The organism is Paenibacillus sp. M2, from assembly GCF_046713495.1.
In the GTDB taxonomy this organism is placed as follows: Bacteria; Bacillota; Bacilli; order Paenibacillales; family Paenibacillaceae; genus Paenibacillus; species Paenibacillus amylolyticus_B.
On sequence record NZ_CP169648.1, the window covers coordinates 4,777,313 to 4,834,436 of the forward strand.

Genomic DNA, 57,124 nt, shown 5'->3' on the forward strand with positions numbered 1-57,124 from the left:
TGTTCTTTCAGATCTGTTGCATCCACTCCGCCAATCTCCAGATGCCCTTGCGCATTTATTTTACTTGTACCATGTAAATACATAATCTGCATTCCTCACTTTTTTGTATACTGGAACAGTTGCTATTCCAATGATTTTACACCAGTATATCAAATTAGGCAGCGAGATGAATGGATTTTTCGGAAGATCATTTGTGTTTTTTACTTTTTCGCAGTTCACCGTCCGGATCATCGGACATTTTGGTGTTATCACGGGTCTTGTTAAATGATGGACGTTTTTTATTTTCCAGCAGGGGTAGCCGGAATAGAAAGTTGCCCAGGGCCTTTGCATTAAACGGTATAAAAGGCCAGAGATACGAAGAATTGTACGATCGGTGAACGGTGAGTGCCAATATGAGCAGTGTACTGCCCACGACCAATCCAGGAACCTTGAATATCGCTACTGCAATGAGCAGAAACAACCTGACCAGCCTATTGGCAAGTCCAAGCTCGTAACTCGGGGTGGCAAACATTCCGATGGCTGCGATCGCCATATAGAGTACAACCTCATTTACAAAATATCCTGTTTTCACGGCGATATCCCCGACCAGAATTGCCGCGATCAGGCCCATGGCCGATGCGAGAGGTGTAGGCGTATGAACCGCTGCCATCCGTAATAAATCGACACCAAGTTCGATTAGGAGGAACTGTAGAATTAGCGGCAGCTTTACATTTTCCTGTGGACCAATAAAGTCGAGTCCCATCGGTTTAATCGAAGGTTCAATAACCATGAGAAGCCATAGTGGTAGCAGAAACAGTGAAATAAGAATCCCTGCAAAACGCACCCAACGTAGATACGTTCCCATCAGTGCCGTCTGTCTGTTCTCCTCCGCATGTTCACACAGGTCGAAGAAGGTCGTAGGCAGAATCATTACACTGGGGGATGTATCTACGAAAATGACGACTCGTCCTTCCAGCAAATGAGCAGCTGTAACATCGGGTCGTTCCGAATAACGGACGAGTGGGAACGGATTCCAACCTTTGTTGATAATCGCTTCCTCCAGTTGTTTATCGGCGGCGGGAATACCATCGATATCGACCCGCTGAATTTTCTCACGGACTGAGTCCACCTGCACTTTATCCACAATATCATCAATGTACACCACGCAGACGTCCGTTTGTGTTCTCCGCCCCACCTGCATAATCTCAAACTTTAGTCCAGGGTCGCGTATTCTGCGACGCACTAATGTTACGTTGGTCAGGAGCGTTTCGGTAAAGCCGTCTCTGGAACCTCGGACTACCCTCTCCAATGAAGGTTCTTCGGGTGAACGTACCGGGTAACTCCGGGTATCCATAATCAGGACCGAGCGATCCCCTTCAACGAACAATGCACTCATACCCGTAAGAACCTTGTTGATGACCGCACTCATCTTCTCGACTTTTTCCACCTGTATATGGGGAATGTATGAGTCGAAATAAGATTTTAGTGCGTGCTCGGATACCTGATCAGGCGTAAGGTATGTTAACCTTTTTAATACTTCCAGTAGGATCTCATCTTTGGCGAAACCCGTTAAAAGAAGCAATCCCACATGTTTGCCACCCAGCACCATCTCTCTCATATCCACGTCAAAGGATTCCCCAAGTCCGAGAACTTGCTTGAGCGTGTTTTTATTTTCACTCATGCGTGGGGAGATATCATCGTTTTCCTGCCAATATTGTACGGATTCCTCAATGCTGTCGGACATCTCATTTTGTTTTTTCTTATTGTACGCTTTCTCCTCTTCTTCCTTCTGAATCTCATAAGCAGACTTGTGTAACATCTCTTCCGTTATACCTTCACTATTTTCCTGGCCTGCGTGCTCTGTTCGTTCATCCATCTTCCATCCTCCTATGGCCACGAGTTACCGTTGATATATAAAGAAATCAAACAGGGAACCTGTCATTTTACCCAAAATCATGGCGAGCAGTAATCCAAACAAATAAGGTTTCATGCCCAATCGTTTGGCTAGTACGGGCAGTACATTGAGTACCTCAGTGAGCGCCGCGGCCAGCAGACCGATGAACACGCCACAGAACAAACCAACAATCGGGCTGAGCAGCAGTACCCCATGCATTTTCCAGTGCCAGAAGTCCGCCACCGTCCCGACCAGTGAACCACCTATTAGCGCCCCTTCGTACCAGTGAGTCTTGTCATACGATTGCGTAAGTTGAGCCAACCTGGGAATCATATCAAGCACCAGAATGAGCGCAATTACGCCGCTTCCTACGGCAATTCCCCCTGCAATACCCAATACAATGCTGATTGCTCCATTAAGAACGCTCATCCGCATTCATCTCCCTGCGTTCCTGCTCGTGCATCCGTTCGCTTTCTTCAATCACCACATATTTATCTACATTTTGTTGGTATAGGAACATCTCCACTTCAAGCGGGGTAGGTTCCTCATTCCACTTTTTCTTGAACAAATGATTAAAAAATACTGCCATTCCGAATCCAATGCCAATGGAATACGCCACTTGAAACAGATAGGGATGTTCGTCCCGATGCCCAGTCAGCATCTCCACAATTCGAATCTGTACTTCCTGCATGTTCACATCGGCATGAAAATTCATAATGGTTAAGGCTGATCCAAAGAAAAGCAGCAGCCAAACCAGAATGAACAGGGACTTGGAAGGTTGACCATTTCCCGCAATGACTTCAACCAACGTATGACCTGATCCCATCAGTTCCACACTTACCTCCGGCAAGATGTGCCGAATTTGGGGAATAATCTGCAATATATCAATGAGGATCAGATTGCCATCCTCCGGTCCAGGGCGCAGCAGTTCAAGCTCCAGTAGCCTGCCCTCCTGGTCTTCAGAAGAAGTCAGTACATGTGCAATATCTCCAAGCTTGACTGCTCTGCCCCTCTGGATGCGAATACGGCTGCGTAGACGAATATAGACCATTGGAGTGGGTGTCTGGGACATCCAAAGCACTCCTTTACTGCGTAATTTAGGTTAGTATTTGAAGAATGTGCAAATTTATTACAAACGGGTTGGAAAAAGATCGGGAGGTGGGTGGTGGCGCTGCGGGATGGATCGGTCATTGGTCGCTGTTGCTCGGGGGGGGGGAGGATACACGCAGACACTCCGACGGCAGACCAACCTTCTGATCGCTGTTGTCTCCAAATTCTTTTGATTGATTTCTCAGTGTTAGAAATTTGGAGACAAAGGCGAACGCTTCGCTTCTTCAGGTCTAATCTGCCGCCTGCGTTGCTTTTGCATCATTAGGCAAGCCCTCACGCTTCGATCCTTTTGACCGATTCCATCCCTCCGCTGCCCATCGTCCTCCCGTTTCCAAATGATTGTAATAGATATGCTGGGGAGTGGGCAGGAAGGGATAAAGTTTTTCTAACAACAAATAACCTCCCTCGCCATAATGCGCGATAGAAGGTTGTTAGTTGTCGTATATTGGTGTATATGCACTAATATTGTTGTTGCAATCCACGAAATCACTGCGCGATCTGGTCGCGGATGGATTGCAGTATTTTTTTCTCCAGACGTGATACCTGCACCTGAGATATTCCCAGCCTGCTGGCAACCTCGGACTGGGTCTGATCCCGGTAATACCGAAGATAAACGATTAACCGCTCCCGCTCACTGAGACCACCGATGGCTTCGTTCAGCGCCAGCTTGTCAAACCAACGTTCCTGAGACTCGTCGGCAATCTGATCCATTAACGTAATGGGATCACCATCATTCTCAAATACCGTCTCATGGATGGAGGTCGGTGGTTTGTTCGCTTCCTGGGCAAATACCACTTCCTCGGGGGTTACCCCCAGCTCTGCGGCAACTTCCTTAATCGTTGGTAAACGATCCAGATGTTTGGACAGTTCGTCCCTTTTTTTGCGGACTTTATTCGCCATCTCTTTCAGTGAACGACTGACCTTCAGGGTACCGTCATCCCGCAGAAATCGCTGGATTTCTCCGATGATCATCGGTACCGCGTAGGTTGAGAACTTCACGTCATAACTGAGATCAAATTTGTCCACTGACTTGAGCAGACCGATACAACCAATCTGGAACAGATCTTCCGGATCATATCCCCTGTTCATAAAACGCTGTACGACGGACCAGACGAGTCTGATGTTGCAGTTCACCAGCGTATCCCGTGAGACATGGTCACCCGACTGACTGAGCGCAATCAGCCGTTTGACCTCGGCATCGTCCAAATAGGTCTGTGAAGATGGTTTCACTTCAGCATCCATAAGAACACCAACCCCTAATTATACAATGCTTTCTTGGATTCAATCCTTTTTTTCATCTTGATGGAGGTGCCTCTGCCGGGCTCACTGCTGACTTCGAATTCATCCATAAAGTTTTCCATAATGGTGAAGCCCATGCCCGACCGCTCAAGTTCGGGTTTGGACGTATATAACGGCTGCTTGGCCAGTTCAAGATCTTCAATTCCTTCACCGCGGTCTTCCACAATAATTGTGATCATGTCTTCCCGAATCTCGGCCTGGATAGATACCACACCCTCGGAGTTGTTGTTGTATCCGTGGATGATGCTATTGGTCACGGCTTCCGAAATGACCGTCTTCAGATCACTGAGCTCGTCCATCGTTGGATCAAGCTGAGAGATAAACGCAGCAACGGTTACCCGTGCAAACGACTCATTCTCTGACTTGGCCGCGAATTGCAGATTCATGAAATTTGTCCCTGTTCCTTCATTCATGAGACGACCTCCAGACCTGAGAGAGCAGTTCCCTCATTTTCGTATATCGGCATAATCTTGAACAGACCCGACATTTCCAGCAAACGGTACACTGGCGAATTGACGTCACAGACCACCATCTTGCCACCTTTATTCTTAATGAGCTTGTATCTTCCCAAAATGACACCCAGACCCGAACTGTCCATAAATTGCAGATCTTTCAGGCTGAGTACGAGATGCTCGCTTTGTCTCCGCTGGATGGCTTCATCCATCTGCATCCGTACCATGTCAGCTGTATGGTGATCCAGCTCCCCGGATAATCGTACAATCAGAATCCCGCGATGGTGTTCCATTTCCACATGCAAGTTCACGTTTGCCCACTCTCCTCCCTGTCTTGAACAAGGATTTCTACGTATCCAAAGGCTTTTCCTGCCCCACGACAAAACTAGAAGAAAACCCCTATTTAACTACAAAATATGTTCGAAGGATGCGAACAACTCGCGTAATTCGCCTTTTAATCAAACAGGGTAGACGTTGTCCGCTTAAACAGCTTCCACCAGCCAGCTTTATTCACGTCCTGTGGAGCCTGAATGTCGAATTCCTTAATGACGTCATTGCCCTGATACACCACCAGTTTACCTATGCTTTGCCCAGCCTTGATCGGAGCTTTCAATTCTTTGGCAACCAGTAATTCATGCCGGATATCATTGGATTTGGCTCCTTTGCGCATCAGCACACTATAATTTTGTGTGGCATTCAGCGGCAACTCGGCAACTTCACCTTTTTCAATTTTCAGACTACCCAGCAGATCCCCTGCCTTGTAGAGCGCCTTCATCGTATATTGACTAAAAGCATAGTCAAACATCGAAGACACTTCGCTATTCCGTGTTTTGGTATTTGGTTCACCGAGTACCACGGAAACGACACGCAGTCCATCCTTGGATGCTGTTGCAGACAAACAGAATTTCGCTTCGGATGTGTAACCTGTTTTCAAACCGTCTGCCCCTTGATAAAAGCGAACTAGCTTGTTCGTGTTTACCAGCCAGAATGGCTTTTCCGTATCTTTGCGAAGGTAATCCTGATATGCACCGGTGTACTTCGTAATTCCGGAATGTTTCAGCAGTTCACGGCTCATGACGGCAATGTCGTGGGCGGAAGAATAATGATTATCGACCGGCAGACCGTTACAGTTGGCAAAATGAGTATCCTTCATGCCAAGCGCCTTCGCACGCTCATTCATTAGCTGCACAAAGGCTTCCTCCGAGCCAGCAATCTTCTCGGCCATAGCCACCGAGGCATCATTGCCTGAAGCCATCGCGATCCCTTTTAACATGTCATCGACTGTCATCTCTTCCCCAGGCTCCAGGAAGATCTGAGAACCGCCCATGGAAGCGGCATATTCACTCGTTCTCACTTTGTCCGTCAGCTTCAGCTTACCCGAGTCGATCGCTTCAATTGTAAGCAGCATGGTCATAATTTTTGTAATGCTCGCCGGAGGCAGCTGATCATGACTGTTTTTCTCATATATGACGGTTCCCGTGTCCGCATCCATTAAGATCGCAGAGCGTGCCGACGGGGCCAGATCAGTTCCTCCCGCTGCCTTCGGTTTTTCTTCAGCTAATGCCGTTGATGCCATAAGGGACAGCAGGATACAAAGGGTCATGAACGATGCCATTATTCTTTTCTTCACAAGGTTACCTCCTCAAATGACTTGCTTACTGCATGTGCCATGCATGTACTGCTAATCATTGTCGGCCCGTTTCCAGTAAATTATTCCATGTAAAGCATGATTTCCCGAACTTTTATTGAAAATGTGATCAAAGCGAAAAAACGCACTGCACTTAACGAATGAGTAAGCGTACGTTCAACAACAACAAAAAAAAAGGTTACCCCCGGTGATTTCTCATTCGAAGAGGTAACCTTTTTTACTCAAATCTTGCTTACATTTGTGGAATAACAGCCAATACCAACGCTAGGAACGACTCACGAACACGCTCTGTCGTTTCCATCACCTCATCATGTGACAGCGGCTGGTCCAGAATTCCGGCAGCCATGTTGCTGATACAGGAAATACCTAGCACTTCCAGGCCTGCGTGGCGTGCCACGATCACTTCAGATACAGTGGACATGCCCACTGCGTCTGCGCCCAATGTACGCAGCATTCTGATCTCTGCCGGTGTCTCGTAGTTTGGACCAAGCATACCTGCGTATACCCCTTCACGTACGTTAAAACCTTGTGAAGCGGCCGTATCCTTCGCCAGCGCACGCAAACGGCGGCTATATGCTTCGGACAGATCCGGGAAACGCACGCCCAGTGCAGCGTCATTTGGTCCGATCAGTGGATTTTTGCCTGTGAGATTTAAGTGATCAGAGATCAGCATCAAGTCGCCAGCTTCATACGACGTATTCACACCGCCTGCAGCATTGGTTACAAGCAGGCTACTTACACCCAATTCTTTCATTACCCGTACCGGGAAAGCTGTCAATTCCGGACCATATCCTTCGTACATGTGGAAACGGCCTTTCATCATCACGACTGGACGACCTTTAATGGTTCCGACCAATAGTTCACCTTCATGTCCTTCTACTGTGGACACTGGAAAATGCGGAATATCCTGATAAGCGATACTTACGCCATCTTCAATCAGTTCTGCCAGTACGCCAAGACCCGAACCCAAAATCAAACCGACTTCCGGCTTGATGGAGCTTTTGCTTTGAATATAAGATGCTGCTTCCGAAATCATTTGTTGGTTTAATGCTGTCATGCGATTTATGTTCCTCCTTGAGTTGAAACGATCCGTCTTATGTATAACGGCGTTTGGATGTATTCATTTTATTTTATCCTAAATCGGCCCAATGTTCCGCATTTATTTGTGAATGCCATGCGTCAAAATCTATCTTGCCCTCGGATGATGGGTTTCATAGATTTCTTTCATGGTTTTGCGACCATGATTGCCATATTGTTGTCCAGGCTGCTCCACGTGACCCAGCATGTCTTGAACCGCACGTGTATCCGCCCCATTGGCAATCAGGTGTGCCGCAAAGGAATGACGCAGCGTATGCGGCGTAATTTCTTCCGAGATTCCCGCATCCACCGCCGCTTTTTTGAGCAGCTTCCAGAAGCCCTGTCGGGTTAAACGTCTGCCAGATACATTCACGAATAGTGCCTGCTCGTCCGAATCGGTTTTGAGCAACTTATTGCGGAATTCCTCCACATATACACTTGCCCAATGTGCTGCTGGTGCACCGATGGGAAGGATACGTTCCTTGCCCGCCCCACCGCATCGTATAAAGCGCATGCCAGGCTGAACATCCCGAATGTCAAGGGCAATCAGTTCCGAGACCCTAATGCCTGTAGCATATAATAGTTCAAGCATGGCTCGATCTCTTACACCCTGCGGTGAACGAATATCAGGCGCTGTCAGCAGTTGTTCGATCTCCTGGATACTTAACACCTGTGGTGGCGTCTTGTCCGCCTTGGGAGCTTCCACATCAAACGTAGGGTCCTGTATAATATCACCCCGCCGCATCAAAAAATGAAAGTAGGAGCGCAGAGATACGATGCTGCGGGCAATGGTTGCATTGGCACGTCCTGCCTGTTTGAGCTGACCCGCAAACAGGACGACATGTGTGCGTCTGACCTGATTGGCTTCGCGTATGCCATATTCCTTATCTGCAAATTCAATGAACTTGTCCACGTCTCGGAGATACGATTCAAGCGTGCTGCTGGACATCCCTTTATCATCTTCCAAGTATAAGGCATAGGCATGTATCGTCTGTTTCATGTACAACGCTCCTCAACTGACAGATCTGCCACTCTGGCAGACTGCTCCCGTATTTGCATCCCTGGCTGTTTGAAGCTACTCCCCGTACCAATAGAACAAACGGAGACGCTCTGCCATCGTAGGACGTCCTTCTCCATTACCCGGCCAATCCGTTTCCTGAAATACTTTGATTGCATTGCCAGGTGGCATCTGATACTGATCCACAGGTGAGATCCAGCCATTAAACAGATCCAGAACATGATAGAACAGATAAACTAATGCGGCAAAAACTATGATAAATCGAATAAAACGGAGCCCTCTCCGCACTGATATAATCATGGGCGCGTCCCCTCCTGATTCGAATCCGGTATTGTCCTTGAATCAGGGTATGTCCATAAACAGAGGTTTATGCCATTCGGGGGAAACTCCAGATCATGTCCGGTGCCAAAAAAGCTCTCCCGTCAAAACCGCCGGTGAGAGCTTGAAGATATGCTATGTTATTCTTCATCTTTGGGTTTCTGTTCATTTTTAGCTTTGCAACGATAACAAATTCCATGAAAGTCCAGTCGGTGATCTACTACCGAAAAGTTGAATTCCCGCTCCAAACGCTCTTCAAGCGGTCCAAGCCAGTCTTCACGTATTTCATCCATACTTCCGCATTGAACACAGATTAAGTGATGATGGTGATGCTTGGATGTATCTCCGCGCAGATCATAACGCGCTACACCGTCGCCGAAGTTGATTTTCTCTACAACATGCAGCTCACTCAGCAGTTCGAGGGTACGGTACACGGTTGCCAGACCGATTTCGGGAGCCTTTTCTTTAACGAGCATGAATACGTCTTCTGCGCTCAGATGATCTTCTTCATTCTCAAGAAGTACTCTTAAGGTGGCTTCCCGTTGGGGCGTTAATTTATATCCTTGGGACTGTAGTTGCTGCTTAATTTTATCAATCCGTGCTTCCATTTTCTCCCTCCCCCTAGGAAATCACTGCACACTGCAACTTAACCCACTCTTTTCATTATAGGGGGAGTGCGTAATTAAAGTCAACATTTTACACTATACGGTACACGTTAGGCCGGCAGTAGCATTGGCGTGACCCAACGCATCATCGCAGGTGTAACCCATGTTTCAAAAGACGCTACGCCGAGCAGCAATGCAGCCATAACCAAAGTTAACACTATATATGAAGCAAAAGGCCTTTGTCGACCAGGTGTTCGCTGCATCAAAACACGATTGCGAATGATGTATAACGAGAACGTCATCGCCGCCACACTGCAGACCAGAAGGATCGGAATGACGAACAAATTATGCGGTGCCACGGACACCAGTGCAAACAGCAGCCCTTTCCAGGAATACTGTCCAACAAGGTACCCTACTGTGAATCCAATGAGCACACCTTTCAAAAAATCCAGAACCAGTATACCGGGTAGTCCAACGACGGATAAACCCAGAATAAAGATCAGACCTACCCATTTCAGATGAAGCATGGCAATGTCCCAATATGCCCCGGTCTCTGTCACCTGTGCACTGTGCTGCACGGTCATGAAGAAATTGCCGAGATAACCCTCCAGATCCTGACGTTGCTCAAGAGACAATGCGTTGACCATGAGCGCGCCAAAAATGACGCCAACCAGAAACAAGACAGCCACGAATACATATAACGAAGTCTGACCTTTAAATGTAAAGTAGGAAGTGCGCATACAGGTACGAGTCCCCTTTCCGGTATCATGCTGCAAGGATTCTCAGTTACATCCTCATAGTCATTCTTATGAACCGGAATGCACCTGTATGACTTCTTGTCCAGATTGGACCTCTGTAAAGCGAAAGCTATATGAGTTGAACTACAGAATATTTCCACGGGGTCACTCCGTAGATTTCACCTGAACAGCAACCTTTCCGTACGTGCCGCCACCTCCGGAGGACAGCTCCAGTTGTCCGTTCCGTGCAGCCACAATCAGGCCTGCAAGCACAGGTCCAACAACCGCAGCAAGTTCTTCCTCACTGGTGCGATGAAGTACGTTCATTTCCGTACCAAAATGGTCCAGTAGCTGGCGCAGTTTGGCTTTGCCAAGTCCGGGGATGAACTCCAGTGGTACCTGATAATGATAGGCTGGTCTGTTTGCAGGAACATGAGGACTCTCCCGATCAGAGATCGCCAGGATGCGATCCAGCACCCCCTGCACCAGCTTCAGACTGCCACAGTGAGGACAGCGCTCTGCTGACATCGCTTGCTCGTCCATAATGCTGCCACATGCTGCACAGTAGGTACGGTGGTATTTGCCCAGCCTTGGATTCAGTCCATAATTGGCCGCAATTTTCCTGCCAGCTTCTCCTTGAAGTGCCATACGGAATTCATCAAATGAAGGGGCAGCAACTTGCAGTTCGTTATACTCCCGTCCAATCTTACCGAGTGAATGAGCATCCGAATTGGTCAGAAACGGTACATGATCCAACTCCCGAATATAACTGGCCATGGATGAGTCCGAGCTTAACCCCAGCTCTACCGCATCCACGAGACTAGTATCCAGCACATCGCCCATACGGGGCGATGTACTGCCATAGATGCCTTTGTGCGGTGTAAATACATGTGCAGGCACAATAAGCCCACCACGTGCCTTAATCTCGGCTTGCATCTCTAGAACGGGCACGTAGACACGCTGAGAACTGAGATTCACATTTTTCATATAACGTTTCATCCAGTCCGTGAAGGACTTCATCGTTTTCAGATCACGGAAGTACGCCAGCATATGGAACTCACGCATATCAGGCTCGCGCAGCTCAATCTCTGTACCCAGCAGAATGGTGGTGTCCTGGTAGGCAATGCCGCCTCCCTCAATCTCGGACATGGTACCACTCTCCAGCAATTGTTCAATATCCATCTGTACAACCGGAGAATGACAATCAATAACACCAAGCAAATGAATTCCTTTGCGATCCGATGCTTCCCGAGCGATATTCTCAAATGTCAGATCCCGACTGCCGCTGATTTTTACGGCCTCACCGCGAGAGGTTCGTCCAATGTGAATATGCAGGTCTGTATAACAGGGCTCCCACATCGTAGACGTTTCCAGTTGGTCATTCATCTCTAGAACCGTCCTGTCGTTCTGTAGAGGTCCCACGCGTACACAGCCATCATCGTTTTGGCATCACTAATCCGGTTCTCGTCCATTAGAGCGTAAGCTTCCTCCAGTGTGATCTCGGATACTTCAAGGAATTCATCTTCGTCCAGCGCCATGTCCCCTGCTTCAAGCTCTTCTGCGATGTAGAGATGAATGATTTCATCTGCGAACCCCGGTGAAGTATAGAACGACCGCAAATGACGTAGCGTCTTGGCCACATATCCCGTCTCTTCTCGCAATTCACGTGCTGCTGCAACCTCTGATTCTTCACCCGGGTCCAGTTTCCCCGCAGGAATCTCTACTTCGGTACGTCCCATTGCCTGACGATACTGATCCACAACAAGCATGCGATCCCCATTCAGAGCAAGGACAGCTACCGCTCCAGGGTGTCGGATTATCTCACGTGTAGCCGTCTGGCCGTTTGGCAGTTTAACGGTATCGACTTGAAGTGAAATCACTTTGCCCTCGAAGATTGGCTTGGTGGATACGGTCACTTCATCTAGTTTTGGATTGGCAGGTTGTGCCGCGTGGATGGATTGAGCAGATTGGTTTGGTTTCATTTGTTCTTCAACTCCATATCGTTGGATTATATATAAATGGACTAAAAAATATTTACACTAACCACTCCGATGACAGAACAACCCTTCGATCGCTGTTATCCCCAGATTTTTTGATTTCTTTCTCTAATAGATAAAATTTGGTGATAGCTTATGCTTACGATGCAGCTTTCCTTCAGAAAGCTTTTTGGCGAACGCTCCGCTTCTCTTGGTTATTTCTGTCCTCTTCGTTCTTGTGTAAAGGATTAGCTCAATTTATATATTCGCTTAATGTATAAATCTCTGATTTGGGGCATATGGTGAGCGTATAGAACTCTCACAGTAAATATAAACAAATCAGGGGGAATTTTGATGAACAGTTATTTGACGCCTAAATCCGTACACGTGGTAGGACAAGCCCGGCAAGTACAGCTCATACTCAAACAATGGTTGCGCGAGTGGGGCCCGGATGCCAAGTTAGTCGATCTGCTTGCTGGACGTAAATAAACGAATCGAAACATGATTTTGCTTCCTTTTGACCTTAAATTAACGAGTCTTCTTCCTTGAAATATAACATGAATTCGCAAAAAGTCCGAATCCGTATAGACCGGGTTCGGACTTTTCTGTAACAACAAGTTAGGAACATGTGCTCAATATTATTTCTTGTCTGCTGCCGTTTCCTGAATAATAGCCACGACCACCTGAGACAACTTCACAATATCTTCGGCACGAATACGTTCTTTGGTTGTATGAATATCCTCATACCCTACCGCCAGATTCACTGTCGGAATGTTGAATCCGTTAAAGATATTGGCATCACTGCCACCACCGGAAGCAAACGTACTTGTCTCCAGTCCAATACTGCGGATGGCACGCTGTGCAAGTTGTACAACTTCGTGTTCATCATGGAAGCCAAATGCAGGGTAGAGGATCTCACTTCTGAATTCAGCTGTAGCACCGTATTTGCGACATGTTGTTTCGAGCGCGTCACGCATCTGTGCAACCTGCAATTCAACTTTCTCCTGCACAATACTGCGAGCTTCCGCTTCAAGTTGTACAAAGTCACATACCACGTTGAGTGCTGATCCACCCTGGAATTTACCAATGTTCGCTGTCGTCTCATCATCAATTCTGCCCAGTGTCATCGCTGCAATTGCTTTGGCTGCTACCTGAATGGCGCTGATCCCGTCTTCCGGATTCACGCCCGCATGGGCAGACTTACCATAGATGCTCATTTGAATTTCAGCTCTGGCTGGTGCAGCAACACAGATCGTGCCTACAGCTCCATTGGAATCCAGCGCATAACCGAACTCGGCATCGATATCCTCCGGATTCATGGCACGTGCGCCCACCAGGCCAGACTCTTCGCCGACCGTAATGACAAATTGAATTTTACCATGTGGAATCTTGTTTTCCTGGATCACACGAATCGCTTCGAACAATGCCGCAATCCCTGCTTTGTCATCTGCTCCCAGGATCGTTGTTCCATCACTGCGAATCCAGCCATCTTCACCCAGTTCAGGATTGATTCCCTGTCCCGGCGTCACGGTGTCCATATGACATGTGAAAAAAATCGGTGCAACCCCATCAGTTCCTTCGGCTTCCCAGGTGATGACGAGGTTTCCGGCGCCATGTCCGGTTTGCTCCATGGTATCATCCTCATAGACATGAAGACCGAGATCTGTAAACTGTTCTTTTAACACTTTCGAGATGTTCTGTTCATTTTTCGTTTCACTATCAATCTGCACCAGTTCCATGAACTGATCGATAACACGTTGTTGTTTAATCATAGGACTTTCCTCCCTCTCGTGGATACGGTACAATACAATTACTATGGCTTGTTTACTTTATGTTGAAAGGAGTTCTCTCATCATGCAAAAAAAGAAATGGTTCAAAATCATCATCTATCTCATGCTGATCGCCATGATCGGGTCCACCCTTTTCATAGCTCTCGAACCGTTGCTGTTCGGATAGCAACCTAAAGCCTTTCGACGGTCTGTTTACAGACGTTGAAGGGCTTCTTTTTCCGTGACCCAATTAATTTGATATGGAAAAATACGATTAAAGTACGGAACAATCTCCTGCGCTACCTGCTCCACCGAATAAGACTTGCCCGTTATATCCTCGAGTGAGGTAACGCCATACTGCTCAATCCCACAAGGAACAATCCCCTGAAACCCTGCATGTTGAATGCCTGAGCTGATGTTAAAAGCAAACCCGTGACTGGTCACAAAACCGCGGCGGTGTTTGCAACGATTAAACTTGATGCCGATTGCAGCAATCTTCATATCGCCAATCCACACACCCGTGTAACCCTCTTTGCGTCCTGCTTCGATGCCCTGGTCTGCGAGATAATCCATAAGTACCTGCTCAAGTTTCCGTAAATAGCCGTGCAGATCCAGGTCTTCATCCCGACCAAGAATCAATAACGGGTAACCTACCAACTGACCCGGGCCATGATAAGTAATATCACCGCCGCGGTCAATTTGAAACAAAGAAATCCCTTGCTCACGCAACTCCTCCGGACTGAGAAGCAGATGCTCCGGATGATTTTGTGAGCCGATCGTATACGTAGGCGGGTGTTGTAAAAGCAGCATCTGCTCCGCTCCCTCGCCCTCGTCCAATCGCTGCACAATCGCTTTCTGCCGGTTCCAAGCCTCTTCATAATCAAGCATTGGTATGTATGCAACATCCAGCGGCTTGCTCATGATTCCCCACACCCTTCTGCTTCAGGTTCAGTGTACAATTGAGCACCTGTCCGTAGACAGCAGGAAAAGTGCACGGCCTCCGGCACATACACTTTCCCGACAACTATTTACTTAATACACCTTGGTCTCCATGGTATATCCTTCAAGGTTTTCTTTGACACGTTGCAAGAAACGTCCGCTGATTACGCCATCCAGGATTCGGTGATCCAGCGACAGACACAGGTTAGCCATCGAACGAACAGCGATCATATCATTAATAACCACTGGTTTCTTGACAATCGACTCGAATGTAAGAATTGCTGCCTGTGGATAGTTAATGATCGGCTGGGACAGAATCGAACCAAATGAACCTGTGTTGTTTACCGTGAACGTACCTCCCTGCATATGGTCCAGCTTCAACGTACCTTCACGTGTTTTGCGAGCCAGTTCATCCACTTCACGGGCCAGACCTGCAATATTTCGCTGATCGGCATGTTTGATTACGGGTGTAAGTACGGAATCTTCGGTTCCTACCGCCATGGACAGGTTAATGTCCCGTTTGACGATAATTTTGTCCACTGCCCATACCGAGTTCATGATTGGATAGTCTTTAATCGCGTTAACGACTCCCTTCATCATGAAGGACAGATATGTCAGATTGATACCTTCCTTACGCTTGAACTCATCCTTGAGTTTATTGCGCAGCATCACAAGATTGGTAACGTCCACTTCAATCATTGTCCATGCATGCGGGATTTCCGATACGCTTTGACGCATATTCCGGGCAATGGCATTACGCACAGGGGTAACATCGATGAAATACTCCGATCTTCCCTGGCCGCCACCTTCCACTTCGATCTGTGGAATTTTCGGGCTTTCGGTTAGATGAATGCCTGAATGTCTCACAGGAACACCTGCATCGGACGCTGAGATCGCTTCTCCAGCGGTTAAACCCATTTCTCCATTTCCACGATTCACTCCGCTGAATGGAGAAGCAGACGGCACACCAGAAGGTGTATGCTGTGCTGCTGCAGATGATGCTTGTGCAGACGATCCAGCCGCGTTACCTCCCTGTGCAACAAATGCCAGCACATCTTTGCGGGTAATACGACCACCGGCTCCAGTGCCTTGGATGCTTTGCAAGTTCAAGCCATGCTCTGCTGCCAAGGATTGCACTGCCGGGGAATACCGATTACGCATCGGCTGGTTGGGATCAGGTGCTGCTGTATTTGAGGCGGCAACAGGAGTGTGGCTAGCATGTTGCTGCACTTGGTCCTGTTGCTGCGATACTTGTGTTACTTGCTCAGCCGCTTCTTCGTCAGAAGCTGCGACCTGCATGCGGCAGATTGCTTCACCAACAGCAATCGTTGTGCCCTCTTCCACCAAAAGGTCACCCATAATTCCATCCACAGTGGATGGAATCTCGGCATTTACTTTATCCGTGATTACTTCACAGATCGGCTCGTACTGTTCCACACGGTCGCCCGGTTTTTTCAACCATTTGCCTATGGTAGCCGAGACCAGCGATTCCGCCAATTGCGGCATAATGACCTCGATCCATTTCATACGTTCAGCCATTTGATTATCACTCCAAACTTTACTTTTAAACGATCCAAAAAACGAAATTAAAACTCGGCAAGCGTACGCATTGCTGCTTTGGCTTTGTCTTTGCTCAGCATGTAGAATTTCTCCAATGTTGGGCTAATTGGCATGGCCGGCACATCAGGTCCGCAGAGACGCTGAATCGGTGCATCCAGTTCAAATAGACATTCCTCACTAATAATCGCGGCAACTTCGGCACCTACACCACCCGTTTTGTTATCTTCGTGTACGATCAGCACTTTGCCTGTCAGACGAGCGGAAGCAATAATCGCTTCACGATCCAACGGTTGCAATGTGCGCAGATCCAGAACGTGTGCTGTAATGCCTTCTTCACGTTCCAGCTCCTCAGCAGCCTGCATTACAAAATGCAGCGGCTGACTGTAACCGATCACGGTAATATCCGCACCCTCACGAAGTACGTTGGCTTTACCAATCGGAACGATGTAATCATCTTCAGGCACATCTTCCTTGATAAGTTTGTAACATTTTTTATTTTCAAAAAAGAGTACCGGGTCCGGGTCGCGAATAGCGGCCTTGAGCAGTCCCTTGGCATCGTATGCCGAGTAGGGAGCTATAATTTTCAGACCAGGTGTACCAAAGAAAATCGATTCCGGACATTGGGAGTGATACAACCCACCGAAGATCCCGCCACCAATCGGCGCACGGATAACAATCGGACAGCTCCAGTCATTGTTGGAACGATAGCGGATCTTCGCCGCTTCACTAATGATCTGGTTGGTTGCCGGCAGCATGAAGTCCGAATATTGCATTTCGGCAATCGGCTTCATGCCATACATCGCTGCACCAATGGCAACACCTGCAATAGCGGATTCAGACAAAGGTGTGTCCATCACTCGCATTTCGCCAAACTGATCTTGCAGCCCTTTAGTTGTGGTAAACACACCACCTTTGAGACCAACGTCTTCACCAAGGATAAAAACATTTTCATCCCGTTCCATCTCTTCTTTCATCGCAAGACGGATTGCATCAATATATTCCATCACTGCCATACTTACCGTCCCCCTTCTTCGCTGTCCGCATAAACGTGCGTCAGAGTGTCCTCAGGTTTAGGATATGGCGCGTTGTCTGCATATTCAGTTGCTTCTTTCATCTCCATCGCAAGCTGGGAAGCCAGATCCGCATCCCGGGCTTCGTCCCAGATGCCGCAATCGATCAAGTAGTTCTTCATGCGAGGAACGCCATCTTTCTTCCAGTTCTCCTCAACTTCCTCTTTGGTCCGGTAAGCCAGATCATTATCGGAGGTGGAGTGAGGTGACAACCGATACATCATCGCTTCAATCAGTGTCGGGCCTTCTCCGGCTATGGCACGGCGACGTGCTTCCTTCACTGCAGCATATACTTCTAATGCATCGTTACCATCTACACGCAGTCCGGGGAACCCGTATCCTTGTGCTCGATCGGATATTTTGCCGCTCAACTGCTTGTGAATCGGTACCGAAATTGCATATTGATTGTTCTCACACATAATAATGACAGGCAATTTATGCACACCTGCAAAGTTGGCTCCCTCATGGAAGTCACCCTGATTGCTTGATCCTTCGCCAAAGGTAACAAAAGAAACAAATTCTTGCTTCTTCATTTTGGCAGCCAGTGCAAATCCAACAGCGTGCGGAACCTGTGTTGTAACCGGGCTTGAACCCGTCACTATCCGCAGCTTTTTGTGACCGAAGTGACCCGGCATTTGCCGACCGCCACTATTCGGATCTTCTGCCTTCGCAAAAGCAGAAAGCATCAACTCACGCGGAGTCATGCCTACCGCCAGTACAAAACCGTAATCGCGGTAATAAGGTAAATAATAATCGTGATCCCGATCCAGACCAAAAGCAGCGCCTACTTGCGCAGCTTCCTGCCCTACACCGGATACGTGAAAGTTAATTTTGCCAGCCCGTTGCAAAAGCAAGCAACGCTCGTCAAACTTGCGCGCGAGCAGCATGTATTTGTACATATCCAATACTTCACCATCGCTAAGTCCCAGCTGTTGATGCCGGTGGACCGCGTCTGCAGTACCTTGTGAACTCATATGAGGTACCTCCTTTTAATCAGAGCCTGTGCCACTCTTACTGCCCGATCTTATAACCTGGTACTAAGACTTGGCTTAACCTTATTATAATCCCTTTTACCCAAAAAAGGAAAGGACCTTTCTCATAAGCTTGTTTGACTTACATTCCAATGGCCTTTCCATCGACCGCCAACATGGCTTCACCCATAATTTCCGACAGAGAAGGGTGCGGATGAATGGTTTGTCCGACTTCCCAAGGTGTGGCATCCAGCATCTGAGCCAGAGAAGCCTCAGCGATTAATTCCGTCACATGGGTGCCAATCATATGTACCCCCAATATATCATTCGTCTTGGCATCTGCGATCACCTTCACGAATCCATCCCGACTTCCGTGAATAAGCGATTTGCCAATAGCCGAAAATGGGAACTTGCCTGTTTTAATGTCATAGCCACGTTCTTTGGCTTCTCGCTCGGTGAATCCGATGCTTGCTGCTTCCGGACGTGTATACACACAGCGCGGGATGCGATGGGATTCTACGGCATGTACCGTTTCGCCCGCCAGATGATCGACAGCGAGAATACCTTCATGACTTGCGGCATGTGCAAGCTGCAAACCGCCGATGCAGTCACCAATGGCGTAGATGTGACCTTCACCGGTCTGTAACTGTTTGTTCACAGCGATGAACCCACGCTCCAGTTTGATATCTGTATTTTCAAGTCCAATATTTTCGACATTAGCTTGACGTCCAACTGATACGAGCATTTTCTCCGCTCTCAGCGTTTCCTGCTTATCGTCACCAAGCTGCACATCAATCTGGATGCCCTCTTGATCTGTGTTATATGTTTCCGTTAGAACAGTGGCACCTGTTAGGAAACGAACACCTCGTTTGCCGAGCAATCGCTGCATTTCTCTGGCAACATCCTCATCCTCGGCAGGCAACACGTGAGCAGCTGCTTCTACTACTGTGATGTCTACGCCAAAGTCATTCAGCATGGATGCCCACTCCAGTCCAATCACGCCCCCACCGACAATGATGAGTGATGCAGGAAGTTCATCCATACGCAGGGCTTCGTCGCTGCTCATTATGAATTTACCGTCCGGTTCCAGGCCCGGCAACACACGAGGACGCGAACCAGTGGCAATGATAAGATTGGTTGGAACTACCGTATCCATCTCTCCATCTTCAAACTCCACAGCGACTGCTCCGCTCTGCGGTGAGAAGATGGATGGTCCGATGACGCGACCTTTCGCGTGTACAACCTGGATTTTATTTTTTTTCATCAAATACTGAACGCCCTGATGAAGCTGTTCGACAATTGCATCCTTGCGCGCCTGTACTTTGGGAAATACAAGTGTAGCTCCAGCTGTCTCGATACCATACGTCTCGCTCTCCTGGATCTCGGCGTATACTTCCGCACTTTTCAGCAAAGCCTTACTCGGAATACAGCCACGATGCAGACAGGTACCGCCAAGCTTGTCCTTCTCAATGATAACGACCTGTTTTCCCAGCTGTGCAGCCCGGATTGCGGCTACATATCCACCGGTTCCTCCTCCAAGAATTGCAACATCACATGTAATTGGCATCTCTCATGCTCTCCTCTATGAATCAAATTTCAATATCATTTATGATGGCTTGAATCATGGTTTAGCTTATACCCTCTATATGCCATTGTACTATCCTTGAGCGGTCAACTCAAAGTTTGAAGCAATCACACATGGACAGCCTATGCATTCCAAGCTATGATGGAATCAGGTATGATCTGTAAGCGTAACCTTTATTTAATGTCGACTTTGGCAGAAAGGGTATAATGCTCATGAATACAAGATTGGTCTTTGCGCGATTTTTGGCAATTGTTGTTCTGGTCATCCCCGGTTTAATGGCAATGAAGGGTTTTCTGATGATGAAAGATGCCCTGTTCCTATATTATGCCGAGCACGGGAACGAACTGATTTCACCAGGATTCCAGTGGCTTTCCTTTGGCGGTGGACTTGTCCTTTTTGCCGCAGGTATGAGTTTCCTGGGAGGCTGGATCCTGTTCCGTGACCGCAAGCGTAATTATGTAGGTCCCCGTTTCCGGTCCAAAAGTGTACCCGAAAAAGCAGAGACGCCCGGAAGGACTCCATGAGTCCGGGCTTTTTGTGTGTTTATACAACACACACCGCCTACTTTACATAGACAGGATGGATCATCATGGTATCATTTCTAATAACGTTACAACGACTGCTCAAAGGCATTTTCCATGCGTTCAAAGACCCCAAGTTTCTGGCTCTGTTCGCGTTAACGACAGCAACGTTGCTGTCAGGCACTTTATTTTACACTCGTGTTGAAGGTCTGCACTGGATCGATGCGTTATACTTCTGTGCGGTTACTCTGACTACGGTGGGACATCCTGAATTTGTGCCAACCACCGGATTCAGCAAAGCCTTTACCGTAATCTACATGTTTGCAGGCATTGGTCTCACCTTTGCCATGATTGCCAGAATTACAGCAGGTATTCTATTCCCTCGCAAATTAAAGACAGAAGAGGACCCGGAGTAATCTCCGGGTCATTCGTATAAGGCATCCCGCAGTTTGGTAGACATACGTGATTCTTTGGAAGAAGACTTCAAGATCGTTCTACGCAAGGTAAGGTTACTTGCCTGCAGTCTCTCCGCTTCTGCGAACAGTTCTGCAAATAACGCCTGCGCTGCTTCATCTAGAGATCCCTGTTCTTTCAGGCTTTCATATCGCTCTTGAAGTGATGTTAATGCTTCACTCATACTAAACACCTCTTTTCACAACTCCTGTTAACTAGCTGCCGTAACCAATACCTTAACAATCCATATAGTAACACAAAGCTGCGCAGATTAGTTCTGGCTCTTTCCAAAGATTTTGTGGTACTCTGTAATGGTCGCTTTTTTTGTTGAATCCCGTATGTGAGAGGAGTAGCAGCACCGTGCAAACAGGACGTATTACCGTAATTACTGGACCCATGTTCAGTGAAAAATCCGGTGAACTCATTCGCCGTTGTCAGAAATTAATACAATTTGGCCGTAAAAAGGTTGTGGCCTACAAACCAGCCGAGGATAATCGGTTTGCCCAGGACGAGATCGTAAGCCGAATTGGTTATCGACTCCCTGCCCATTCCATTCCCCGGCAATTAACCCCGGAATCCGTAGAAATGATCTTGAACCAAACCATAGATGCTGATGTTGTTGCATTTGATGAAGTACAATTTTTCAGCAGTGCCATTATGGAACTTGTCTCGGAGTTAGCGTATTGTGGCAAACATGTCATTGTGGACGGACTTAATATGGATTACCGTGGTAAGGAATTCGGATATGTCGGTGGTTTGCTTGCCATGGCAGACGACATTGAGAAACTCTCGGCTTTCTGTGCGGTATGTGGCAGCCCGGATGCAGCCTTTACGCAACGTATCGTCAATGGGGAGCCCGTTACCTTGGGTCCGGTTGTCATGATTGGCGATTCAGAGGCTTACGAGCCACGTTGTCGTTGCTGCTTCATTCCTCCTCACAAAGTTGAATGCTCATCATAATTCCTAAAAGTCTTAGATAACTTCCAAAAAGGCCCCTTGGGGCTTTTTTGTTATGGAGCAAACATTCGCACAAAAAAGCACCGCTTCGCAGCGATGCTTCCAGAGTCACTTCCCGCTAGTCCCGGGAAACAAAATATTTGTTGGTCATGTAGTAAGCGTCACCACGCGACGTTTCCACCATTCCTTTTTTGGCATCCAAAAATACAATCTCTTTACACTTTGTACAGTACCATTTTGTGCGCTTGTATGGGGATTCCGTCACATAAGCCGTGCCACATTTACAATCAATCTTCATTAATAACTCGGTTGATTTATAAGCACTGGACAAGCGTTCCAGGTTATCCTGCTGCTGTGTAGGCATAATGGTCTGCTGATAGTCCGATAAATGATTTTGAACCTTGAAATCTGCTACCAATCCTGCATTCAATCCAAAAAACTCCTTGCCAATTTCGGTCACGAAGCGCTTCTCATTTCTGTAGCAATCCAGCCACTCAATAATCTGCTTATTAGACAGTGGAACCGTACCCTTGATACCGCTGTTTAAGGTGTAGGTCATGATGTATAAAGTATCGTCTTGTCTACCTGAGTACATTAGAATCCTCCTTCGAATACATTTGCTAATGTACTACAAAAACGCGCATAAATCAAAAAATTCTTATTTCCTGAGCGCATCTCTTCTTATTAAATGGGAAACATTCCACGTTCATCCGCCAAAGACTTACAAGAACTGCATACACCTGAAACATTTCCCTGTGGAGCCGCATAATGCACGACCGATTTAACGTTTTTCTTGCATATGGAACAGTAGTGCCTCCTTTCCTTTTTTGGGATATAGTCCGATAGCTTAACCATGTTTTTGTTCGGTCGGAATCGTTGTAAGAAACCCGGCCATTTCATCTCGCTTCACTCTTTCTTGTTCGTCTACTTTGTAGTCATTTTTTTACTCTGGGCTAAAAATCATCTCGCCTTTTTTTATGTATACGATTCCAAGTTGTGCGTTCCTATCTCATAATCTATTCGACGTTTTGGGCGTTTTTCCTGTTTTTAATCTCTACACATATAAAATAAAACCGACAGAACCTGCTCTCCTTTTTTTCGGGAGAACAGTATTTTAGTCGGTTGCAGCCTTATTTATAAAAAGTTCCCAGAACGTCCAGCTCTGGTGAGCGCTCAATTCGAAAAGGATAGATGTAGCCCTGCTTCATTCGGGTAAATTTGCGACTCCACAGGTCCAGTCCGGATGTGAACTGATAGGCCTGATATATAAACTTGGAACAGTAATTGCGCTCAATACTATGCAGATTGGTCTGCAAACGGTAGAATTTCACCTGCTTGTAATGGTCCTGTACCCACCCAGCTGCCTTCATGCCTGCCTCATTCAGTCTGGAACGGAATACAATGAACCGATCTCCTTCATAGAAACGGGTGATATACCAATCCAGTGAATCAGCAAATACAGGCCCATAAGGGTGTACATGATATACTTTGCCGTCGAGACCAATAATGCCCATATGCCCGGCGTAATATGTCGATTCCGAGCTTGGCGTATACACAATATCCCCTGGCTCCAGCTTCATTTCGCCCAATACGTTAATAGGCAAGTCCTGATGCAGCCGTTTGGCTGCTGAACGTTTACGCCGCCCTTCAACCAACAAGCGATGAAGCGCTCCAGCCAGTCCGAGATACATTTCAGACCATTTGATCTTTTTTTTATCAGATCGTTTGAACCACCGCTGGATGAAGGTGAAACCTCGTTGTAGCTGTGATCCCTTTTTCATACGCTGCACTCCACTCTGATCTAGTTATTGTATCTTGATGTCATTCTACAGTTTCTCAGGCTTATTATAGACATTTGGTGGTTCATGTTCAATTCTAAGCGTGTTCTATCTTGTGCCATTATGCCTTCTTATTACCCATTTTATGCAAAAAAGATGACTTCGGGATTAACCCGAAGTCATCTTAATATAACCGATCGCAGACCTTTATTCTTCTACAACACCAAGAGCTTTATTTTTCTCCTTAAAGCGACTGTTATGGGAAGAAACATAAGCCACTTTTTCCGCTTCAGGGTCCATGTAAAGCTTCGCACTGTTTACCGCTAGGGCTGCATCAGTGAAAGTACCTGCAATCAGGTACAGTTTGCTACCATAATTTACAAAGTCACCTGCGGCAAAAACACCAGGAATATTGGTTTGCAATCTCTCCGTTGTAGTGACATGCCATTCGCCAAGATCAAGTCCCCAATCCCGGATTGGACCAAAGTCACTCTTCATGCCATGGTTTACAATGACAGCATCGACTTCAAGCAGTTCAGTTTCACCTGTGTCCACGTGTGAGATGGTCACCTGTTCAATCACATCACCACTCATACTATGCAAGGTCTCTACCGCATATGGTGTACGGACATCTACAGAGGATTCTCTCATACGCAGTACATTACGCTCCAACCCGCCAAAGCGGTCACGACGATGCACCACCGTAACTTGCTCTGCCAGTGCTTCCAGTTCATTCGCCCAATCCACAGCAGAGTCGCCTCCACCCGAGATCAGCACGCGTTTACCACGGAATGGTTCTAGTTCCTGTACGGTATAGTGCAGATTGCTAACCTCGTAACGGTCTGCACCTTCAAGCTCCAGCTTGGCCATTTTATAAATCCCATATCCGATTGCCATAATGACGGTACGTGTCCAGTGTTGCTCACCTGTTGCAGAAGTTAACAGAATCGTGCCATCAGGTTGACGCTCGAATCCTTCGATCTGTTGTTCAAATACGAGAGTTGGCTCAAAAGTTCTTGCCTGTTCTTCCAATTGTTTGATCAGATCCTCACACAGAATTGGTGTCACACCTCCAACATCCCAAATCATTTTCTCCGGATAAAAGAGCATGCGACCGCCCAATCTGTCACGCGCCTCAATCAACTTGGTCTTCATATCCCGCATGCCGCTATAAAAGGCAGAGTACATGCCCGCAGGGCCACCGCCGATAATGGTTACATCATAAAGTTCCAACTGCTGATTCATATTAAAAATACCTCCGTTAATTCGATCCAGAACATCGAGTATTTGATATCGATTCTCATTATCACTTAAATCCTAGTTTAATGGTAATCTTATCAAATTACAATGACTAAAAAACAAACATTTCTTGTACAAAACTTCTGCGAACCGCTCTTTACTATTGCGCTCTTGGAGCCGCCAACATCTTTTCTACGACAAAATCAAGTTGTTTATTGACTGAATAGATATCGGAATAATAGAAAAATTCAAAGTCAATCTCGATCAGACGGCCTTCCTTAACAGCCGGTATGCTACTCCAAATTGGATCATTCGTAAGGTTATCTGCCCCTTCATACACCGAACGAAACACATAATCACCGATATACTCAGGCAGTACTTCCATGGATAAGTTGGAGCCTCCTGCTTCCGAAACCACATCAATTTTCTTTTGCACTACTTCCGGAGCTTTCATGTCCAAGTACTCATATAGTGCCTGAGAACCTCGGCCATATTGCTTGCTCTCTACAACGACCATACCTTTCAAACCGCCCTCCACAATGGAAACCGTTTTATCCAATATGCCTGCATCTGCAAGTGTTTTCTTGCTTTCTTCAACTTTGCTGTTGAGATTAGTGATTAATGTCTCGGCTTCCTGTTCTTTGCCAAAAACACTCGCTATACTCCGGAGTCTTTCTTCTGTAGTCATTTTCTCGTACGGAATATATACCGTAGGTGCGATATCCTTTAACAACGAATACGTCTCTTCTGAAGGCGCAATAATCAGATCCGGATCGAGGTCTATGACAGCTTCAGGATTCGGTTCAAACCAGGCACCCAGTGAATTTACACCTTCAAGTTCGCCCTTATATGCAGCTCCGGCGAATACTTCTGAGGTAGCGATTGGCTTAATTCCAAGTGCGACAACATCCCCCTGGAGATACAATACAACAACCCGTTTCGGATTCGCTGGAACAACCACGTCACCTTTAACCGTTGAGACCGTACGTGTTTCATTGTCTTTGTTCGTCTGGCTTCCAGTGTCCGATGACACGGCCGTACTGCTGTTATTGGAACTGGCACCCGTTCCTTCGCCAGCTGCTGGTGTTGTTGCAGTACCTGAAGAGCAGGCTGCGAGGAGCATCGTTATGCTCAACAATGCAACCATGATCATACTGGAACTTGTTTTTCTTCTTTTCATTGGTGTAGACCCTCCATCTATATATTGATAATGATTCTCATAATCAATATATCCCGACTTCCATCTTCGGCCAATGGACGATTCAGAGATTTGCAATGGACGATCCTCTGTTCGAGCTTCTTCTCTCATCTTTCGTTGATACAGAATCGGAGAGATCCCCACATGTTTTTTGAAAATACGACTAAAATAATACACATCCGAATAACCCACTTCTGTTGCAATTTCACTCAGCGTTGCATCAGATCGTACAAGCAGATTCCGAGCCTTGGCGATTCGGGTCTGAATTAAATAATCAATCGGACTGTAACCCGTCTGTCGTTTGAATTGCATGGATAAATGTCGGGAGCTGTAGTTGAACTGTTCAGCCAGGAAATCAAGCGTCACCTGTTCCTTATAATGGTTCTGTATATAACGAAGTGTTTGTTTCACCGGGTCAGCAAGCTCTGTTTTAATCTCCTGCTCTGCCAACTGAACCATCATTTCATGAATGAATTGGTAAAATAAACTTTTTGTATGAAGCAGATCCAGACTTCCAGATTGAATCCATGCACCCTCAAGCTCATCAAGGTAACGTAACAACCCCAGCGGACTACTTGGCGTAAATCCATATTGCAAAGAGAACGGTGCAACCTCTGGCTGTGCCAATAACCACTTTTTGCGAAAACTAGGAAAGGCAAGGAATGCTCTGTAATAGAGCAGAATATATTCAAAATCTTCGTTGGTTTGGATATCCAGTGAAGATCCTTTGGCCCCATGAAGCATATAAAATCGCTCTGCATTGTAAGCTCTACCATCCATTTGGAGGTCAGCCGAGCCTCGAATCGTATATATAAAAGCATTTGCCGGAAGTGTGTAGGAACTCAGTTGTGCCCCTGCCTCCATAACGATTCGTCGTATATCCAGAACCTTAACAGCGGCATGATTCCAGCATTTCATCTGTTCGTCTAATTGCATCAAATACTCTCCAATCCCAGCCTCACCCGGAACAAAGGCCTTACAAGGTCATCAATCTGCCATACATCCGATAACATATATGTAGCAGAGGTTTACTAATGTACCTTTATTATAAATGATAATAATTTTCATTATCAACTGTAATTTAGAGTGGAAGAATTGGATTTCATCTCATCCATCACTTGTTACGCTTATTCTTCTTGTTCAGAGATCTTCGTAAACCACGCAGCCAATTCCTCTGTTTGATTCAATGTTGCAATCGGGTCAAAGTACCATGAACGTCCGGGCTCCAGATAAACACACGATCATTTTTAACCCATCCAGTGAACTCCAGACAAGTTTCGATTTCAACTCTTCCAGGGTCAGATTGTTCGCTGTTAGAATAATGTAATCCTCCACCAGGCAGGTTTGTTTTGTACATCAAGTAATATAGGCGCAATCCGGATTCGCCTGCTTGAATCACCAACTTACTTCCTTTTGCCCCATGGATAATATAAAAGCGACTCACTTCATATGTTTGCTTGTCAGCGTCACTCCAGCATCACCCTGAATGGTGAGTACAAAGGTACTTGTTGGAAATTTGTAACTCATCTCTTCTTATGCCTCTAATTCCATGTAACGAATATCTGTTATACTCACCGCAGCATAGTTCCAGAGGATATAATAATCATTCCACATTTTGCTAACCCATCTCCGTCTACATAGATTGTGTCTGAACTTCCACTCACTTAATAATAAACATTATCAATTATTATGATGAAGTACGCAATACAACCGACGCAAAATGAATCCATTGCGATGAAACAAGAGCTATTCAAATCCTTCTCTTAACATCCGATATATGTAAATAGAACCATGACAAAGAGTAGAAGGAGAACTGAGGATATGAATTCAATCTCATCTGCAACCAAAAGCAGTTTCACTCCCGGGAATCAAGTCTCCAGTCGGGATAAAGAAATTCAGGGACTCATGCAGCAGAAGGTCCGGCTCAATGAAGAAATGCAAAGTGTAAAAACCAATGACGAGTTGGATACCAAAACCAAAGCTCAGCGAATTAAATCCTTAACAAGCTCCATATCACAGAACGATAGCCAGATTGCCCAAATTAAAGCAGAGGAATTGCAAGAAAAGAACAAATTAAGACAGCCCGAAAAGACTCAACAGCAACAACCCAAACCAACCGACGAGACACAAGCCCCTTCACTCGATCACCTGATCAAGCATAGTCAGACTTATGATCAATTGGGTAAGCTGGTCGGTTTACGTGATCGCATGCAGGGCTCCATTCAGACCACCGAAGGAGAAACCCGCTTCGACCGACTTGTTCTGGAGATTAATCCTCCTACAAATGATCTCATCTCGGCAAATCAAAGATGTTGGAAAATTCAGAACGCACCGTCTTTCAGGCAAAGCGAGAGACCGTCCAAGACATCAACTCCCAGTTAAACAAGGTTAATCAGAAGATTGGGGAACTGGTGGAAGAGATCCATCAATCCGCGCCTAAAGAATCGGCACAACCTCCCATCTCTGCAACATCTGGAGAAGATAATCAGGAAGTAAATGAAGGAAAGAAAACGGGAAGTAAGGAGCACCCATCAGATGGCGGAACCACAGATCAGGAATCAGGAAACGGCCCGCAAACTACGGCTTCTACATCTCCTGCTGCTTCATATCCATCCGTCGATATTCGAATCTGAGTACTCTTTGCTCTAACATACTTATATGTATACATAATGAGGTTGAAGTGTTTTTGCAACACAGCACTCGACTCGCATCACATAATAGATAAACCGCTATTACAGGTGAATAACTCCTGATAAGTAGTGGTTTTTCTTGTATCTTTAACGTTAGTAGTTGTAGCTACTATGAGTATTTCTTATCTCTAGCACAGAGTACTGGCGTTATCATTTGCACAGATGATACTGCCAGCAATCGCTTTACAACCTTTTTTGATGCGTGTGGCCTGATCAATAATCTGATCTATGTTTTCATATTTTCGCTTGCTATTGGTTACAACGGCGATGGATACCGACACCAGAGGAATGGGCCGATTCAGCCCGGAGCGTCCTTCCCCCAGAACATATTGATGATGCCAATCATGTTCGTTGTAGAATGTCTTTTTCATTTCCTCAAAACCTGAGATGACTTCCTCACTAATAAGTTTGTAATCATGGTGATTCAGGATCGTAATAAAATCATCACCACCGATATGTCCAAGAAAAGCTTCAGGGGGAACAAATAGCTTACGAAGCAAGTTAGCTGTCGCCTGAATGAGCTGATCCCCCATTTTGAAGCCGTAGCTATCATTGTAGGATTTGAATTGATCGAGATCAACGTACAGTACACTAAAATGGTCCATCTGAAGAGCCTGAGACAGCCTTTCATCTATAATATGATTACCTGGAAGACCCGTCAGCGGGTTCATAAAAATCGCCATTTCAGCCCGTACATCTGCAACAGCAAGTAGCAAACGTCGAATACTCACAGCTCCAAAGAAACGTTCTCCTGACGTGACCAACACAAGATCATATATTTCCCCTTCATCTCTGTCCATGGCTAGAACACTGACATCCGTAATCTGTTCCGAATAATCCACGACCAGTGCCTGCGTGTTCATCACCAGTTCTACAGGACGTCCCATATACAGATTATAGCCATACTGGGTGCCAATCTGCTGAAAGAATCGGGCCCGCATCATTAATGACACACACCTCTCCCCCATAACAGCTATACCTTCCAGACTAGGTTTGGACTTGAAAAGATGATAGACGATATCACATTTTGTATCAGATTGTACTACAGGAATTGGTTCAGCAATCTCGCCTATTTGCGTAAACATACGATTCTACTCCTCTGTTCGTAGCATCTATCCGAACTTTTAAATATATATGTAGGTCTTTGTCAATGGTCACATCGTACCACTTTCTACTTGAAAAAGCGTTAACTGAGAGTAAAAGTTTATGAATTATTTCCTTTATCTGAATTTTGCTATAGGGAGCTTTTTTTAATGTAGAAACTCAAAATTCAGAAACAACATTCAAAACTAAATTTCATCATCATGTTCTGTGTTATTTCTTTATGCAAAAATACCGTCATTTACTGGATATCTTTAATCCAATAATTGACGGTATTCGTTGGCATATATTACAGAAGTTTATCTGGATGAAAATGAACGAATTCTGATATTGGACGCCAAAATTCATTTGGTCAGAATCTAATCTGAATCCAAAATTTCTTGCCCAATCATTACTCCTGACCCTTTCAGCTTACCTTATGCTCAATTCTCAGCTTGTCAGCGACCATCGCGATGAACTCGCTATTTGTTGGCTTCGACTTGCTGATATTGATCGTGTAACCAAACAAGTGGCTGATGCTGTCGATGTTACCACGAGTCCATGCCACTTCAATCGCATGACGGATGGCACGTTCGACGCGGGACGGCGTGGTTTTGAATTTTTCGGCAATCGCTGGATACAGTGTTTTGGTGATTGCTCCCAGAATTTCGATATTGTTATACACCATTGTAATAGCTTCGCGCAAATACTGATATCCCTTAATATGCGCAGGAACGCCGATTTCATGTATGATGGACGTAATGCTTGCATCGAGATTTTTATGTTTGCCCATGGGCACAACATTGGATTTCATGAACATGGATGATCCATTACTCGTGGACATCGCGGTCTGTGTCCCAACCAGTTGACGCACACGATTCGCAAGCACCTCCATGTCAAACGGCTTGAGAATATAATAAGAAGCTCCGAGTTGCACGGCACGCTGTGTGATATTCTCTTGTCCGAATGCCGTAAGCATAATGACTTTAGGCTGTGGAGACAGGTTCAGGTTGCGCAAGCGCTCAAGCACACCGAGACCATCCAGATGAGGCATGATAATATCCAGAATCAATACATCCGGCACATCCCGAGTTTGCTCCAGCAATTGCAGTACTTCTTCTCCATTGTATGCAATACCGGTTACTTCCATATCTTCCTGTTCAGATATATATTCGGCAAGCAAATTCGTAAATTCACGATTATCATCGGCCAGCAATACCTCAATTTTTTGCAAAACGGTATCCTCCTTTAAATTAAACATCGTTTCGTACATTTCCTTACACGTTTAATTTTCGACACAGCGAGTTAAATTCCTCCTGTCGAAAATTATTTTTCTTTATTTTTTTTCCTTGATCCTATATAATAAATAATTTATTTCATTATCCGATATATTATGTTTGCTTTCGACAAAAAAGAACCTCAAGGCTGTTTAACCAGCCTTGAGGTTCTTATCGGTTTCCTTTTTCATCATAACGCCAGCATCTTGTAACATCCATTCAATGAAGCAACCGTAACCCGATTTCGGATCATTCACGAATACATGAGTAACTGCACCGATCAACTTACCATTCTGTACAATAGGGCTGCCACTCATGCCTTGAACGATACCTCCGGTCTTATCCAGCAGTTTCGGGTCTGTGATTCGAAGCACCAGACCTTTCGTTGCTGGCTCGGTTTGATCTGCCACATGAACAATGTCAATGGAGAAGCGTTCAACTTGTTGACCGTCAACCACGGTAAGTATTTCGGCCGGTCCTTCCTTTACTTCATGAGAGAAAGCAACGGGAATACCTTTCGAATACAAACTGTGCTCAGGATTTCCGGACATTTTACCAAAGATACCAAAAGCCGTATTACGTTCAATATTGCCCAAAATTTTGCTTTCCTTGAGGAAATGAGCACGTTTTTCACCCGGATCACCGGTCTCACTTTTAGAAATGGATGTCACATTGGACTGAACAATCTGGCCACTACCCACAACAATAGATGTTTGTGTGTTCATATCTGTAATGACATGGCCCAGTGCACCGTATACGCCCTGATCTGGAGCATAGAAGGTAAGTGTGCCAACACCGGCTGCAGAATCACGAATGTACAATCCAAGCCTCCACGCTTGATCCTCGGAGTCATACGCCGGAGTTAATCGTGTCTTCACCGTTTCCTTACCACGTTTTAACACAACATCAATACCTTTTTTACTTTTCCCTGCAAGTTCAACGGCTTCAGAGACACCTGCTACGCCATCAAGACGTTTACCATCCATATGCGTAATCAGATCTCCGAGCTTAATGCCTGCGGTTTCTCCTGGTGATACACGCTCATCCTGCCCAGAGTGGACCAGATGATGACCTACAACCAGAATGCCTGCTGATTTAACTTTGACGCCAATCGTTTGACCCCCGGGTACAACACGCAAATCCGGTATCACATTCACATGGACTGTTTTGACCGGAATTTTACCCCACAACTTCAACGTTAATTTGGCATGTCCCGTTTGTTGAGGGTGAAGATGCAAAGGTTGTTGCCTGGTAACATGCATCGCTGCCTGATCATCCAAACCAACGATATCTGGTCGATCTACAACGGCGCTTGAAACAGCAGGTACAGCGAGCCGGACATCCGCTTGCCTGCCAGCAAACACCTGCAATTCATCCGGCAGTGAAGCATAACTTTGCACAGGCTGAATGGCCTGGCTAATCACACAAAGAAAGAAGGCAAATAAAAGACCTAGCAATTTCTTCCTGAGGGGGAAATTCAATGGCTGTCACACTCCCTTTGCTTCTTTCGCTTGACGAAAGGTGGTCGCCAATTGCGTACCTATAAGATAACCTCGCCCCCAGGCTTTTATTACTGTCAATCATTACGCCAGCCGTCCGTTTCACCCTTTTTTGGCTTCCGCCAAATTCAGCATTTCCTGTGCGTGATGCAGCGTTTTTTCTGTAATTTCCACGCCGCCCAACATACGTGCCAATTCCTTCACTCTGCCTTCGTCTGACAGCGATTCCACCTGCGTCATCGTCCGTCCATCGTAAACATGTTTCTCAATGAGATACTGATGATCTGCCATACAAGCCACTTGTGGTAAGTGAGTTATTGAGAAAACCTGACAAGTCGAAGACAAGCGGAACAGTTTTTCCGCAATGGATTGAGCTGCTCTACCACTAACTCCGGTATCAACTTCATCAAAAATCAACACAGGTATCCGGTCATGTCGTGCAAAGATACTCTTCATCGCCAGCATCATTCTCGACAACTCACCACCTGAAGCAATTTTGCCAAGTGGTCGTAATGGCTCGCCCGGGTTCGGCGAAATCAGGAATTCCGCATTGTCCGCACCCTGACGATTCAGACGAATACGACGTCCATTCCATTCAATGCCCTTCGGATCTTCGAAAGGAGTAATCTGAACACGCAACGTAGTCCGCTCCATTTGCAGATCCTTGAGCTCGCTTTCCACCTGTGCAGCTAGTTCCTCGGCGCATTGTTTACGAACCTTGCTGAGCTCTTCAGCAGACTCCATCACAAGGTTAAGCATTTTGTCACGTTCAGCTCGCAATTTCTCCAGCCGTTCGTCCTTGTTCTCCAGTTGGTCGGTTTCATGGCTAATCTGATCATAATAACTCAGAATAAGTTCAACACTGTCCCCGTATTTCCGTCTGAGGCCAGAAATCAGATTCAGCCTTTGCTCCACTTCTTCCAGCCTTGCCGGATTAAATTCAATCTTCTCCCGGTAATCCCTTAATTGAAATGTCGCATCTTCCAATTGATAAAATGCGGATTGCAATTGTTCTACAATGGGTTGCAGTCCTTTGCTATCATATCCAGAAATGTCTTCAATTCTTGAAAGAGCAATGCTCACAGCTTCAAGTCCGCGTTGACCACTGAGCAGATCATATGCACCAGCAACACTGTCCATCATTTTCTCACTATGGGATAGTTTGACCCGTTCTTCCCCGAGTAATTCATCCTCGCCTCGTGTAAGGCTTGCCGCTGCGATCTCCTCAAGCTGAAACCGATACATGTCCAAGAGTTGATATGCCCGCTGACTGGACTCCTGAAGCGCACGCAGCTCTTTTTCCGCCGTGATAAACTTGCTGTAGCGCTCCTGGTACTTCGCTTTGATCGGTCCAATTACTTCCGAGCCATAGGTGTCGAGAAGCCCCAGATGGCTCTCAGCGCGCAGCAAACTCTGATGTTCATGTTGTCCATGAATATTGATCAGCTTCTCGCCTACTTCCCGCAGCATGGTCAGATTGACCAATTGCCCATTAATGCGGGACGTACTTTTCCCCTGTGTGTTCAGTTCACGTCGAATGACCAGATGCTCTTCAGGCTCACAATGGATACCCAACTTCTCTAATGTCTGCCATACCGGATGACTTTGCTCCATCTCAAACAAGGCTTCCATCTCTGCCTTCTCACATCCGTACCGGATCAGATCAGCAGAACTTCGTCCACCGGCAATTAAGCCAAGTGCATCTATAATAATCGACTTCCCTGCACCCGTTTCCCCTGAAAGTACATGGAATCCCGGATGGAATACAACGTCCACTTCTTCCACCACAGCCAAATTACGAATCGATAACGTAACTAACATCTGCAAAAACACCTCCGGATGACTAACTCAGAAATTATGTTTTTGAACCATTGATTAAGCAATGTAACCCATGATCCGCTCAATAACGGTCACACTGTTACCTTCAGTCCGGCAGATAATCAGAATGGTGTCATCTCCACAGATCGTGCCCATGACTTCATTCCACTCAATATTATCAAGCAGAGCTGCAATGGAGTTGGCTGTTCCTGGCAAACATTTCATCACAACCAGATTGTTTGTGTGATCAATGTGCAAGAAGTTGTCAACAAGTGCACGCTTCAACTTTTGAATCGGATTATATCGTTGATCTGTCGGCAAAGAGTACTTGTATCTTCCGTCATCCATCGGAATCTTGATTAACAGAAGTTCCTTGATATCCCGGGATACCGTCGCCTGAGTCACCTGAAAACCTGATTTGCGTAGTGCTTCAACCAGATCATCCTGGGTCTCAATTTCATTTTGACTAATGATTTCACGAATTTTGATGTGCCTTTGTCCTTTCATACATGCCTCCAGTTAAATGTATTGCAATAAAGCAGCATTTGTAATTCGCCGCAGACTTTGCCCTGCAATGTTCATTCTTTTATATTAGTCCAGATCATCCCCATCATACACATCTTCCTGATAGTCCATGAGCCTGATTAACTTAATATCGGAATCCTCCACGTCAACATACAGCAATCCTTCACAGCCAGGATATAACAACAGGTAATTGAGGAATCGATCCCTTAGCGCAGGGCCGGTCATTTCAATTGGCTGTCTGCGACGAGACGTTTTCACGAGGTATCTGAGATCCTCACGTTCTGCAACATAATCAATGAATAATCTGCTGTAATAAACGGATTCATTGGCCTCAAAAGCCAGAGGGACTTTCATTTTGCCACCGATGACTTCGTAACCCTGTGCTTCAAGCAAATCCAAGGCCGGGGAGTCCTGAATCTTCACGTTCAGTTGCATTCCAGACAAGCTTACCGGCGTCGGTCGGTTCACCCAATTACGCAAGCCAAAGAACAGCCACAAGATCAAACAGACAGCAAGTACACCTATAACGATTGTGTCATATTGACCATCCATTATCGCTCACCTCGAAGACATATTCGAGGTTCAGTAACGATTTCCCTTTACCTCAATCACCTTTCCAGCGAAAAGAAACCCATCTTATGATGAGTTTCCCGTAAATGTATGAGCTGCTTCCTTTGCAACTTGCTCCGCAAGTGCGTCAAGTGAAGCTGGATCGATCTCTGGTTGTGTTGCCTCTGGTGCTTCCAGACGCCAATGTGCGAGAAATTCTATATTACCTTCTCCACCGGTTATCGGTGAAAAAGTTAAACTTTGCAGATGCAAACCAAGTTGACTGGCAAAATGAAGCATCGTCTGCAATACATCCTTGTGTACCTTCGTATCACGTACCACACCGGACTTGCCTACTTTTTCACGCCCTGCCTCAAATTGAGGTTTAATCAATGCAACGATATCTGCAGGTTGTTTCAAAAGAGCCAGAAGTGGCGGCAATATGATTCGCAGTGAAATGAACGACACATCAATGCTCGCAAAGTTCGGCACGGGTCCCGTCAGATCTTCAGGAGTCACATAGCGGAAATTAGTTCGTTCCATAACAGTAACCCGCTTATCATTACGCAAAGACCAGTCGAGCTGATTATACCCCACATCAATAGCGTAGACGTGAGATGCGCCATGCTGAAGTGCACAATCCGTAAATCCACCGGTGGATGAACCAATGTCGAGCATGACAAGTCCATTCATATCAAGGCCGAAATGACGGATCGCTTTTTCGAGCTTTAATCCGCCTCTGCCGACGTAGGGATGTACCGAGCCTTTAACTTTCAGCTCGGCTTCCCTTGGAATTTTCATGCCCGCCTTTTCGATCGGCTCATTATTGGCATATACCAGTCCAGCCATGATTGCAGCTTTTGCCTTCTCACGACTTTCATAATAGCCCTGCTCAACCAGCAGAACATCAATTCGTTCTTTCGGGAGTGACATGTCTGTCTCCTATCATGTAAATTTACGAAGGAAAACGTGTTTTGGGTATGCCATAAGATGATTGAACAGCCATCTTGCGCAGTTCAGCACATACATTTTCAACGGTAAGACCCACTTCCTCACGTTGTTCCTTAATACTGCCATGCTCGATGAAGCGATCCGGAATCCCCATCAATTGTACATGAACATCATGCAGTCCCTGTTCTGCATAAAATTCCAGCACTGCACTACCCATGCTGCCTGCTTGGGATGTTTCTTCAAGTACAATCAATTTGGTGCCTCGAACAGCTAAATCACGCAACATTTGCTCGTCAAGAGGTTTCAGGAAGCGAGCGTTGATTACGCCAGCTGTGATACCTTCCCGCTTCACCATCTCCGCTGCTTCTTCTGCAAGCTGCACCATCGATCCTGAAGCGATGACAGCATATCCCTCCGATGGACGCAGTTGCTCCCATGATCCGATTGGAATCGGAACAAGTACATCATCCAAAGGTACACCGACCACATTGTTTCGTGGATAACGGTAAGCAATTGGACCTTCATTATAATCAAGCGCCGTTTTCATCATATGACGCAATTCATTTTCGTCTTTTGGCATCATCAGAACGATATTTGGAATATGACGCATAAATGCCACATCATACACCCCTTGATGTGTTTCCCCATCCGGACCAACAAACCCGGCACGGTCAATGGCAAACATCACGTTAGCGTTATGTCGGCAAATATCATGTACGATCTGATCATATGCACGTTGCATAAACGTAGAATACACGGCAAAGACCGGCTTCAAGCCTTCCATAGCCAGTGCAGCACACATGGTTGCCGCATGCTGTTCTGCGATCCCTACGTCAATCATGCGGTCAGGAAATTCCTTACTAAAAGGAATGAGACCTGATCCTGTAGGCATTGCTGGCGTTACAGCTACGACCCGCTTATCCTGCTTCGCAAGATCAATTAACGTTTGACCAAACACTTCCGTGTACATCGGTTTCCCCACAGCTTTCAGCACTTGACCGGATTCAATTTTGTACGGAGAAATCCCGTGCCACTTGTGTGAATCGGCTTCTGCTGGCTGATAACCTTTGCCTTTGGTCGTGAGCACGTGAACGAGCACAGGACCATCAACGTTATCAGCCTGTTTGAAGGTTTCAATCAATTTGGGAATATCGTGTCCATCAATTGGACCCAAATACGTGAAGCCCAGTTCTTCAAAAAGAACACCTGGTACCATCATATATTTGACACTATCTTTGATCCAGCTTGCCGATTTGGCCAAACGATCCCCAATAGCAGGAATTTTTTTAAGCATGCCCTCGACATCATCTTTCGCTTTCAGATAATGACGATCCGAACGAATTTTGCTCAAATATTTATGCATGGCCCCAACGTTTGGAGCAATGGACATTTCATTATCATTCAGAATAACCATCAGTTTTCTCTGCTCATGACCGATATGATTGAGAGCCTCAAAAGCCATACCACCTGTAAGCGCTCCATCACCAATCATCGCGATAACTTGGTTGTCCTCACCCTTCAGATCACGTGCAAGGGCCATCCCCATCGCAGCGGACAATGAAGTACTGCTGTGTCCAGCTTCCCATACATCATGTTCACTTTCGTTGCGTTTGACAAACCCGCACAGGCCGTTATGTTGACGCAATGTATCAAAGCGGTCCATACGTCCTGTCAGAACTTTGTGCACATAAGCCTGATGCCCTACATCAAAAATCATTTTGTCTGCTGGACTGTTATAGCAGTAATGCAGGGCTACCGTGAGCTCAACCACGCCTAAGTTGGGTGCGAGATGCCCACCTGTAACAGACAGTTTCTCAATCAGAAACTGCCGGATCTCTGCCGACAAAAGGGCAAGATCATCCTGAGACATCGACTTTAGATCACTGGGTTGTTTAATTTGTGGAAGCAGCACGAGAATCTCCCCGCTTTCCTAGATTGTTTAGTTATTGTTGTAAATCGATATATACATGATGAATCAAATGACATTAAATCATTATAACATAAAAGAACAAGAATCATAATTTACTGCACTATACTCCCGATAACGAGCATTCTCGCCAGCAAGTTATTTAAAATTCTTCTCCATATGTATTCCCGCATCCACTCGGGACAGACTTTTTCCATCTACTCGGAAAAAGGACATTACATTTATTACACGGTTATACAGGTTTTGAAACAACGCGTTTTATTCGAATCTAATGGTCTCGACTCATCAGATAATCTGCAATTTCCAGCAATCTGGATGCATCAGGTAACTCGGCTCTTTCAAGTGCATCTTTTGCAGATTGGGTAAGGGATTTCACTTCATCTAGAGAAGCGTCCATGCCAATAAAATAAGGATACGTTACCTTCTGCTGATTCACATCGCTCTGTGTTTTTTTGCCCATCTTCTGCTCGTCACCCGTCAGGTCGAGAATATCATCCTGAATCTGGAACGCCAGCCCCAAATCACGGCCAAACACACGTAAGGCTTCCAATTGTCCTTCCGTTGCTCCACCAATTCGTGCTCCAGCAATGAGTGAGAAAACAATCAGGTCACCCGTTTTGTGCAAATGAATATATTGGAGCTGTGAAAGATCAGTCATGCCTTGCTCACCTTCCATATCCGCAACTTGGCCGCCGACCATGCCTCTTGCTCCAGCAAGTTCGGACATGTCCTCTACGATGGACAGCAGCGCATCTGCCGCCACACCACTACGGCGTCCAGCTTGAACAATGCTATAAAAAGCATGGGTTAACAGCGCATCACCTGCCAATATGGCTGTTGCCTCACCATATACCTTATGATTCGTTAATTTTCCCCTGCGGTAATCATCATTATCCATAGCAGGCAGGTCGTCGTGGATCAGTGAATACGTATGAACCATCTCCACGGCGCAGGCTACCGGCATTGCAGCTGTACGCTGTGCACCGAAGGCTTCCGCCGCAGCAACGACCAGAAGGGGACGAAGGCGTTTACCTCCGGCCATGAGTGAGTACTGCATCGCATCCGACAACGATTGGGGTACATCCCAGTGAACAGGAAGCGTGTGTTTCAACGCTTCTGTCACCTCAGCTGTAACCTCTTCGAGGTATGCTTGAAACGAAGGACGATTACTCATGGACTTCACCGCTCTCATCGTAAGCAGTTCCGAAAGGCTTCTTGCGAAGCTCTCCATCTTCTTCTACGATCATCTCGATCTTGCGTTCCACTTGTTCCAGTTTCAGTCCGCAAAGTTGCGAAAGCTTCATCCCGCGTTGAAACAGATCGATGGCCTGTTCCAACGGAACATCACCATGTTCCAGCTGACCTACGATGTCTTCCAATGCCGCCATCGCCTCTTCAAAATTCAATTCCGGTTCATTCGCCATGGGTATTGTCGTCCTCCTTCATTCCCCAAACCTGACAGTCCAGCTGTCCGTCTGTTAATTTAATCTTAATTGAATCTCCAGGCTGTACATCCTTCGTTGACTTGATCAATCGCTGTTCTTGCTCATCATAGACAAGGCTGTATCCCCGTGACATGACTTTAAGCGGGCTAAGCGCATCCAGATGCCGCACAGATGATTTCCACTGTTGCTGCTTCGATCTGGTTATAGACCTGATCGCAAGTTCCAGTTGTCTGCGTGCTGCCGCATTCTCACGGCGTGCTGCATTGACCTGCTCACGAGGATTGAATCGTTGCAGTGCTGCCCGCAGACGCTCCTGCTTCTCTCCTGTCCATTTCATGCGCGTATCCACTGTTCTCAAAAGCCGTTGGTGCATCATATCCAGTCGTTCCGTATGCTGCATCAACGTACGTCTTGGATGCACCAGCACTGGCGAACGCTGTAATCTTGCGAGCCGTTCACGATTATGTACAGCACGCTGACGTAAGCTGTGCTGTAACTGGCGCTGACGTTGTCCGATCTGATCAAGCAACTCAGCTCGATTAGGTACAGCTAATTCAGCTGCTGCTGTAGGTGTAGCCGCACGCAAATCGGCTGCAAAATCAGCAATAGTAAAGTCCGTTTCGTGCCCAACCGCAGAAATGACAGGAATATCCGAAGCGACTATTGCTCTTGCCACAATCTCCTCATTAAAGGCCCACAACTCCTCCAGTGAACCGCCTCCGCGTCCAACGATAAGTACATCGGCTTCTCCCATCCGGTTCAAGTTGCCAATGGCTTTGACAATGGAAGGTGCTGCACCTTTGCCTTGGACCAGAACAGGATACAAAACAACTTTGGCAGAAGGGTATCTACGCTGGAGTGTGATCATGATGTCCCGTACCGCCGCTCCCGTCGGTGAAGTTACAACCCCGATGGTCTGGGGATAACGAGGGATCTGTCTTTTTCGCGAAGGTGAAAATAACCCTTCATCCTCAAGCTTTTTCTTCAGCTGTTCGTAAGCCAGATACAGACTTCCAATTCCGTCCGGTTGCATCTGGGTAGCGTAGAATTGATACTGCCCATCCCGTTCATACACCGAGACATTACCACGGGCAATAACCCTTGCACCCTCCTTCGGTACAAAGGGTAATCGCTGGTTATGGGACGCAAACATAATCGACTTAATCCGGCTGTCCTTGTCCTTCAATGTAAAATACATATGGCCGCTGGAGTGATGTGTGAAGTTCGAAATCTCCCCGCGTAGCCAAACGTCCGACAGGACCTGATCCGATTCCAGTTTCATTCGAATATACCGGTTCAGGTCTTTGATGGAGTAGATCTTTTGATCTGCCACAGACAAAACCCTAGGCCAATCCGTGAGCGCGCTTGGCAGCGATCAATGTATTTTGCATCAGCATTGTGATTGTCATCGGACCAACACCACCTGGAACGGGTGTAATTGGACCAGAAACTTCTTTCACACTCTCGAAATCAACGTCTCCTGCCAGTTTGCCATTCTCCAAACGGTTCATGCCGACATCGATAACCACAGCACCCGGTTTCACAAAATCAGCATCCACAAAGTTTGCACGACCGATGGCTACAACTAGAATGTCCGCCTGGCGTGTAATTTCTTTCATGTTGGCTGTACGGGAATGACACATGGTTACTGTCGCATTCTCACGTTGGAGCAACAGGGATACCGGTTTGCCAACGATGTTGCTTCTTCCGATGACTACCGCATGTTTACCGGACATTTCCAATCCAGTGCGCTTGATCAGTTCAATTACACCCGCTGGGGTACATGGAAGCAGACTATCGTCCCCAATAACAAGATTACCAACATTGACTGGATGGAACCCGTCTACGTCTTTATCCACGGCAATTGCATCAATAACCGCTTTCTCTTCGATATGTTTCGGTAGTGGGAGTTGCACCAAAATTCCGTTAATGGATTGTTGATTGTTCAGCTTGTCCACCAGCGCAAGCAGATCTTCTTGGGACGTATCTGCATCCAAGCGATGCACTTCGGAGTAGAAACCGAGGTCGTGACATGCTTTTTCTTTATTACGCACATAGACTTGGGATGCCGGATCTTCCCCGACGAGCACAACAGCCAGACCAGGTACTACCCCCTGTTCGCTAAGCTGTTTTACTTCTGTTGTCATGCTTGCGCGGATCTCTTGGGATACTTCTTTACCGTTAATAATAGATGCTGTCATTGTACTCTCTCTCCCTTATGTGAATATAAAATTAGAGGTTGTTCAAAAAGCCCGCTTTTGATTACGAAGGATACTGAAAACCGGTCTTTTTGAACACACACTATAATTAATCATAACTTAAGATAATTTTGCTTTAATGGCGTCAACTTCCTGAATCATGCGTCCAAGTACACCATTGACGAATTTACCGGATTCTTCTGTACCAAAATATTTGGACAGTTCAATCGCTTCATTGACAGATACCTTTGCCGGGATGTCATCACGGAACACCATTTCATACGTGGACAGTCGTAGAATCTGGCGATCTACACGTGACAGACGGCTAATCTGCCAACCTTTCAAATAATCCACAAGCAAACCGTCAATGGCTTCCTTATTGTTCCAGGCTCCTTGTACAATCTCAGTAACATAAGTACGCATTACATCTGCATCGCGGATAACTACTTCAGTTTCATTATCTTCAGCAGCTTCATTGATCAACATGTTCACAGCTTCTGCTGCACCTACCTCATTCATTTCCATCTGATACAGACTTTGTACTGCAATTTCCCTTGCCAAACGTCTTTTCATGTCCTGCCTCCTGCAGCGCTCCGCCTGGAGCGTCATCATGCTTATTTTATAATCCATGCATCCATCTCATCAAATCCTGTATCGGTTAGATCGATGGATTACACGGTATTGTTATTGTTATCCCTTTTCACAAAAAAACCTGCAATACGTTTCCTCCAAAAAACGGGCAACCTAAACTACAGCTCTATTTTCGGAAGAAACATATTGCAGGGTTCAGGTAGGTCACTTAAACGGACGCCAGCGATCGCCCAGCCATTGTCCCCACTCCCTCCAGGGAATGGACGAACCCAGCTTCGAATCGCTTCGTCTGCCTAACGTATAACCAATGAACACCAAGAGTGCAAAGAACAACATATCCCAAAAACCGATCCATACATAAAGAAACCCAAAAAAGATGCCGCCGATAATTCCGGTAATTCGGCCTCTGTGACTATCCCAAATCTCTTTCCACAGCATCAGTGAAACTCACCTCATTCCACTCGACTCTTGTAGTTAGGCGACTGGGTCACATTAGCGATATACACCGTGACAAAAGAAACCGGGATGCCCGTAATCTCTTGTACATGATCATGAATCGCCTTTTGCAGATCAGAAGTCAGCGCAGGAATAGGTGTCTCACCATCCACTACTGCACGGATCATAATCTCCAGTCCTGACTCAACCACACGTATGCGTGCCTTGACATCACGTACTCCCCGGAAACGGGAAGTTGCCTTCAAACAGAGATTCTCAATCGTCTCCATCGAAATCTGTACATCACCAAACTCAGTACGTTGATCTACAGACGGCAACGATGCACGCTCACGCCGAACCGAGATGTAGAAAAATCGCAAACTCAGGATAAACAAAATCGCTGCTGCAATAACCGACGCAACAATAACGTTTTGTTCCTGCTGGTAATTCAATTCGTAAGGCAGCACACCGCTAATCAGAAGAATGACGGCTGCCGATATTGCTCCAACGCTTATGCTGTATATAAACAACAGAAGCCGATCCAGTATTTTAGCCACGAACTGCACAGCCTCCCTTGCTCACTAACATGACTTAACCTGTTCACTAGCAAAAAATCAGATCCTCATCTAGCTTTCGCTATAATGAAGACCTGTCCAAGACGGGATAACCCCCGGCAGATGATGCCGGGGGAATCTGTCTTCTTTTATTTTACACGCTGACTGTTCAGGTCGATCTCTTCCACTTTCTCGGTGCTCTTGAACTGAACGTCATGAATGTGCACATTCACTTCATTCACATTCAATCCTGTCATGTTCTCGATGGAACGTTTCACGTTCTGTTGAATCTCCGTAGCTACCTGTGGCAGACGGTATCCGTACTCGATAATTACGGAAACATCAACTGCAGCTTCACGTTGGCCCACTTCAACTTTAACGCCTTTGGAAAGGTTTTTGCGACCAAGCAATTCAGCAAATCCGCCAGCGAATCCGCCACTCATGCCTGCAACACCTTTCACTTCAAGGGTCGCCAATCCAGCAATCACTTCAATAACTTCAGGTGCGATCTGGATTTCACCGATATCCGTTCGTTCAAATTCAGTCGGTAGTGTACTCATAACTGTTCAACACACCTTTCGCGAGATAAGTTTGCGGCCATCCGTCAGGGCGCTGGACTCAGGTTAATCAACCTTCAGACCCTTCCGGTCCGGCTTTACCGGAACTCCTGCAAACATCCGCGAGGTGCGGGCTTATCCTTTGCAGGAGACATGCGCTCTTATTATTCATACTATATCATTTGGGCTACATTATGACAAACAAGCCCAATATACCTTTTAAATCTCGTTTTCTTCAAGAAATTTGATATCAAAGTCACCACGAATGAACGTTGGGTGCTCCAGCAATTTCTGATGGAAAGGAATAGTTGTAGATATGCCTTCAATTGCAAATTCCCCAAGCGCACGCTTCATCTTGGCAATCGCCTCTTCACGATTCGCTCCCCACACGATCAATTTTGCGATCATGGAGTCATAGAAAGGTGAAATGGTATAACCCGGATAAGCAGCACTATCTACACGAACGCCAGGTCCACCCGGTGCAAGGTAGAATCCGATTTTGCCTGGTGATGGCATAAAGTTACGGTCCGGATCTTCTGCATTGATACGACATTCAATGGACCAGCCATTGATAACCACGTCTTCCTGACGGAATGAAAGTGGGTTGCCTTCCGCTACCGAGATCATCTCACGGATCAGATCCACGCCAGTAACCATTTCGGTTACCGGGTGCTCTACCTGAATACGCGTATTCATCTCCATGAAATAGAACTCGCCATTCGGGCTGAGCAGGAACTCCAATGTACCCGCTCCCGAGTAGTCCACAGCAAGGGCAGCCCGTACCGCAGCTTCACCCATCAGTGTGCGCACATCTTCGGAGAGAATCGGACACGGAGCTTCTTCTACCAATTTCTGGCGACGACGCTGAACAGAACAATCACGCTCTCCCAAATGGGCTGCATTTCCGTGTTTATCAGCAATGATCTGAATTTCAACGTGTTTCATACCTGTCAGGAATTTCTCCAGATATACACCTGCATTGCCAAATGCCTTTTGTGCTTCCTGCTGAGCAGCGGTAATCTGCTTAATCAGCGTTTCTTCATCTTCGGCAATACGAATTCCCTTACCTCCGCCACCAGCAGTAGCTTTGATAATGATAGGATATCCGATATCTCTAGCAATCATGATGGCTTCATCCATATTTTCAACAAGGCCATCTGATCCAGGAATAACAGGTACTCCTGCATCTTTCATCGTCTGTTTGGCAACAGCCTTGTCTCCCATTTTGGTAATGGCTTCGGGTGAAGGGCCGATGAATGTAATGTTGCAGGAACCACAGATTTCTGCAAAGTCAGCATTCTCCGCCAAAAAACCGTAACCAGGGTGGATTGCATCACATTCCGTCAGTGTGGCTACACTCATCAGGTTTGTGAAGTTGAGGTAACTGTCCTTAGACAGTGTCGGTCCGATACAATAAGCTTCATCTGCAAGACGAACATGCAGAGAATCTTTGTCCGCTTCCGAATAGACGGCTACCGTTGAGATGCCGATTTCACGGCAGGCACGAATAATACGTACCGCAATCTCTCCACGGTTCGCGATCAGTATTTTTTGAAATTTCATTTCGTTTTGTCCTCCTTCGAAGCTCATGCGGTTAGCTGTTTACCAGCTATAACGGTTATTCCGGTTTCACCAGGAAAAGGGGCTGCCCATACTCGACCAGCTGTCCGTTCTCAACCAGCACTTCAACGATTTCTCCCTTGATGTCCGCATCAAGCTCGTTCATCAGCTTCATAGCTTCGATGATACATACCGTTGTTTTCTCAACAACTTTATCACCAGCGCTCACAAAAGGACCCGCTTCCGGCGAGGAAGCTCTGTAAAAAGTACCTACCATCGGAGATACAATTTTATGTAAATGACTTGTAGTATCGACCTGCGGTGCAGCTTCACTTACCACTGCGGCCGGCTGTACTTGCGGAGCAGCAATCATTTGCGGTTGCACAGCAGCTGCTTGAATATACTCCGTTTTGCCCGGTTTGCGGATCGATAACCGTGATCCTTCATTTTCAATTTCCAATTCTTGAACGGAACTTTCATCTACCAGTTTAATCAGTTCTTTGATTTCACTCAATTTAAACATTTCCATTATTCACTCCTTCGGCATCATGCCAGTCTCACTAGGACGGTCATATGGCTTTATGTATTATATCATAATCGTTAAAAATGGAAAGAGCCCGAGAGTACAACCAGCTCCCGGGACTGCATTTCCATGATTTGGATTACTGTTCTGTGACGTATTGCACGCTGATTTTGTTCTGTGAAACCGCCAATTCTTTCATCACCAGATCGACAATGGATACCGCCTGTTTTACATCCAGTTTGTCACTGAGGACCACAACTTTATACTTGTCGGCATCTTCTTGAACGATCGCATTAGCGAACTGTTGAGAGAGCGTCTCCTCAATGCCAGTGATTTTAGCTTCTTTTTCTTCCAGTGTGCGGAGTTGCTCCGTTGCTTTGGCATTCTCCTCTGGCGTTTTGCTCAGATCACCTGCTACGGTCATCAGTTCCTCATACTTGCGATTGTTGCTCTCTTCACGCTGCCATTGGTAGTTCTGGAACTGGCTGCTTGCAGATGCTGTCGTATTCTGCTCTTCCATTTCCTTGAGGACTTCCTCATCTGTCTTCGTTGCAGTGCCTCCTGCCTGACCGTCTGTCTCCGGTGTTGTTGTTGCCCCTTTGTCGGTCTCTTTGTTGGTTTCTTTGCCTGCCTCACCCTTATTCTCGCCTGGTTCGACAGCAGGTGTTTTCTCTGTATTTCCAGCTTCTTTACCTTCCGTAGCCGCCGGTTCTTCCACAGCGCCAGCCGCACTTGGATCACTTTCAACTTCGCCGCTATTCACCACCTCATTCACAACCAAACCTTCTGTAGGATCAAGAATGCCTGCCGTCTCCTTGGCTTCCCCTTGCTTGATTCCATCCACTTGCTGACTGTCAGCCACCGGCGCGTTGACTGGACCGGAATCTTCAGTGAACAGATAATACGCGGACAAAATGACCATCAGACTCAGCATGGAAACGAGCCATACCGTTTGGCGTTTGTTATTCATTAGAACTTCCTCCTCAAATTAGCTTCAATCTTATGAGAATTGAATCTTGTGATTCAACACATCAGATTAGTCTTGTTTGCGCGGTACAACCGAGATCCGGTAGGCTGCCACATTCAGTCCTTTTTCCACAGCATCGGTTATCAGGTCCTTCACAACCTTGTTCTCTGCACCCCTCGCAACCACAAGCACCCCACGGATCTGCGGTTTGAGCTTTTTGGTCACTATAGGTGTCTGATCCCCTGATATTTCGTACGTAATAATCTCGCCATCACGGGTATATTGCGTCATATGTCGCTTGCCCCCGCTAGCATCGGTTTCTTCGGTAAGTTGCTGAGAATCCTTCACATTCCGCTGAACGACTAATTCCTCTGTGGAATCCACGGTAACCATCACATCAACCGTTCCCACACCAACAATGTTTTCCAGCACACCTTTGATTTTGTCTTCAAATGCAATTTCGATCGCCTGAAAAGGATTCTGTTCTGACGGATCACTCTGTATGGATGCCATGGATGTTGCCGGGTCCGGTGGTTCCCGACCGATATTTTCGGAATCAATTTTTTTGACATTGACGAAGGAATTGAACAGCATGATTCCCACCCCGATCAAACCCAGGATAATCAGCCAGCGGAAGGTTTGATTTCGCCTTGCCCCACCCTCTCCACCACCCATCCAGGTTTCCATCTTTTTGAACCATTGTTTCATCGGACACCCTCCTTCTCAGAGCACTTCAGCACTTTTTGGTTCTGTCACTTGAACGTTGTTCGCATCAACATCCCACTTTTCAGTCAACAATGTAATAATCTGCACCGCATGTTCGGACCTTGTGGATGTCTCACCTTGCTGCTTCGTCTCATCTGTCTGATCACGTATAACAGGTTCGGAAGACGCTTCATTTCCATCACGCTGCCCTCTACTCACATCAATCTGTACATCAGGCACTTCAATCTGACCGATCTGGATGGGCTGCTGTATTTGATGTGTTTCATCCTTCTCGGATTCTGTGTCTGTTCCAAATATGGGTTGTGTATTGGCAGCGATTTCTTGCTGCCCTGCCTTCACTTCTCCTCCTGCATCCTCTCCGGCCATCTCGACCAACACACGCTGGATCACAGGCAGTTCGACGGATGAGGCAGCTTCCATCTCGGTTTCATATTTACTCATTGCCAGCTGTACCTCTACGGATCGAACCTTCGCTCCTGTTGTTTCTTCAATCTGGCCTTTCATGACATTAGCCAGTTCTTTCGCTGTCCATTGTAAGGATTGTTCCTGTTCACCCGCTTGCAGCCGCTTGCCCTGAGCTAATATCTGTTCGAGTGTTGCATTCCCATCCGATGGCGCATCCATTGCCGACATTGCCCGTTTCAGTTCGCCAACCGGATCACTTTTGAGGAGCTTAGTTATGGGTGATAAAAGGGTCAGCAGGATGAGAAGGCTCAGCACAAGCTTGACATAACGTTCCATGGATCGATTGGGCAACAGCATATCCACAAAAGTCGCCAGCAGAACGATCATAATCAATTCCTGGAGCCAGTTGCTCAGCCACCCCATCCTTTCCATCCCCTTTCTTGCCAACATACATTCAGCGCATCATGACAGTCAGATTGCCCGCGGTCAGCAAGATGGTAATTGCCAGAAAAAACATCAGCCCGACGGCTGCGAGCGCCGCAAATACGTAGATCATACTCTTGCCGATGGCCTGGAGGCATCCTACAATCGGGGTGTCTCCAAGCGGTTGCATAATGGCACCAGTTACGTTGTATATCAAGGCAAGAGCCAGGATCTTGAGTGCCGGAAAGGCACATAGAAACAAAATGATGATCACTCCGGTGAGTCCAATTGCATTTTTGACAAGTAAAGAAGCTGTAATTACCGTATCCGTCGCATCCGCAAATGTTCTGCCCACGACAGGGACAAAGTTGCCTGCGATGTATTTGGCGGCCTTCAGGCTAACTCCATCCGCTACCGATCCCGATGCTCCCTGAACCGAGATTACACCCAAAAACATCGTCAGCAGGATACCCAGCAGTGCCACACTAATATTGCGCAGGAGGTCTGCCAGCTGTGTCAGCTTGTACTTGTCAGACAATGAACTGACGAGATGCAGAACAGCTGAGAAGAAGAGTAACGGGAATACCAGCAAGTGAATCAACGTACTCACCAGATGAATCATGAAAATGATGAGTGGATGTGTCACCGAGACGGTGATGACATTACCCATGGACGCAAGCAGTGTGAATAACAAGGGAACCATGGCCATCATGAAGTTGATCATGCCAGTTATGGCATCCTTGGCGTATCCAATCGCCACACTGAAGCTGTTGATTGCAATGATGATGATGACCATATAACAGATGGAATAGGCGATTTTGCTAATATTATTTTTCTCAAATGCAGTCTGAAGCGTCTCCAGAATCATGCTGAGTACGCTTAACATCACAATCGTGACCAGAAGCTTGCCATTATATAAAATTTCATGCAGCATGAAGGTTCCGATCGCCACAAACACTGATTTCAGGCTGAACCCTTCATTGCCGGGGATTAACATATCCATGAAGGAAGGGGTCTTCCCTTCCGGGAAGAAACCACCGTATTGTTGCATCAGTTGATCCCAGTATTTCTCCACCTGATCCTTGGGAAGCTGATCGGCCTGCTGCTCCATCCACTCACCGGAAGGCGAGGTTGCAGTAACCTGTCCCAGGATACCAAACAGAAAACAGAGCATCAGCACAACCGTAAGGCGCCACTGCGGCTTATGATGCATTGATTTCATATGAAGTCCGCACGCCCTTTCTACACCGGCATCAGCTTCATGACGGTTTCGATAATAATGCTGATGATCGGTATAGCAAGTACAAGGATCAGTACCTTACCAGCCAGTTCGATCTTGGACGCAATGCTCTCCTGACCTGCATCCCTGACAATCTGTGCGCCAAATTCAGCGATGTACGCTATGCCAATAATTTTCAGCACCGTTTTCAGATAAATACTTTCCATGCCTGAATTCTCGGCAAGCCGCTTCAACACTTCGATGACTGCACCGATTTTGCCAATCAACAACATGAAGATGACAATGCCGGTCGCGGCAGCAATCAGAAAAGCAAACATGGGTTTCTGTTCCTTAATAACCAGAATGAGCACTGTTGCGATGAGCGCCAAACCTACAACTTGGATAATTTCCACAGGTCACCACCATCCGGCTTCATGACCGTTTTTCATTGAAAAAGAAATATCGATTTGATCTCTTGTAGCAGGCTGTCCAGCATACGGACCACCATGAACAATACAACGACAAATCCGATTACGGTCACCCAGTGAGCCATATCTTCCTTTCCCATTTGTTTCAGTACCGTGTGAATCATGGCGATGATGATTCCGATACCCGCAATTTGAAAGATTGCGTTCACTTCTAGATTCATGACCTTGGCACCTCACTATCCCGGCTATTTCAGAAGATCAGAATGACGATTAACGCTCCGACAAGCATCCCGAGGCTTCGGCTCATTCGTTCATATTTCATTTGATCGGCCTGAGCGCGGGATTCCTCATGCATTAGTTGTTGAATGGCTAACGATATATGTTTGGTCTGATCCTGACGGTCACTTGTGCCAAGGCTGAAGCTTAGTTGCAACATCACTTCCTTCTCGTCAGCCTTCATGGCCGATCTTCCCCACGCCAGATCCACGCCTGACTGCAGACTTTCCCGGGCAGTGAGTCCATGAGGAGGTTCCATCTGTGTAGCTGCATGAAGAAACAGCGTCTTTACAGGTTCTTTGGTCTGTGCTCCCATCTTGCCCATGGCATCGGGAAGTGGAGTGAGCCCATAGTTAATCTCCGTCATTAGTCGCTGGAGGGCTGCAATGAGTTCTCGCAACTGTCTCGGTCTTAATGCATACTGTCTGGCCTTGTAAAAACCGGCGAGGGTGCTGGCTAACAGAATAATTACCGCACCAAACATGTTAACCAAAGGCTTCACCTCCTGCCCCGGTCTGCTGCAACCCACGCATTTTGCCATCAGCCAGCCGAAAGGTCATGCCCCGGCTCGTCCGTTGCAGCTGGACATAACGTTGAAACATCTGCTCCGTAATTAAGGTTCTGAGGGCGGGTCTGGCCGACAGCTCCGATAGGTCACGGCCATGAGCAGTCGCAATCACTGAGACTCCTGCATGCAGGGCTTCCATCACCGCTTCGGCATCCTCCGGACGACCGATCTCGTCCACAATCAGGACATCGGGCGACATGGAGCGAAGCATCATCATCATGCCCTCAGCCTTCGGACAACCGTCCATCACATCTGTTCGGGGACCTACGTCGAAGCCAGGTACTCCTTTGTAGCTACCAGCGATTTCGGACCTTTCATCCACAATGCCCACTTTCAGACGCGGACGTATTCCCTGAACCAGTTCAGTTCCCCCTGTAAGCTTTGTACCACTGCTAATTTGTCTCGCCAGATCTCGCAGCAACGTCGTTTTCCCTTGTTGTGGTGGTGATAGGATCAACGTGTGCAGGACCTGTCCGCTCTTCATATCGAGAAGATAAGGAAGGATACGATCAGCTACTCCATGTACCTCACGGGCTACCCGAACGTTAAACCCGTTGATGTCACGCAGGTATTCGACACGCCCACCGCTCAGTACCGTTCGGCCAGCAAGCCCGATTCGATGTCCTCCAGGTATGGTGATGAACCCTTTGCGCAGTTCCTCTTCCAATGTATAAAGTGAATGGTTACTGATCAGATCCAGCAACCTGTGCGTCACTTCTTTCTGAGGAACATACGCTTCTTCAGGATTCCCGGTTGGACAACCTTGAGGTGTCAGGAAGTGGTATGTGTTGCCTGCATTAATCTCCAGGGGTCTGCCTTCACGAATACGTACTTCCTCCACTTGTTCCAATAGAGCGGGTGGCATTCTTCCAAGAATGGTTCGGATCGGTTCCGGAAAAAGTTCCCTCCAGTTCACCTTCATGAGTAGGCTCCTCCAACCTTGAGATCATTTGGTTCACACTTCTGGCGCTTGTTCATATCTCAAGTTTATGCCTGTACATTTATTTTATGACGCTGAAATCTATCAATTCTTCAGAATACGGTTGAGAGTTGAAACCATAGATGCACCTTCTGTTCTAGGCACCCGTCTAGATGTTCATGCATATAGTAATTGCAGATAGGTAAGTTCCATTCCGGTTCAAAACAGAACTACCGATCCCCAGATACAGAAAGGAGTTGTGGGGAGTGCGAGTTGATGTCGTTGGCAATGTGAATGAAGTACGTACTATTGATATTGCAGGGCGAAGTGCAGTTGTCATTGATGTATTGTGTACGACCAGTACAATTGTTACGGCTCTGGCGTATGACGCTTTGGCTGTGATTGCCGTAGAGACCGTTCCACAAGCCAAACAAATGGAAGTGAAAGATTGCATTCGAGGCGGGGAGCGTTTTGACAAAAAAATCACCGGATTCGAGGTGGGTAATTCCCCCTATGAATATATGACTAAGGACATTGCTAATAAAACGATCATCCTGACCACAACCGATGGAACCCGAGCCTTGATTAAAGCTTCCAGGGCGAAACATGTACTAGCTGGATCATTACTCAATGTCAGGGCTGTCGCAGCAGTTCTCTGTCAACTTCAACGAGATGTATTGCTGTTATGTGCGGGGAATCAGGATGAATTTGCACTGGAGGACGCCTTGTGTGCTGGATGTATCATCGACGAACTGCACCGTCAATCCTGCTCTCCCATCCAACTAAACGATCTCGGCATAGTACTTCATCAGGCGGTATCCCAATGTCAGGAGAGCATCCCGGAGCTGGTGCAGGGATCTGTTAGCGGGCGTAGGCTTGAAAAGTTAGGCAGGGTCCATGACATTTCATATTGTTCTCAATTAAACTTGCTGGATTGTGTTCCCGAGATGGGGGAGGGGAACCTCATGCAACCATATAGAGGCATACGCGGGGAAAAGATGTTCAAGTTGATGTGAGAATGGCCATGAGAAAAAAAAAGGTGTACTGCTGCCCGTTGGCAACAGTACACCTTTGCTAATTTACATACACAGAAGATACTTATCTGCGATCTTGAGGTCCACCGATAACGGCTTGCTCGGCAGTGTCGAGATCATATGCTGTATGCAATGCCTTAATGACGTCATGCAGCTTATCTCCGTCAATAACACAAGATACTTTGATCTCGGAAGTGCTCACCATCTTGATACTCACGCCTTCAGCGGAAATAACTTTGAACATCTTCGCAGCTACACCCGGGTGACTGACCATACCTGCGCCAACAATGGAGATTTTAACGAGGTTCTCCTCAGATGTGACTTCTCGGTAAGGCAAGCGGCTGTGAAGGCCTTCAATGACACGTAATGCGTTCTCACGGTCAGACAGCGCCACAGAGAACGAGAAGTCCGCTTTGCCATCCATCACTCCGCTCTGAACGATAATGTCCACATCCAGCTGATTGGATGCAAGCGCACCAAATACTTCGGCCAGAACTCCTGGTACATCCGGCACACCCAGAATACTGATGCGAGCCACGTTTTTGTCATAGGCAATACCACTAACCACTACGCCTTGTTCCATTGCTGCTTCCTCCTTCACAACCGTTCCTTCATTATGGTTAAAGCTGGATCTTACAATTAAAGGTACACCGGAATGCTTCGCGTACTCTACTGCACGCGGATGCAGCACCGCTGCTCCCAAATTAGCAAGTTCCAGCATTTCGTCATAGGATATTTCCTTCAGCTTGCGCGCAACCTTAACGATCCGCGGGTCCGTAGAATAGATTCCGTCTACATCCGTATAGATCTCACACGCATCAGCCTTAATTGCTGCCGCCAGCGCTACAGCTGTGGTATCCGAACCACCACGACCCAGCGTTGTGATCTCGCCGTCTTCCGTCATGCCCTGGAAGCCTGCAACAATAACAATGTTTCCCTCGGCAAGTGCTGCATTCACACGGTCAGGTTGAATGTCATGAATACGTGCTTTTCCGTGAACCGGCTCTGTGCGGAATCCCGCTTGCCAGCCCGTAAACGATACTGCCTTACGTCCAAGCGCTTGAATAGCCATCGATAACAAAGAGATCGAAATCTGTTCTCCTGTCGTTAAGAGCATATCCATCTCACGAGCAGGCAGATCACTATTCAGTTGTTTTGCCTGATCAATCAAATCATCTGTTGTATCCCCCATGGCCGAAACCACGACTACACACCGATGTCCTTCATCAGCTTTTTCTACAACACGTCCGGCTACACGCTTCATGCGTTCTGTATCTCCGACCGAGCTGCCCCCAAATTTCATGACGTACAATGACAACGCAAATCCACTCCCTACCTTGTGCAGTATGCATAATTAATGTCCATCGTCATTATTCTCTACGAGAAATGACTTTAACCCAGTATATTACGAAAGCGCCTGATAGGCTAATCTTTTTTCGAAAAAACCCTCTGCCAAAGGAATGGCAAAGGGTTGTTAATAACCTTTTTTAGCTTACAAGCTGTGAAAGTTACGCACGGGAAGAGTATTTACCTTCACGTGTGTCAATCAGGAGAACGTCACCTTCGTTAATGAACAAAGGAACCTGTACGTTCAAGCCTGTTTCCACTTTTGCATTTTTGGTAGCGCCTTGTGCAGTGTTACCTTTAACACTTGGCTCAGTCTCGATGACTTTCAACTCAACGCTTGTTGGCAAGTCGATTCCCAGGATTTCACCTTGGTAGCTAACAATCTTAACGACCATGTTTTCTTTCAGGAAGTTCAATTCCCATTCCAGTTGATCACTAGTTAATGTGAACTGATCATATGTTTCGTTATCCATGAATGTGTGCTCTGTACCGCTTGCATACAGGTAGGATACGCCACGGTTTTCGATGATGGCACGACCAATCGTTTCGCCTGCACGGAATGTTTTTTCAACGGTGTTACCGTTACGCAGGTTTTTCAATTTGGAACGTACGAAGGCAGCGCCTTTACCTGGTTTAACGTGTTGGAAATCAAGCACGGTATAGATATCGTTATCTACTTGCACGGTCAAGCCTGTTTTAAAATCGTTTACTGAAATCACAAAAAATCCCTCCTGATATGGTTAAAAAGTAGGTGATATAAGACGATGGATTAATGTTATATGTAAAATGAGCCCAAGAATGGCCACCTCGTTCACTTCGATTGCAGTACCATCCTCGGATCGCTGTTATCCCCAGATTTTTTGATCCCATTATCAATGGGAAAATTCGGTGATAAAGGCGAACGCTTCGCTTCTTCAGATTGGTTCTGCACTCTCCGTTATGGTGAAATTTCTTATTTTCAATTTAAATAACACATTAAAAATCGTCTTATATCCCTGTGGCTGTAATTTAGCCGATTACGGTGAACTTCTTGTCCGACTTCGTGAGAATATGAATACCCGTCTCGGTAATCACTACGTCATCCTCGATACGCACGCCGCCAAGCCCATCAATATATATACCCGGTTCAACGGTAACAACCATACCCGGTTTCAATACATCGTCGCTAAGCTTGGACAAGCGTGGAGCTTCGTGAACTTCCATACCCAGGCCGTGGCCTGTGCTGTGTCCGAATTGATCTCCATATCCGTGACCTGCAATGATATCACGAGCCAATGCATCTGCTTCCCGTCCGGTCATGCCCGGTTTCAGGTTCTCCAGCGTATGTAACTGAGCTTCCAGTACAATGTCATAAATTTTGCGCAGCTCAGGTACAGGTGTACCTGTTGCAATGGTACGTGTCAGATCTGAACAGTATCCGTCCAAAAGTGCACCAAAGTCAAATGTAATTAACTCATTCTGTCCGATGACCTTGCTGCTCGCTACACCGTGAGGCATAGCAGAACGTTCGCCCGATGCTACAATGGTGTCAAACGAAGAGGACGTTGCTCCATGTTTACGCATGAAAAACTCCATCTCCAGATCCACTTCACGCTCCGTCATACCTGGTTTTGCAAACTGCAAAACGTGGCTGAACGTGGCATCCGCCAGATCTGCTGCTCTCTGCATAACCGCGATCTCATCTTCATCCTTGAACATACGGAGTTGCTCCACGATCCCGGATACAGCTTTCAGTTCGATAGATTGAAGTGCTTCAGCATAAGCGGAATGCGTGCCAAATGTGACGCTATCCTGCTCGAAGCCCACTTCTTTGATATTCGCGGATGTCAGCAATTCGCGCACCGTATCCATCGGCTTAGCTCCATGCTCCACAACGGTAAATCCTTTGGCTTGCTGAGGCGCTTGTGACATATAGCGGAAATCAGTCAGCAGATATGCATCCTGTTCCGTAATCAGCACATATCCCGCCGAGCCTGTAAAGCCCGTCATATAACGACGGTTAATCGGGTTTGTAATCAGCATTGCAGTGAGTTCATGCTCACGCATGGCTTCACGCAACTTATTTACTCGTTTGTTTTCCATCGGTAACCCTTCTTTCTCTCACATTCCCGGGTTCCCGGCTCAGGTTTGTTTGTCCAGATGACGCACAAGAGCCAGCAATCCCAGTTCATAGCTTACTTCGCCAAATCCGGCAATCTGCCCGATTGTTTCCGCTGCAATCACTGAATGATGTCTGAACGCTTCGCGTGCATGAATGTTGGATAGATGTACTTCAACCGTAGGGACTTTTACAGCATTGATTGCATCACGTATAGCATAGCTATAATGGGTAAATGCTCCGGCATTCAGTATTATTCCGTCTGCCTCACCCATCGCTGCATGAATGCGGTCAATGATGTCCCCTTCATGGTTCGATTGATAAAAAGCGATGGAGACGCCAATTTCGTCAGCCTGTCTGCGAATTTTGTCCTCAATATCCT

General features: G+C 46.7%; 66 protein-coding genes (2 of these 66 cut by a window edge). 8 read left to right on the plus strand and 58 right to left on the minus strand.

Annotated features, from left to right (window positions below; genetic code table 11):
* From lysA to ACETMN_RS22180, 16 genes are all read right to left on the minus strand, one after another.
* Positions 1-83, minus strand: partial view of a diaminopimelate decarboxylase gene (gene lysA / locus ACETMN_RS22105; RefSeq protein ID WP_091018084.1) — the start only. It extends 1,249 nt beyond the left edge of the window; the window shows 83 of its 1,332 coding nt (coding positions 1-83); the start codon lies at positions 81-83; the stop codon falls past the left edge of the window.
* Positions 84-187: 104 nt separating this feature from the next.
* The gene (locus ACETMN_RS22110; RefSeq protein ID WP_091018086.1) at positions 188-1,855 is read right to left on the minus strand and encodes a spore germination protein; all 1,668 of its coding nucleotides are present in this window, start codon (positions 1,853-1,855) and stop codon (positions 188-190) included.
* A gap of 24 nt (positions 1,856-1,879) precedes the next feature.
* Positions 1,880-2,308: a stage V sporulation protein AB gene (locus ACETMN_RS22115; RefSeq protein WP_179198576.1), complete on the minus strand. Its 429-nt coding sequence runs from the start codon at positions 2,306-2,308 to the stop codon at positions 1,880-1,882.
* Entirely contained in the window at positions 2,289-2,945 is a 657-nt protein-coding gene (locus ACETMN_RS22120; RefSeq protein WP_091018089.1) for a stage V sporulation protein AA, read from the minus strand. Before ACETMN_RS22120 ends, ACETMN_RS22115 begins: the two co-directional genes overlap by 20 nt.
* Positions 2,946-3,213: 268 nt before the next feature.
* On the minus strand, positions 3,214-3,375 hold the full coding sequence (locus ACETMN_RS22125; protein WP_179198578.1) for a hypothetical protein: 162 nt from the start codon (positions 3,373-3,375) through the stop codon (positions 3,214-3,216).
* Between the two features lie 94 nt (positions 3,376-3,469).
* Positions 3,470-4,225, minus strand: coding sequence for an RNA polymerase sporulation sigma factor SigF (gene sigF / locus ACETMN_RS22130; RefSeq protein WP_036607856.1), 756 nt, complete (start codon positions 4,223-4,225; stop codon positions 3,470-3,472).
* A 14-nt stretch (positions 4,226-4,239) separates the two neighbouring features.
* Positions 4,240-4,695 (minus strand): anti-sigma F factor, encoded by a 456-nt coding sequence (gene spoIIAB, locus ACETMN_RS22135; protein ID WP_036672324.1) that lies wholly within the window; start codon positions 4,693-4,695, stop codon positions 4,240-4,242.
* Positions 4,692-5,045: an anti-sigma F factor antagonist gene (gene spoIIAA, locus ACETMN_RS22140; protein ID WP_017687636.1), complete on the minus strand. Its 354-nt coding sequence runs from the start codon at positions 5,043-5,045 to the stop codon at positions 4,692-4,694. The genes spoIIAB and spoIIAA overlap by 4 nt, the downstream gene beginning before the upstream one ends.
* A gap of 143 nt (positions 5,046-5,188) precedes the next feature.
* A complete protein-coding gene (locus tag ACETMN_RS22145; protein WP_411735151.1) occupies positions 5,189-6,364 on the minus strand; it encodes a D-alanyl-D-alanine carboxypeptidase family protein in 1,176 nt (391 codons plus the stop codon).
* A gap of 250 nt (positions 6,365-6,614) precedes the next feature.
* Entirely contained in the window at positions 6,615-7,439 is an 825-nt protein-coding gene (locus ACETMN_RS22150) for a purine-nucleoside phosphorylase (protein ID WP_091018093.1), read from the minus strand.
* Between the two features lie 129 nt (positions 7,440-7,568).
* Entirely contained in the window at positions 7,569-8,459 is an 891-nt protein-coding gene (locus ACETMN_RS22155) for a tyrosine recombinase (protein ID WP_091018094.1), read from the minus strand.
* 75 nt (positions 8,460-8,534) lie between these two features.
* Positions 8,535-8,777 carry a DUF4227 family protein gene (locus ACETMN_RS22160; protein ID WP_091018096.1) on the minus strand — a complete coding sequence of 81 codons (243 nt, stop codon included), beginning with the start codon at positions 8,775-8,777 and terminating at the stop codon, positions 8,535-8,537.
* Positions 8,778-8,935: 158 nt separating this feature from the next.
* Positions 8,936-9,403, minus strand: coding sequence for a Fur family transcriptional regulator (locus tag ACETMN_RS22165; protein ID WP_036607866.1), 468 nt, complete (start codon positions 9,401-9,403; stop codon positions 8,936-8,938).
* 107 nt (positions 9,404-9,510) lie between these two features.
* Positions 9,511-10,140 (minus strand): stage II sporulation protein M, encoded by a 630-nt coding sequence (gene spoIIM, locus ACETMN_RS22170; RefSeq protein ID WP_091018098.1) that lies wholly within the window; start codon positions 10,138-10,140, stop codon positions 9,511-9,513.
* Positions 10,141-10,302: 162 nt separating this feature from the next.
* Positions 10,303-11,523, minus strand: a complete 1,221-nt coding sequence (locus ACETMN_RS22175; RefSeq protein ID WP_091018099.1) for an endonuclease Q family protein — start codon at positions 11,521-11,523, stop codon at positions 10,303-10,305.
* A 2-nt stretch (positions 11,524-11,525) separates the two neighbouring features.
* Positions 11,526-12,119 carry an NUDIX domain-containing protein gene (locus ACETMN_RS22180; RefSeq protein ID WP_091018101.1) on the minus strand — a complete coding sequence of 198 codons (594 nt, stop codon included), beginning with the start codon at positions 12,117-12,119 and terminating at the stop codon, positions 11,526-11,528.
* A 348-nt stretch (positions 12,120-12,467) separates the two neighbouring features.
* Between ACETMN_RS22180 and ACETMN_RS22185 the strand changes: the two genes are divergently transcribed.
* Positions 12,468-12,602 (plus strand): Z-ring formation inhibitor MciZ, encoded by a 135-nt coding sequence (locus ACETMN_RS22185; protein WP_091018103.1) that lies wholly within the window; start codon positions 12,468-12,470, stop codon positions 12,600-12,602.
* Between the two features lie 149 nt (positions 12,603-12,751).
* Here the strand turns inward: ACETMN_RS22185 and ACETMN_RS22190 are convergent, their stop codons facing one another.
* Positions 12,752-13,885 carry a M20/M25/M40 family metallo-hydrolase gene (locus ACETMN_RS22190; protein WP_091018105.1) on the minus strand — a complete coding sequence of 378 codons (1,134 nt, stop codon included), beginning with the start codon at positions 13,883-13,885 and terminating at the stop codon, positions 12,752-12,754.
* An 82-nt stretch (positions 13,886-13,967) separates the two neighbouring features.
* Between ACETMN_RS22190 and prli42 the strand changes: the two genes are divergently transcribed.
* Positions 13,968-14,069: a stressosome-associated protein Prli42 gene (gene prli42, locus ACETMN_RS22195; protein ID WP_017687624.1), complete on the plus strand. Its 102-nt coding sequence runs from the start codon at positions 13,968-13,970 to the stop codon at positions 14,067-14,069.
* Positions 14,070-14,095: 26 nt separating this feature from the next.
* On the opposite strand, the gene lipB is transcribed toward prli42, so the two are convergent.
* The 5 genes from lipB to lpdA form a co-directional block, all read right to left on the minus strand.
* On the minus strand, positions 14,096-14,803 hold the full coding sequence (gene lipB / locus ACETMN_RS22200; RefSeq protein ID WP_091018106.1) for a lipoyl(octanoyl) transferase LipB: 708 nt from the start codon (positions 14,801-14,803) through the stop codon (positions 14,096-14,098).
* Between the two features lie 111 nt (positions 14,804-14,914).
* Positions 14,915-16,360 (minus strand): dihydrolipoamide acetyltransferase family protein, encoded by a 1,446-nt coding sequence (locus ACETMN_RS22205; protein WP_091018107.1) that lies wholly within the window; start codon positions 16,358-16,360, stop codon positions 14,915-14,917.
* A 47-nt stretch (positions 16,361-16,407) separates the two neighbouring features.
* Entirely contained in the window at positions 16,408-17,394 is a 987-nt protein-coding gene (locus ACETMN_RS22210; protein ID WP_017687621.1) for an alpha-ketoacid dehydrogenase subunit beta, read from the minus strand.
* A gap of 2 nt (positions 17,395-17,396) precedes the next feature.
* Positions 17,397-18,425: a thiamine pyrophosphate-dependent dehydrogenase E1 component subunit alpha gene (locus ACETMN_RS22215; RefSeq protein WP_036607878.1), complete on the minus strand. Its 1,029-nt coding sequence runs from the start codon at positions 18,423-18,425 to the stop codon at positions 17,397-17,399.
* 139 nt (positions 18,426-18,564) lie between these two features.
* Positions 18,565-19,989: a dihydrolipoyl dehydrogenase gene (gene lpdA, locus ACETMN_RS22220; protein ID WP_338587718.1), complete on the minus strand. Its 1,425-nt coding sequence runs from the start codon at positions 19,987-19,989 to the stop codon at positions 18,565-18,567.
* 224 nt (positions 19,990-20,213) lie between these two features.
* Between lpdA and ACETMN_RS22225 the strand changes: the two genes are divergently transcribed.
* Entirely contained in the window at positions 20,214-20,531 is a 318-nt protein-coding gene (locus ACETMN_RS22225) for a DUF2627 domain-containing protein (protein WP_017687618.1), read from the plus strand.
* A 65-nt stretch (positions 20,532-20,596) separates the two neighbouring features.
* Positions 20,597-20,944 (plus strand): potassium channel family protein, encoded by a 348-nt coding sequence (locus tag ACETMN_RS22230; protein ID WP_091018111.1) that lies wholly within the window; start codon positions 20,597-20,599, stop codon positions 20,942-20,944.
* Positions 20,945-20,952: 8 nt separating this feature from the next.
* Here the strand turns inward: ACETMN_RS22230 and ACETMN_RS22235 are convergent, their stop codons facing one another.
* Complete coding sequence (locus ACETMN_RS22235; RefSeq protein WP_047843592.1) at positions 20,953-21,165, minus strand: hypothetical protein; 213 nt, start codon at positions 21,163-21,165, stop codon at positions 20,953-20,955.
* Between the two features lie 176 nt (positions 21,166-21,341).
* Here ACETMN_RS22235 and ACETMN_RS22240 point away from each other — a divergent pair, with 176 nt between their 5' ends.
* Positions 21,342-21,941: a thymidine kinase gene (locus ACETMN_RS22240; protein ID WP_017687615.1), complete on the plus strand. Its 600-nt coding sequence runs from the start codon at positions 21,342-21,344 to the stop codon at positions 21,939-21,941.
* Positions 21,942-22,056: 115 nt separating this feature from the next.
* Here ACETMN_RS22240 and ACETMN_RS22245 read toward each other — a convergent pair whose 3' ends face one another.
* The 5 genes from ACETMN_RS22245 to ACETMN_RS22265 all read right to left on the minus strand — a co-directional run bounded on the left by ACETMN_RS22245 (position 22,057) and on the right by ACETMN_RS22265 (position 27,597).
* Positions 22,057-22,533, minus strand: coding sequence for a hypothetical protein (locus tag ACETMN_RS22245; protein ID WP_017687614.1), 477 nt, complete (start codon positions 22,531-22,533; stop codon positions 22,057-22,059).
* Between the two features lie 535 nt (positions 22,534-23,068).
* Positions 23,069-23,719 (minus strand): hypothetical protein, encoded by a 651-nt coding sequence (locus tag ACETMN_RS22250; RefSeq protein ID WP_411735152.1) that lies wholly within the window; start codon positions 23,717-23,719, stop codon positions 23,069-23,071.
* 204 nt (positions 23,720-23,923) lie between these two features.
* Positions 23,924-24,961 (minus strand): NAD(P)/FAD-dependent oxidoreductase, encoded by a 1,038-nt coding sequence (locus ACETMN_RS22255; RefSeq protein ID WP_091018114.1) that lies wholly within the window; start codon positions 24,959-24,961, stop codon positions 23,924-23,926.
* A gap of 154 nt (positions 24,962-25,115) precedes the next feature.
* The gene (locus ACETMN_RS22260; protein WP_411735153.1) at positions 25,116-27,089 is read right to left on the minus strand and encodes an AraC family transcriptional regulator; all 1,974 of its coding nucleotides are present in this window, start codon (positions 27,087-27,089) and stop codon (positions 25,116-25,118) included.
* A 247-nt stretch (positions 27,090-27,336) separates the two neighbouring features.
* Positions 27,337-27,597, minus strand: a complete 261-nt coding sequence (locus ACETMN_RS22265) for a hypothetical protein (RefSeq protein WP_192134003.1) — start codon at positions 27,595-27,597, stop codon at positions 27,337-27,339.
* Positions 27,598-27,974: 377 nt separating this feature from the next.
* Here ACETMN_RS22265 and ACETMN_RS22270 point away from each other — a divergent pair, with 377 nt between their 5' ends.
* Together ACETMN_RS22270 and ACETMN_RS22275 are read left to right on the plus strand one after the other, a co-directional pair.
* Positions 27,975-28,535, plus strand: a complete 561-nt coding sequence (locus ACETMN_RS22270; RefSeq protein ID WP_411735154.1) for a hypothetical protein — start codon at positions 27,975-27,977, stop codon at positions 28,533-28,535.
* A gap of 29 nt (positions 28,536-28,564) precedes the next feature.
* Positions 28,565-28,786, plus strand: a complete 222-nt coding sequence (locus ACETMN_RS22275; RefSeq protein WP_411735155.1) for a hypothetical protein — start codon at positions 28,565-28,567, stop codon at positions 28,784-28,786.
* 185 nt (positions 28,787-28,971) lie between these two features.
* Here the strand turns inward: ACETMN_RS22275 and ACETMN_RS22280 are convergent, their stop codons facing one another.
* The 26 genes from ACETMN_RS22280 to spoIIIAA form a co-directional block, all read right to left on the minus strand.
* Positions 28,972-29,928 (minus strand): GGDEF domain-containing protein, encoded by a 957-nt coding sequence (locus tag ACETMN_RS22280; RefSeq protein WP_411735156.1) that lies wholly within the window; start codon positions 29,926-29,928, stop codon positions 28,972-28,974.
* Positions 29,929-30,350: 422 nt separating this feature from the next.
* Positions 30,351-31,157 (minus strand): sporulation transcription factor Spo0A, encoded by an 807-nt coding sequence (gene spo0A / locus ACETMN_RS22285; protein ID WP_091018123.1) that lies wholly within the window; start codon positions 31,155-31,157, stop codon positions 30,351-30,353.
* Between the two features lie 195 nt (positions 31,158-31,352).
* Positions 31,353-32,681 (minus strand): SpoIVB peptidase, encoded by a 1,329-nt coding sequence (spoIVB, locus tag ACETMN_RS22290; RefSeq protein ID WP_091018125.1) that lies wholly within the window; start codon positions 32,679-32,681, stop codon positions 31,353-31,355.
* 120 nt (positions 32,682-32,801) lie between these two features.
* Positions 32,802-34,520, minus strand: coding sequence for a DNA repair protein RecN (recN, locus tag ACETMN_RS22295; protein ID WP_062835260.1), 1,719 nt, complete (start codon positions 34,518-34,520; stop codon positions 32,802-32,804).
* 54 nt (positions 34,521-34,574) lie between these two features.
* Entirely contained in the window at positions 34,575-35,024 is a 450-nt protein-coding gene (ahrC, locus tag ACETMN_RS22300) for a transcriptional regulator AhrC/ArgR (protein ID WP_017687604.1), read from the minus strand.
* An 84-nt stretch (positions 35,025-35,108) separates the two neighbouring features.
* Positions 35,109-35,594, minus strand: a complete 486-nt coding sequence (locus ACETMN_RS22305; RefSeq protein ID WP_091018127.1) for a hypothetical protein — start codon at positions 35,592-35,594, stop codon at positions 35,109-35,111.
* A gap of 84 nt (positions 35,595-35,678) precedes the next feature.
* Positions 35,679-36,524 carry a TlyA family RNA methyltransferase gene (locus ACETMN_RS22310; RefSeq protein ID WP_192134009.1) on the minus strand — a complete coding sequence of 282 codons (846 nt, stop codon included), beginning with the start codon at positions 36,522-36,524 and terminating at the stop codon, positions 35,679-35,681.
* A 22-nt stretch (positions 36,525-36,546) separates the two neighbouring features.
* Positions 36,547-38,454 (minus strand): 1-deoxy-D-xylulose-5-phosphate synthase, encoded by a 1,908-nt coding sequence (gene dxs, locus ACETMN_RS22315; RefSeq protein ID WP_036614362.1) that lies wholly within the window; start codon positions 38,452-38,454, stop codon positions 36,547-36,549.
* Positions 38,455-38,737: 283 nt separating this feature from the next.
* Positions 38,738-39,661: a polyprenyl synthetase family protein gene (locus tag ACETMN_RS22320; RefSeq protein ID WP_149846724.1), complete on the minus strand. Its 924-nt coding sequence runs from the start codon at positions 39,659-39,661 to the stop codon at positions 38,738-38,740.
* On the minus strand, positions 39,636-39,893 hold the full coding sequence (gene xseB / locus ACETMN_RS22325) for an exodeoxyribonuclease VII small subunit (protein WP_411735157.1): 258 nt from the start codon (positions 39,891-39,893) through the stop codon (positions 39,636-39,638). Before xseB ends, ACETMN_RS22320 begins: the two co-directional genes overlap by 26 nt.
* Positions 39,883-41,247, minus strand: a complete 1,365-nt coding sequence (gene xseA / locus ACETMN_RS22330) for an exodeoxyribonuclease VII large subunit (protein ID WP_210110444.1) — start codon at positions 41,245-41,247, stop codon at positions 39,883-39,885. The genes xseB and xseA overlap by 11 nt, the downstream gene beginning before the upstream one ends.
* Positions 41,248-41,257: 10 nt before the next feature.
* Positions 41,258-42,115, minus strand: coding sequence for a bifunctional methylenetetrahydrofolate dehydrogenase/methenyltetrahydrofolate cyclohydrolase FolD (gene folD / locus ACETMN_RS22335; RefSeq protein WP_017687597.1), 858 nt, complete (start codon positions 42,113-42,115; stop codon positions 41,258-41,260).
* Positions 42,116-42,232: 117 nt separating this feature from the next.
* Positions 42,233-42,685: a transcription antitermination factor NusB gene (gene nusB, locus ACETMN_RS22340; RefSeq protein ID WP_017687596.1), complete on the minus strand. Its 453-nt coding sequence runs from the start codon at positions 42,683-42,685 to the stop codon at positions 42,233-42,235.
* Positions 42,686-42,907: 222 nt separating this feature from the next.
* A complete protein-coding gene (locus ACETMN_RS22345) occupies positions 42,908-43,141 on the minus strand; it encodes a DUF2273 domain-containing protein (protein WP_017687595.1) in 234 nt (77 codons plus the stop codon).
* Between the two features lie 14 nt (positions 43,142-43,155).
* Complete coding sequence (gene amaP / locus ACETMN_RS22350; protein ID WP_017687594.1) at positions 43,156-43,695, minus strand: alkaline shock response membrane anchor protein AmaP; 540 nt, start codon at positions 43,693-43,695, stop codon at positions 43,156-43,158.
* 146 nt (positions 43,696-43,841) lie between these two features.
* Complete coding sequence (locus tag ACETMN_RS22355) at positions 43,842-44,252, minus strand: Asp23/Gls24 family envelope stress response protein (RefSeq protein WP_017687593.1); 411 nt, start codon at positions 44,250-44,252, stop codon at positions 43,842-43,844.
* Between the two features lie 216 nt (positions 44,253-44,468).
* On the minus strand, positions 44,469-45,812 hold the full coding sequence (gene accC, locus ACETMN_RS22360; RefSeq protein ID WP_091018133.1) for an acetyl-CoA carboxylase biotin carboxylase subunit: 1,344 nt from the start codon (positions 45,810-45,812) through the stop codon (positions 44,469-44,471).
* A 55-nt stretch (positions 45,813-45,867) separates the two neighbouring features.
* Complete coding sequence (gene accB / locus ACETMN_RS22365; RefSeq protein ID WP_210110454.1) at positions 45,868-46,332, minus strand: acetyl-CoA carboxylase biotin carboxyl carrier protein; 465 nt, start codon at positions 46,330-46,332, stop codon at positions 45,868-45,870.
* A gap of 139 nt (positions 46,333-46,471) precedes the next feature.
* Positions 46,472-47,302 (minus strand): SpoIIIAH-like family protein, encoded by an 831-nt coding sequence (locus tag ACETMN_RS22370; protein ID WP_411735158.1) that lies wholly within the window; start codon positions 47,300-47,302, stop codon positions 46,472-46,474.
* 66 nt (positions 47,303-47,368) lie between these two features.
* A complete protein-coding gene (gene spoIIIAG / locus ACETMN_RS22375; protein WP_091018137.1) occupies positions 47,369-48,007 on the minus strand; it encodes a stage III sporulation protein AG in 639 nt (212 codons plus the stop codon).
* A 15-nt stretch (positions 48,008-48,022) separates the two neighbouring features.
* Positions 48,023-48,853, minus strand: coding sequence for a stage III sporulation protein AF (gene spoIIIAF / locus ACETMN_RS22380; RefSeq protein ID WP_179198579.1), 831 nt, complete (start codon positions 48,851-48,853; stop codon positions 48,023-48,025).
* A gap of 31 nt (positions 48,854-48,884) precedes the next feature.
* The gene (gene spoIIIAE / locus ACETMN_RS22385; protein ID WP_373419868.1) at positions 48,885-50,027 is read right to left on the minus strand and encodes a stage III sporulation protein AE; all 1,143 of its coding nucleotides are present in this window, start codon (positions 50,025-50,027) and stop codon (positions 48,885-48,887) included.
* Between the two features lie 68 nt (positions 50,028-50,095).
* Positions 50,096-50,485 (minus strand): stage III sporulation protein AD, encoded by a 390-nt coding sequence (spoIIIAD, locus tag ACETMN_RS22390; protein WP_017687586.1) that lies wholly within the window; start codon positions 50,483-50,485, stop codon positions 50,096-50,098.
* Positions 50,486-50,517: 32 nt separating this feature from the next.
* Complete coding sequence (spoIIIAC, locus tag ACETMN_RS22395; protein ID WP_017687585.1) at positions 50,518-50,721, minus strand: stage III sporulation protein AC; 204 nt, start codon at positions 50,719-50,721, stop codon at positions 50,518-50,520.
* 29 nt (positions 50,722-50,750) lie between these two features.
* Complete coding sequence (gene spoIIIAB / locus ACETMN_RS22400) at positions 50,751-51,269, minus strand: stage III sporulation protein SpoIIIAB (protein WP_036614389.1); 519 nt, start codon at positions 51,267-51,269, stop codon at positions 50,751-50,753.
* A complete protein-coding gene (spoIIIAA, locus tag ACETMN_RS22405; protein ID WP_036674989.1) occupies positions 51,262-52,266 on the minus strand; it encodes a stage III sporulation protein AA in 1,005 nt (334 codons plus the stop codon). The genes spoIIIAB and spoIIIAA overlap by 8 nt, the downstream gene beginning before the upstream one ends.
* Positions 52,267-52,529: 263 nt before the next feature.
* On the opposite strand from spoIIIAA, the gene ACETMN_RS22410 reads away from it, so the two are divergent.
* A complete protein-coding gene (locus tag ACETMN_RS22410) occupies positions 52,530-53,279 on the plus strand; it encodes a 2-phosphosulfolactate phosphatase (RefSeq protein WP_091018142.1) in 750 nt (249 codons plus the stop codon).
* A gap of 82 nt (positions 53,280-53,361) precedes the next feature.
* Here the strand turns inward: ACETMN_RS22410 and ACETMN_RS22415 are convergent, their stop codons facing one another.
* From ACETMN_RS22415 to aroQ, 4 genes are all read right to left on the minus strand, one after another.
* Entirely contained in the window at positions 53,362-54,615 is a 1,254-nt protein-coding gene (locus ACETMN_RS22415; protein WP_047843625.1) for an aspartate kinase, read from the minus strand.
* A gap of 190 nt (positions 54,616-54,805) precedes the next feature.
* Positions 54,806-55,363 (minus strand): elongation factor P, encoded by a 558-nt coding sequence (gene efp, locus ACETMN_RS22420; protein WP_017687580.1) that lies wholly within the window; start codon positions 55,361-55,363, stop codon positions 54,806-54,808.
* Between the two features lie 289 nt (positions 55,364-55,652).
* Complete coding sequence (locus ACETMN_RS22425; protein WP_036674988.1) at positions 55,653-56,726, minus strand: M24 family metallopeptidase; 1,074 nt, start codon at positions 56,724-56,726, stop codon at positions 55,653-55,655.
* Positions 56,727-56,765: 39 nt separating this feature from the next.
* Positions 56,766-57,124, minus strand: partial view of a type II 3-dehydroquinate dehydratase gene (gene aroQ / locus ACETMN_RS22430; RefSeq protein ID WP_036614400.1) — the 3' portion only. The gene runs 85 nt beyond the window's last position; only the last 359 of its 444 coding nucleotides appear in the window; its start codon lies beyond the right edge, outside the window — the gene reads right to left on this strand; it ends in the stop codon at positions 56,766-56,768.

Excerpts from the sequence above, each read along its gene's own strand:
- ACETMN_RS22110 (WP_091018086.1), bottom strand. The coding sequence starts at position 1,855 with ATGGATGAACGAACAGAGCACGCAGGCCAGGAAAATAGTGAAGGTATA.
- ACETMN_RS22115 (WP_179198576.1), bottom strand. The coding sequence starts at position 2,308 with ATGCGGATGAGCGTTCTTAATGGAGCAATCAGCATTGTATTGGGTATT.
- ACETMN_RS22120 (WP_091018089.1), bottom strand. The coding sequence starts at position 2,945 with ATGTCCCAGACACCCACTCCAATGGTCTATATTCGTCTACGCAGCCGT.
- sigF (WP_036607856.1), bottom strand. The coding sequence starts at position 4,225 with ATGGATGCTGAAGTGAAACCATCTTCACAGACCTATTTGGACGATGCC.
- spoIIAB (WP_036672324.1), bottom strand. The coding sequence starts at position 4,695 with ATGAATGAAGGAACAGGGACAAATTTCATGAATCTGCAATTCGCGGCC.
- ACETMN_RS22150 (WP_091018093.1), bottom strand. The coding sequence starts at position 7,439 with ATGACAGCATTAAACCAACAAATGATTTCGGAAGCAGCATCTTATATT.
- ACETMN_RS22155 (WP_091018094.1), bottom strand. The coding sequence starts at position 8,459 with ATGAAACAGACGATACATGCCTATGCCTTATACTTGGAAGATGATAAA.
- ACETMN_RS22160 (WP_091018096.1), bottom strand. The coding sequence starts at position 8,777 with ATGATTATATCAGTGCGGAGAGGGCTCCGTTTTATTCGATTTATCATA.
- ACETMN_RS22165 (WP_036607866.1), bottom strand. The coding sequence starts at position 9,403 with ATGGAAGCACGGATTGATAAAATTAAGCAGCAACTACAGTCCCAAGGA.
- spoIIM (WP_091018098.1), bottom strand. The coding sequence starts at position 10,140 with ATGCGCACTTCCTACTTTACATTTAAAGGTCAGACTTCGTTATATGTA.
- ACETMN_RS22175 (WP_091018099.1), bottom strand. The coding sequence starts at position 11,523 with ATGAATGACCAACTGGAAACGTCTACGATGTGGGAGCCCTGTTATACA.
- ACETMN_RS22180 (WP_091018101.1), bottom strand. The coding sequence starts at position 12,119 with ATGAAACCAAACCAATCTGCTCAATCCATCCACGCGGCACAACCTGCC.
- ACETMN_RS22185 (WP_091018103.1), top strand. The coding sequence starts at position 12,468 with ATGAACAGTTATTTGACGCCTAAATCCGTACACGTGGTAGGACAAGCC.
- ACETMN_RS22190 (WP_091018105.1), bottom strand. The coding sequence starts at position 13,885 with ATGATTAAACAACAACGTGTTATCGATCAGTTCATGGAACTGGTGCAG.
- prli42 (WP_017687624.1), top strand. The coding sequence starts at position 13,968 with ATGCAAAAAAAGAAATGGTTCAAAATCATCATCTATCTCATGCTGATC.
- lipB (WP_091018106.1), bottom strand. The coding sequence starts at position 14,803 with ATGAGCAAGCCGCTGGATGTTGCATACATACCAATGCTTGATTATGAA.
- ACETMN_RS22205 (WP_091018107.1), bottom strand. The coding sequence starts at position 16,360 with ATGGCTGAACGTATGAAATGGATCGAGGTCATTATGCCGCAATTGGCG.
- ACETMN_RS22210 (WP_017687621.1), bottom strand. The coding sequence starts at position 17,394 with ATGGCAGTGATGGAATATATTGATGCAATCCGTCTTGCGATGAAAGAA.
- ACETMN_RS22215 (WP_036607878.1), bottom strand. The coding sequence starts at position 18,425 with ATGAGTTCACAAGGTACTGCAGACGCGGTCCACCGGCATCAACAGCTG.
- lpdA (WP_338587718.1), bottom strand. The coding sequence starts at position 19,989 with ATGCCAATTACATGTGATGTTGCAATTCTTGGAGGAGGAACCGGTGGA.
- ACETMN_RS22225 (WP_017687618.1), top strand. The coding sequence starts at position 20,214 with ATGCTCATGAATACAAGATTGGTCTTTGCGCGATTTTTGGCAATTGTT.
- ACETMN_RS22230 (WP_091018111.1), top strand. The coding sequence starts at position 20,597 with ATGGTATCATTTCTAATAACGTTACAACGACTGCTCAAAGGCATTTTC.
- ACETMN_RS22235 (WP_047843592.1), bottom strand. The coding sequence starts at position 21,165 with ATGAGTGAAGCATTAACATCACTTCAAGAGCGATATGAAAGCCTGAAA.
- ACETMN_RS22245 (WP_017687614.1), bottom strand. The coding sequence starts at position 22,533 with ATGTACTCAGGTAGACAAGACGATACTTTATACATCATGACCTACACC.
- ACETMN_RS22250 (WP_411735152.1), bottom strand. The coding sequence starts at position 23,719 with ATGAAAAAGGGATCACAGCTACAACGAGGTTTCACCTTCATCCAGCGG.
- ACETMN_RS22255 (WP_091018114.1), bottom strand. The coding sequence starts at position 24,961 with ATGAATCAGCAGTTGGAACTTTATGATGTAACCATTATCGGCGGTGGC.
- ACETMN_RS22260 (WP_411735153.1), bottom strand. The coding sequence starts at position 27,089 with ATGCAATTAGACGAACAGATGAAATGCTGGAATCATGCCGCTGTTAAG.
- ACETMN_RS22270 (WP_411735154.1), top strand. The coding sequence starts at position 27,975 with ATGAATTCAATCTCATCTGCAACCAAAAGCAGTTTCACTCCCGGGAAT.
- ACETMN_RS22280 (WP_411735156.1), bottom strand. The coding sequence starts at position 29,928 with ATGTTTACGCAAATAGGCGAGATTGCTGAACCAATTCCTGTAGTACAA.
- recN (WP_062835260.1), bottom strand. The coding sequence starts at position 34,520 with ATGTTAGTTACGTTATCGATTCGTAATTTGGCTGTGGTGGAAGAAGTG.
- ahrC (WP_017687604.1), bottom strand. The coding sequence starts at position 35,024 with ATGAAAGGACAAAGGCACATCAAAATTCGTGAAATCATTAGTCAAAAT.
- ACETMN_RS22305 (WP_091018127.1), bottom strand. The coding sequence starts at position 35,594 with ATGGATGGTCAATATGACACAATCGTTATAGGTGTACTTGCTGTCTGT.
- ACETMN_RS22310 (WP_192134009.1), bottom strand. The coding sequence starts at position 36,524 with ATGTCACTCCCGAAAGAACGAATTGATGTTCTGCTGGTTGAGCAGGGC.
- ACETMN_RS22320 (WP_149846724.1), bottom strand. The coding sequence starts at position 39,661 with ATGAGAGCGGTGAAGTCCATGAGTAATCGTCCTTCGTTTCAAGCATAC.
- xseB (WP_411735157.1), bottom strand. The coding sequence starts at position 39,893 with ATGGCGAATGAACCGGAATTGAATTTTGAAGAGGCGATGGCGGCATTG.
- folD (WP_017687597.1), bottom strand. The coding sequence starts at position 42,115 with ATGACAGCATCTATTATTAACGGTAAAGAAGTATCCCAAGAGATCCGC.
- nusB (WP_017687596.1), bottom strand. The coding sequence starts at position 42,685 with ATGAAAAGACGTTTGGCAAGGGAAATTGCAGTACAAAGTCTGTATCAG.
- ACETMN_RS22345 (WP_017687595.1), bottom strand. The coding sequence starts at position 43,141 with ATGCTGTGGAAAGAGATTTGGGATAGTCACAGAGGCCGAATTACCGGA.
- ACETMN_RS22355 (WP_017687593.1), bottom strand. The coding sequence starts at position 44,252 with ATGAGTACACTACCGACTGAATTTGAACGAACGGATATCGGTGAAATC.
- accC (WP_091018133.1), bottom strand. The coding sequence starts at position 45,812 with ATGAAATTTCAAAAAATACTGATCGCGAACCGTGGAGAGATTGCGGTA.
- accB (WP_210110454.1), bottom strand. The coding sequence starts at position 46,332 with ATGTTTAAATTGAGTGAAATCAAAGAACTGATTAAACTGGTAGATGAA.
- ACETMN_RS22370 (WP_411735158.1), bottom strand. The coding sequence starts at position 47,302 with ATGAATAACAAACGCCAAACGGTATGGCTCGTTTCCATGCTGAGTCTG.
- spoIIIAG (WP_091018137.1), bottom strand. The coding sequence starts at position 48,007 with ATGAAACAATGGTTCAAAAAGATGGAAACCTGGATGGGTGGTGGAGAG.
- spoIIIAF (WP_179198579.1), bottom strand. The coding sequence starts at position 48,853 with ATGGGGTGGCTGAGCAACTGGCTCCAGGAATTGATTATGATCGTTCTG.
- spoIIIAE (WP_373419868.1), bottom strand. The coding sequence starts at position 50,027 with ATGCTCTGTTTTCTGTTTGGTATCCTGGGACAGGTTACTGCAACCTCG.
- spoIIIAC (WP_017687585.1), bottom strand. The coding sequence starts at position 50,721 with ATGAATCTAGAAGTGAACGCAATCTTTCAAATTGCGGGTATCGGAATC.
- spoIIIAA (WP_036674989.1), bottom strand. The coding sequence starts at position 52,266 with ATGAAGGTGAACTGGAGGGAACTTTTTCCGGAACCGATCCGAACCATT.
- ACETMN_RS22425 (WP_036674988.1), bottom strand. The coding sequence starts at position 56,726 with ATGGAAAACAAACGAGTAAATAAGTTGCGTGAAGCCATGCGTGAGCAT.